The organism is Kitasatospora sp. NPDC040550 (assembly GCF_055594965.1).
This window is the reverse complement of record NZ_JBVIWC010000002.1, coordinates 1-56,866: the sequence shown is the minus strand read 5'-3', so window position 1 is coordinate 56,866 and position 56,866 is coordinate 1. Positions and strand designations below refer to the sequence as shown.

Here is a 56,866-nt window from a genome sequence, read left to right as displayed (position 1 = left end):
TCCCCCGCAGGGTGCTGCGGCTGCGCAAGGGCGTGCCCTCGCACCGCCCCGACACCCTGGCCGCCGAGGAGCCGATGGAGATCCGGGTCGGCGGCCGTCCGCTCACGGTGACCATGCGCACCCCCGGCAGCGACTTCGACCTCGCGGCCGGCTTCCTGGTCAGCGAGGGCGTGCTGCACGCCGCCGACCACCTGGCCGGGATCCGCTACTGCGCCGGGGCCACCGCCGACGGCGGCAACACCTACAACGTGGTGGACGTGGCGCTCGCGGCCGGCGTGCCCGCCCCGGACGCCTCGCTGGAGCGCAACTTCTACACCACCTCCTCCTGCGGCCTGTGCGGCAAGGCCAGCCTGGACGCGGTGCGCACCACCGCGCCGTGGAGCGTCGCCGCGGACGGGCTGCGGATCACCCCCGCACTGCTGACCGCGCTGCCCGACCGGCTGCGCGCCGCCCAGAAGGTCTTCGACAGCACCGGCGGCCTGCACGCGGCCGGGCTGTTCGACGCGCAGGGCCGGCTGCTCTGCCTGCGCGAGGACGTGGGGCGGCACAACGCGGTGGACAAGGTGGTCGGCCACGCCCTGCGCGAGGGCCTGCTGCCGGCCCGGGGCACGGTGCTGATGGTCAGCGGCCGGGCCTCCTTCGAGCTGGTGCAGAAGGCGGTGATGGCCGGCATCCCGGCGCTCGCCGCCGTCTCCGCGCCGTCCTCGCTCGCGGTGGACCTGGCCGAGGAGAGCGGGCTGACCCTGGTCGGCTTCCTGCGCGGCGACTCGATGAACGTGTACACCCGCACCGACCGGATCGACCTGACCGATCCGACCGACCTCAGCGACCTGACCGGACTCCCCGACGCATCCGAGCCCGGCGCCGTCGACACCGAGACCGTCGCCGGGACCGAGGCCGGGACCGAGGCCGGGACCGCCGCCGAGGCCGACTAGATGCTGTTCCGCCAGCTCGAGTACCTGGTCGCCCTCGCCCGCGAGCAGCACTTCGCCCGCGCCGCCCAGGCCTGCCGGGTCTCCCAGCCGGCGCTGTCCGAGGCGCTGCGCAAGCTGGAGGACGAACTGGGGGTGCTGCTGGTGCGGCGCGGCCGGGCGTACCAGGGCCTGACCCCCGAGGGCGAGCGGATCGTGCGGTGGGCGCAGCGCATCCTGGCCGACCGGGACGCCCTGCGGGACGAGGTGGACGCACTGCGCACCGGGCTGAGCGGACGGCTGCGGATCGGCTCGGTGCCGACCGCCTCGGGCGCCGTCCCGCTGCTCACCGGGCCGTTCTGCACCGCCCACCCGCTGGCCGCCGTGGAGCTGTCCACTGACCTGCGCGCCGATGAACTCCTGCGCCAGGTGCGGAACTTCGAGATCGACGCGGGCCTCGGCTACCTCCCGGAGCAGGGCACCGAGGGCGTGCGCACCGTCCCGCTCTACGAGGAGCGGTACGTCCTGCTGACCGGCCCCGCCGACGGTCTCACCGGGCAGCCGCACGCCACCTGGACGGAGGCCTCCCGGCTGCCGCTGTGCCTGCTGCACCCGGGCATGCAGGGCCGCCGGGTGCTGGACGGGGTGTTCGCGGGACTCGGACTGGCGCCGGTGCCCCGGGTGGAGACCGACTCGGTGGGCTCGCTGTTCGCGCACGTGCGCAGCGGCCACTGGGCCAGCGTGGTGCCGTACGCCTGGCTGCACGTGTTCGGGGTGCCGCCCGGGATGCGGGCCGTCCCGCTGGTGGAGCCGGTGCACAGCACGCCGATCGTGCTGGTGACGGCGGCCCGGGAGCCGGGGTCGGTGATGGCCCGCGCCCTGCTGGAGGTGGCCCGGCGGACGGACCTGGCCGGGGTGCTGGGCGCCCTGCCGGAGCCGTAGCGGTTCGACGCGCGGGGGCCGACGGCCCGGCGTAGCGTCGAGCGGGACCCCCGAGGCCCTCACCCGTGCGACGGAAGGCGAGCACCGTGACCACCTCCGACGACGCCGTCGACGCCACCCGCCCCGAGCCGGAGGAGGTCGGCCCCTCCCCCGCCGCGCCGCCCCGCTTCGCGCCGTACCACCACCCCGCCGCGGGCTGGGGTGCGGCGAAGAGCGTCACCCGCTTCCTGGCCCGCGAGGGGGCGTACCTGGACGGCCCGCGGGCGGTCATGCGGATGAACCACGAGAGCGGTGGCTTCGACTGCCCGGGCTGCGCCTGGCCGGACGACACCAAGGGCCTGCACCTGGACATCTGCGAGAACGGCATCAAGCACGTCACCTGGGAGATGACCCGCAAGCGGGTCGGCCGGGAGTTCTTCGCCGCGCACTCGGTGACCGAGCTGTCCGAGTGGAGCGACTTCGCCCTGGAGGACCAGGGCCGGCTGACCGAGCCGATGGTGTACGACCCGGACACCGACCACTACCTGCCGATCAGCTGGAAGGAGGCGTTCGCCCTGGTCGGCCGCACCCTGCGGGGGCTGGACGACCCGAACCGGGCGGCGTTCTACACCTCCGGCCGGCTCGGCAACGAGGCGACGTTCCTCTACCAGCTGATGGCCCGCGAGCTGGGCACCAACAACCTCCCCGACTGCTCCAACATGTGCCACGAGGCCAGCGGACGGGCCCTCCAGGCGGCGCTGGGCACCGGGAAGGGGACGGTCGACCTCAAGGACTGGGAGGTCACCGACGCGCTGTTCATCCTGGGCGTCAACGCGGCCTCCAACGCGCCCCGGATGCTCACCTCGCTCGCCGAGGCCTTCAAGCGCGGCGCGCAGATCGTGCACGTCAACCCGCTGGTCGAGGCGGCGGCGACCCGGACGATCATCCCGCACGACTTCACCGACATGGCGCTGAACCGGGCGACCCGCACCAGCACGCTCAACCTCCAGCCGCGGATCGGCGGCGACATGGCGCTGCTGCGCGGCATGGCGAAGGCGCTCCTGGAGCAGTCGGCGGCCGACGACGGGGCGCTGGACCGGCTGTTCATCGAGCGGCACACCAGCGGCTTCGCGGCCTACCGGCGCGTCTGCGAGCAGACGCCCTGGGCGGAGCTGGAGCGCCAGAGCGGGCTGGGCCGGACGGAGATCCTCAAGGCGGCGCGGGTCTACCGCGAGGCCGACCGCTCGATCTTCAGCTGGTGCCTGGGCGTCACCCAGCACGAGCACGGGGTGGACACCGTGCGGGAGATCGTCAACCTGCTGCTGCTGCGCGGCAACCTGGGCCGGGAGGGGGCCGGGCCCTCGCCGGTTCGCGGGCACAGCAACGTCCAGGGCAACCGCACCTGCGGGATCGACCACCGGCCGGCCGACGCCTTCCTGGACCGGCTCGGCGCGGTCTGCCGGATCGACCCGCCGCGCGCCCACGGCCTGGACACGGTCGGGACGATCGAGGCGATGCGGCGCGGCGAGGTGACCGTCTTCGTCGGCATGGGCGGCAACTTCGCGCTCGCCGCCCCGGATTCCCCCTACACCTACCAGGCGCTGCGCGCCTGCGAGTTGACCGTCCAGGTGAGCACCAAGCTGAACCGCAGCCACCTGGTGCACGGCCGCCGGGCACTGATCCTGCCGTGCCTGGGCCGGACCGAGAAGGACCACCAGCGCGCCGGGGTGCAGTCCACCTCGGTCGAGGACTCGATGAGCATGGTGCACCTGTCGGTCGGCATGAAGCGCCCGGCCTCACCGCACCTGCTCTCCGAGCCCGCGATCGTCGCCGGGATGGCCCGCGCGGCCCTGCCGGACAGCCCCACCCCGTGGGAGTGGTACATCGAGGACTACGACCGGATCCGCGACACCATGGCCGAAGTACTGGACGGCTTCGAGGACTTCAACCGCCGGGTACGGCTGCCGCTGGGCTTCCGGATCAAGCAGCCCGCGCGCGAGCTGGTCTTCCTCACCCCCTCCGGCAAGGCCGAGTTCTCCGCCGCCGCGCTGCCCGACGTCGTCCCCGCGCCGGGCACCCTGGCGCTCGGCACGATGCGCTCGCACGACCAGTGGAACACCACCATCTACTCGGACGACGACCGCTACCGGGGCGTGAAGAACCTGCGCACCCTGGTCTTCCTCAACCCGGACGACATGCGCGAGCGCGGCATCGCCGAGTTCGACCCGGTGGACATCACCAGCACCGCCCGGGACGGCTCCACCCGCTCGGTGCACGGCTACCTGGCCGTCCCGTACGACATCCCGCGCGGCTGCGCGGCCGGGTACATGCCGGAGCTGAACGTGCTGTGCGCGATCGGCGACCACAGCACCCAGAGCGACCAGCCGATCATGAAGCACCTCAAGGTGACCGTCACCAAGGCCTAGGAGCAGCTACTCCGAGGGCTGGGGCGTCCAGCGGTGCAGGCCCTTGCGGTCGTAGTAGCGGGTCATCCCGAAGCCGAAGGCCAGGGCCAGCGCCACCCCGATGGCGATCATGACCCAGCCGCGGGCCAGCCCGGCGTCCGAGCGGGCGTCGAAGAAGAGGATCGCCCGGATGCCGTCGCTCAGCTGCCGCATCGGCTCGAAGACGGCCAGGAAGCGGTAGAAGCCGGGCACCGCCTGGAGCGGGACGGTCGCCCCGGAGGACGGCAGGGCGAGCGCGATGAACACGAACATGGACACCAGCTGCCCGATCCCGCCGAACGCGGCGTTGATCGCCTGCACGCCGAGGCCGACGGCGAGGCTGGCACAGTAGGCGAACACCCACAGCAGCGCCTGGTGCGGGGCGTCCATGCCGAGGATCCCGGCCGTGCAGAGCAGCACCAGGGAGGTGGTGACCAGCATGATCCCGGCGGTCATCAGCATCTTGAGCAGCAGGGTCTGGGTGCGGCTGATCGGGACGGTCGGGCGGCGGGTGTGCCAGGGGCCGATCTCGCTGTCGCTGTAGCCGAGCGCGGTGTCGACGCCGTTGTGGATGATGTTGCCGCCGATGAAGCCGGTCAGCACGGCGAGCAGAGTGAAGTAGAAGGCGCTCAGGCCGAGGCCGCTGTGACTGCCGATCGGGTGGCCGACCTGGGTGGTGACGGCGAACGGGTCGGCGAGCAGCAGTCGGGCGGTGGCACCGGTGTCCGGGCCCTGGGCGCCCGGGCCGCTCTGGGCCGGTACGGCGGCCAGCAGCCGCTGACCGGCCGCGACCGAGGCCTGGTGGGCGGCGTTCTGGGCGATCTGGGCGGCGATCGAGGAGCCGAGGCTGCCCAGGCCGGGGTTGGTGAGGACGGTGAGGGTGGGCCGGTGGGTGGCCCCGCCGGTGGCGAGCGCGGTGACGGCGGCGGTGAAGTCGGCGGGGACGAGCAGCACGCCGTAGACCTTGCCGGCGGCGAGCAGGTCGCGGGCGCCCGCGTCGTCGGTCTGGCGCCAGCGGACGGTGTCGTCCGGGGTCCCGGCCACCACGGCGCGGGTCAGCTGGGTGCCGAGGTTGACCGGCTGGCCGGGCGGCGGCGGGGCCTGGTCGGCGTTCACCAGGGCGATCGGCACCCGGTGCAGGTGCCCGGTCGGGTTGACGATGCCGCCCAGGTAGAGCAGCGAGAGCAGCGCGGCCACCAGGGCGCACAGGACGCCGGGGAAGAGCCAGAGCTTCGGGCGCCGGGCGAGCGCCAGCGCCCTCGCCCGCCGGGGAGCCCCCGGAGGTCCTGCGGTCTGGGAGCCTGCGGTCGCCATGCCACCCCTCAGCTGCGTGTGCGGGTACGGATCCGGCGGGAAGTCGTTCCGTCGTCACGTGGCGCTCAAACCCGCGCCACCCGGACGGACGTCACGCCTGGCGAAAGGTAAAGGTTCTACCAAGTACGCAAGTATCGCGCTCCCGCCGGTCTATGCTTCTGGAGGTTTGAAGAAGGCACCTCGTTCGGTGAGGCTTCTTCACGGACACAGGCCACTGATCCGACGACGTCGAGAGACGCCCAGGGTTAGGACAGATCTTCCCGACCTAAGGGTTGATCCGAAGTGGCTTCCGGCCCGAGCGGGTCGGACACGCCGTGGAGTGCCAAAGCTCTGACGAGTTGGGGTGAACCGGTGGCCGCTCCGCGCGCCGGTGAACTCCTTGCCGCGTCGATGACACGCACCACGGGGTGCGTCGACCGGGAGGAGGCGAGAGACATGGATTGCAGTAGTCCGGGCCACAGTAGCCCCTGCCCCCGCCTGTCCTCGTACACCTCCGGCATGCGGTAACAACCTTCCCTGCGCGTCCGTCTGACGGTACGTCAGCACCGCACCTGACGACACGTCCGCACCGCTCACCCCGCACGCGGCTGTGCCGTGCCCGCCCGGGCACGCCCCGCCGCGGGCCGGTGCGCCGTGCCCGCACGCAGGGGAGTCACTGCCGCGCGCCCCCATCACCCCGCCTGCCCCGGGGTCCACGGGAGGAACGTCATGACCACCAACGCCACACTCAACTCCACGATCCCGCAGCCGCGTTCGGCCGTCCTGGACGACGCCCACGTCGGCGACATCAAGGGTGCGCTCGGCACCATCAGGCTCGACGACGACGCACCGCGCCAGGGCCTGTCGGCGAGACTCAAGACCCTGCTGGCGATCGTCGGCCCCGGCCTGATCGTGATGGTCGGCGACAACGACGCCGGTGCCTTCTCCACCTACGGCCAGGCCGGCCAGAACTACGGCACCCAGCTGCTGTGGACGCTGGCCCTGCTGATCCCCGTCCTCTACGTCAACCAGGAGATGGTGCTGCGCCTGGGCGCGGTCACCGGCGTCGGCCACGCCCGGCTGATCCTGGAGCGGTTCGGCAAGTTCTGGGGCGCGTTCAGCGTCATCGACCTGTTCCTGCTCAACGCGCTGACCCTGGTCACCGAGTTCATCGGCGTCACGCTGGCGGCCGGCTACCTGGGCCTGCCCAAGGTCGCCTCGGTGGTGCTGGCGGCGGCGATCATCATCGCCTCGGCCTTCACCGGCTCCTTCCAGCGCTTCGAGCGGGTCGCGGTGACCCTGTGCATAGGCTCGCTGCTGCTGGTGCCGATCTACTTCATGGTCCACCCGAAGACCTCGCAGCTGGCCCACGACTTCGTGGTGCCGCAGATGCCGGGCGGCGCGGGTGAGTTGGCCGCGGTCATGCTGGTGATCATCTCGATCGTCGGCACCACCGTCGCCCCCTGGCAGCTGTTCTTCCAGCAGTCGTACGTCATCGACAAGCGGATCACCCCCCGCTTCATGAAGTACGAGAAGGCCGACCTCTGGATCGGCATCGCGATCGTGATCATCGGCGCCGCCGCCATGATGGGCTTCACCGCCGCCGCCTTCGCCGGCACCGACGGCTTCGGCCAGTTCTCCGACGCCGGGGCCGTCGCCCAGGGCATCGCGGACAAGGCCGGCCACCTGGCGGGCGTGCTGTTCGCCATCGCCCTGCTGGACGCCTCGATCATCGGCGCCTTCGCCGTCTCGCTCTCCACCGCCTACGCCATCGGCGACGTCCTCGGCATCAAGCACTCCCTGCACCGCGGGGTCAAGGGCGCCAAGGGCTTCTACGCCGTCTACGCCGGCCTGGTGATCGCCGCGGCCGCCATCACCCTGCTGTCCACCGGGTACATGCAGGGCCTGATGACCCAGTTCGTCCAGGTGCTGGCCGGGGTGCTGCTGCCCTCCGCCACCGTCTTCCTGCTGCTGCTCTGCAACGACAAGGCCGTGCTCGGCCCCTGGGTGAACGGTCCCAGGACCAACGCCTTCACCGCCGCCGTGGTCGGCGTGCTGGTCACGCTGTCGCTGATCCTCACCGCGGCCGTCGTCTGGCCGGACATCAGCTCGGACGCGATCCTGCGGATCATGGCCGGCTGCGGAGTGGCGGGCGTCCTGGTCGCCGGGTACTCCTTCCTCTCCGGCCGTCGCGGCACCAAGGAGGACCCCATCGACCGCACCGGCCGGGAGGACTGGCGGATGCCCCCGCTGGAGACCCTGGAGAAGCCGGTGATGTCCACCGCCCGCAAGGTCGGCATGGGTGCCCTGCGCGCCTACCTGCTGGTCGCGATGGTGATGGTGATCGTCAAGATCGTCCAGACCGCCCTGAACCACTGACGCCGAACCACTGACGCCGAACCACTGACCCGGCCGCCGGGGCGGCACCCTCGCCGGCCCCACTGGCTCCGCCGCCTGAGTTTTACCTCAATTCCCGCGCCCATCAGCGCAGTTGTTCACATTCATCGTCCTGTCACGGAGGTGACCAGCCATGTCCATCGTTGCCGCGTTCCGGCCCGCCCTTCCCTCCTCCGACCCCGGCCGACTGCGCGCCGCCCTCGCCGCGGTGGGCCGACGGCTGGCCGCCGGCCCGCTCGACAACACCGTCCTGCGCGCCGTCGGCACCCGGGCCCCGAGCCTGCCGAACGACCGGCCCGCCCGGCTGCGGGCCGGCTGGCACTCCGTCACCGGCCCGGACGGGACGACCCGCCTGGAAGCCTCCTGGCACCCCGGCCGCTGACCGGCCCCTTCCCTTCCCTCCCCGCCTCGTACCTCTCCGGCTTCGACCCGACGAAGGAGCATCCGCCATGGCCGTGCGCTACCGCAGGCTCGACGCCATCTTCTCGGACCACAGCGCCTCCGCCCTGCGGCCCGTCCCCACCGCACCGCCCGCCCTCAGCCCGGACCCCGGCCTGGTGGTCGACCCCGAGCAGCGCACCGTCACCGTCGACGGCCAGCAACTCGCCCTGCCGTACCTGGAGTTCGAACTGCTCGCCCACCTGGTCGGCAACCCGCTGCGGGTGCACTCCCGCCGCCAGCTGATGGAATCCGTCTGGGGCCGGCCGGCCACCGGCGACACCCGCACCATCGCCACCCACATCGCCCGGATCCGCCGCAAGCTCGGCCCCGGCCACCGGGAGGCGATCGCCACCGTCCGGCAGATCGGCTACAAGTACGACCCCCGGCTGGTCCGCGCCGCCTGAGGCCGGTGCCGCCGCAGCGCCCCGCTCGCCGGGGTGCCGTTCACCGCCGACACCACCGAAGGAGGACACCGCATGACCAGAACCGCCCTGTTCCCCTGGACGAGCCGAGGTACAGCGCTCTGCGTCGTCATGCTCCTCCTGGCCCTCCAGGTCGCCGCCCTCGGCGTCGCCCCCGCCCCGCTGCGGCTCTTCCTCTCCGGCGTGCTCATCGGCGCCTCGGTCGTCGGACTGCTGCTCGCCCTGCTGCTGGCCCACGGCCGGCAGCGGGCGGGCCGGCCGACCGCCGCCCGGGCCGCCACCGTCGCGGCCGCCGCCGTCGCGGTCGCCGCCGGGGACGACGACACCCAGTGGTTCAGCGCCCGCTCGCTGGAGGGCTTCCCGATGGAGCAGGTCCGCCCGCTCCTGCTCGGCCCCGACGCCCCCGGCCTCAACCGGCTCTACACCGCCTGGGTGTTCGCCGCCCACGGGCACGACCCGCAGTGGATCGCCCACCACCTGGGCCTGCCCACCCCGACCGCCCGACTGCTGGTCACCGCGGCCCGGCAGCACGCCACGTCCATCCCGTCCGACCCCTCCGAGAGGAAGCCGCAGTGATCACGGCCCTCGACCACGTCCAGCTCTCCGCGCCACCCGGCAGCGAGGCCCTGCTCCGCGCCTTCTACGGCGACGTCCTGCAGATGGCCGAGATCCCCAAGCCCCAGCCGCTCACCGGCCGCGGCGGCTGCTGGTTCGCCGCCGACGGCGGCCGGGTCCGGCTCTACCTCGGCATCGAGGAGCGCTTCCGCCCCAGCACCAAGGCCCACCCCGGCATGGCCGTCTGCGAGATCGGGGACTTCGCCGACCGGCTCGCCGAACTCGGCGCCCAGGTCGTCTGGGACGACACCCTCCCGCCCCGACGACGCTTCTACACCACCGACCCGGTCGGCAACCTCCTGGAGTTCGTCGAGGCAGCCGAGCAGCCGGCGGCCTGACCGACACCCGCCACCGATTCATCGGGGCTCTTCCGCCCCAACGTGCGGGGGGGGGGGGAGAGAGAGACCGAACCCGCGCGTACGAGGGTCGGGTGGACCGATCCGCGTCGAGGCGGCACGGCGCCTTGGTCGGCGATCACCGGTCACCAGGACTGTTGCTAACGTGTGAGCCATGGTGGCCGGCGGTTGCCGCCGGTGGAGACGGTGCAGGACCTCAACGGAGCACTCCGGGCGGGCGGTCGCCGATGAAGCAGGAAGTCGTCCCACCGCAGCGCACAAGCGCAGCGGCTCAGCCGCGAGGCTGAGGGGAAGTCCTCTCCTTCGGGAGGGGAGGAAGTCGATTGCGGACGGACGTCAGAAGGGAGCGGACTGCCCGGGTTCGCGCCGGAGGTCCCCGTCATGTCCTACCCGAAGTCCGCCCCGGACCCGACCCGGGGCCCACGGCCGCCCCGGACCGCGGGCCGCCCGCCCCGGACGGGCCGGGTGGCCCTGGCGGGCCGGGCCGCCCGGGCGGGCTGGGCGGACGTGGTCGTGGCCGCCGCCGTCCTGGTCCTGCTCTACCTCGCCCTGCGGGTCGGACAGGGCACCACCGTACGGTTCTCCACCGCGCGCGACGCCGCCGTGGACACCGACCCGGCCCGGCTGCCCTACGACGCGGCGCGCTCGCTGCTGCGGATGTTCGCCGCGCTGGTCGTGTCGATCGGCTTCACCTTCGGCTACGCCTACGCCGCCGCCCGCAGCCGCCGGCTGGAACGGGTGCTGATCCCCGCGCTGGACATCCTCCAGTCGGTGCCGGTGCTCGCCTTCCTGACCGTCGCCGTCACCGGCTTCCTCGCCCTGTTCCCCGGCTCCGAACTCGGGCTGGAGTGCGCGGCCGTGTTCGCCATCTTCACGTCCCAGGCGTGGAACATGACCTTCGGCTTCTACCACTCGCTGGTCTCGCTGCCGCGCGAACTCGACGAGCTGTCCCGCTCCTTCCGGTTCAGCCGGTGGATGCGGTTCTGGAAGGTCGAGCTGCCCTCCGGCATGATCGGCCTGGTCTGGAACGGCATGCTCAGCTTCGGCGGCGGCTGGTTCTTCCTGGTCGCCTCCGAGGCGATCAGCGTCGACAACCAGCGCTACGCCCTGCCCGGGGTCGGCTCCTACGCGGGCGCCGCCATCGCCGCCGGCGACCTCGGCCGGGTCGGCTGGGCGATCGCCACCATGGCCGTCCTGGTCCTCGGCGTGAACTTCCTGTTCTGGCGGCCGCTCACCGCCTGGGCCGAACGCTTCAAGAACGAGCAGTCCGAGGCCACCGAGGTGCAGCGCTCCGTCGTGCTCGCCCTGCTGCGCCGCTCCCGACTGCCCGGCCTGCTCGGCCGGGCGCTGCGCCCCCTCGGCCGGGCCCTGGACCGGGCCGGACGGGTCTTCGGCACCGACGACCGGCCGCTCGCCGTCAGCCGCACCCGGCAGCGCACCGGCGACCTCCTCTTCGCCGTCGTCTCCGGCGGCATCGTGCTCTGGGGCCTGGTCGACCTCGGCCGCTACCTCACCGGAACCACCGGCCTCGGCGTCTTCGGCGAACCCCTGCTGCTCGGCCTGGCCACCCTGGCCCGCGTCGTGGTGCTGGTCGCGGTCGCCACCGTCGTCTGGGTGCCGATCGGCGTGCGGATCGGCTTCTCGCCCCGGCTGACCAGGATCGCCCAGCCCCTGGTCCAGGTGCTCGCCAGCTTCCCCGCCAACTTCCTGTTCCCGCTGGTGGTCTGGCTGCTGCTGCGCACCGGCCTGTCGATCGACCTCGGCGGCGTGCTGCTGATGGCCCTCGGCGCCCAGTGGTACATCCTGTTCAACGCCATCGCCGGCGCCATGGCCATCCCCAGCGACCTGCGCGAGGCCATGGACAACCTCGGCGTGCGCGGACTGCAACGCTGGCGGCGGCTCATCGCCCCCGGCATCTTCCCGGCGTACGTCACCGGCGGCATCACCGCCTCCGGCGGCGCCTGGAACGCCTCCATCGTCTCCGAGGTGGTCACCTTCGGCGGCACCACCCTCACCGCCACCGGCCTCGGCGCGTACATCGCCCGAGCCACCGAACGCGGCGACCACCCGCACCTGCTCGCCGGGGTCGCGGTGATGAGCCTGTACGTCGTCGCCCTCAACCGCCTGGTCTGGCGCCGGTTGTACCGGCTGGCCGAACGCCGTTACTCGCTCCAGTGAGGTTCCCCCCGATGCGCTTCCCGTTCTCCTCCCGCCCCGCCCCCACCCCCGCCGCCGCCCGGCCCGCCGTGGCGGACGGCGCGACCCTGCTGGAGGCCGTCGGCCTCACCAAGTCCTACGCCGGCGCCGACGGCGAGCTCCCGGTGCTCTCCGGGATCGACCTCACCGTCCGGGCCGGCGAGATCGTCGCCCTGCTCGGCCGCTCCGGCTCCGGCAAGTCCACCCTGCTGCGCTGCCTGGCCGGCCTGCTGCCGCCCAGCTCCGGCAGCGTCCGCTACCGCGGCACCCCCCTCACCGGCGCCAACCCGGGCACCGCGCTCGTCTTCCAGACCTTCGCCCTGCTGCCCTGGCTGACCGTCCGGCAGAACGTCGAACTCGGCCTGGAGGCGCGCGGGGTGCCCCCGCGCGAGCGCGCCCGGGCCGCTGACCAGGCGATCGAACTGATCGGCCTGACCGGCTTCGAGAACGCCTACCCCAAGGAGCTCTCCGGCGGCATGCGCCAACGCGTCGGCTTCGCCCGGGCCCTGGTCGTCGAACCCGACGTGCTGATGATGGACGAACCGTTCTCCGCGCTCGACGTGCTCACCGCCGAGAACCTGCGCGGCGAACTCATGGAACTGTGGGACTCCGGCCAGTTCCCCACCCGCGCCGTCGTCCTGGTCACCCACAACATCGAGGAGGCGGTACTGACGGCCGACCGCGTCGTCGTCCTCGGCTCCCGCCCGTACGGCACCATCCGGGAGACCGTCGACGTCGGCCTGGAACGGCCGCGCGACCGCGACTCCCCCGCCTTCGACGAACTCGTCGACCGGGTCTACCGGATCATGACCGGGCGGCCCAAGGACCCCCGGACCGCCGGCCGGCCCGAGCCCGGCCGTACCGAACCGGGCCCCACCGAACCGGACCCCACCGAACCTGACCGCCCCGACCGCCGGACCGTCGCCAACACCCCGCTGCCCAGCGCCAGCGTGGACGGCCTCTCCGGCCTCGCCGAGATGATCGCCCACCGCGCCGGCCGCTGCGACCTCGCCGACCTCGCCGACCAACTCGGCCTCGACATCGACGACATGCTCCCCCAGGTCGACGCCCTCGACCTGCTCGGCTTCGCCGAGATCCACGGCGACGACCTCCTGCTCACCGAGGACGGCACCGCCTTCGCCCACGCCGACGTCCAGGACTCCCGCGCGCTCTTCGCCGGCGCCGCCCTCGACGTCCCCCTGGTCAAGCTGATCGCCAACAGCCTCGGCGGCGAACCCGGCGCCACCGTCCGGGCCGGCTTCCTCCGCGACCTCCTCGCCCACCACTACACCAGCGAACAGGTCGACCGGCAGCTGGAGACCGCCACCGACTGGGGCCGCTACGCGGGCCTGTTCGGCTACGACGCGGCCCGGCGGGAATACCGGTCGGAGGAGGCGTAGGGCGGGGACAATGCCGTGGAACTCCCTTACGCCGAACGGACGGAGCACACCGTGACCAGTGCGCCACTTCCTCGGCACCGGCAGGAGCGGTGGGCGCGGCTGGATGTGGCGGCCCGGCGGCCGGGAGGCCACCGGGCCGTTCGGAGGAGGGTTCTGACTTATCGCCAGGAAGGAACGATCGAGAGCCGGGCGGTGTTCGGGGCGACGTCGCAGAAGTAGGTGATCGCCTCACCCCGGGCCACGTAGTCCTGGCCGGCCGCGGCGCACGCGGCGCCGCTCGGGTACATGCCGATGTAGACGAAGCCGGCGGCCTGCGCGGACGGCGCGGCCAGCAGCGCGCCGACGGCCAGTAGTCCGGTCAGACTCAGGGTCGAAATCGCTTTGCGCATGGGCGTGTTGCTGCCTTCCTGTTCCGGTGGCAAGGGCTCCGGTCGTGATGATTCGGTGCCCGGTGGGCAGCAGCCTCGTGCACCGGCGGGCGGAGGGCAATGGTCGAGACCAATTCGGCCGGAAGCCGCCGGGACCGCCCGGGTGGCGGACGTCCGGGGCGCGCCGGCACCGACCTCCGTCCGTCGACGAAGGACCGCGCCTCCCCGCCCCGAGGACCCCTCGGGGCGGGGCGGCCACCCGGCGGGGCGGGCGCGCGGGCACCCGCGCGTTCCGGCCAGTGGTCCAGACCAATTGGGCATGCTCAGCACAACCCGGACCGGCCCCGGCTCAGCCCGTCGGGCCGGTCGCCGGGCGGCGGCGCACCCCCCGGACGGCGCGGGCGGCCCGGGCGAAGGGCTGCTCCGCCGGGTCGGCGGCCGCGGCCGCACCGTCACCGCCGCCGTCACCACCGCTGCGGTCCGGCAGGTCGTTGGCGATCACGGCGGCCTCGGTCAGCAGCCCGCGCACCTCGGTGGCCCGGTAGAAGATCCGCGTTCCCTCCCGGCGGGCCACCACCAGCCCCGCCGCCCGCAGCTTCGCCAGGTGCTGCGACGTGGCCGCCACGTGGGCGCCCAACAGCTCGGCCAGCTCGCTGACCGGCAGCTCCCGGCGGCTCAACGCCCACAGCAACCGGTACCGCGACGGGTCGGCCACCGCTTTCAGCACCGCCACCGCCCGCTCGGCCGCATCCGCGTCCCAGGCCTCGTCCCTCGCACCACCCATACGGCGATCGTACCGACGCCCGCCCCACCCCCGCCCCCGGCGAGCACCCCGCACCGGCAGCACGGCCCCCGCACCGGAAGTCGGCCCCGCCGACTTTCCGTGGTCTACTCCGCGCGGGTTCCGTCCAGGTAGGCGAGTACGGCCAGGACGCGGCGGTTGTCGTCGTCGGAGGCGCCGAGGTCGAGCTTGGCGAAGATGTTGGAGGTGTGCTTGCTGACCGCGCCCTCGCTGAAGTGCAGCCGCTGGGCGATCGCGGCGTTGGAACGGCCCTCGGCCATCATCGCGAGCACGTCGCGTTCGCGCGGGGTCAGCATCGCGAGCGGCTCGTCGTAGGCGTTGCGGGCCAGCAGGCGGGTGATCACCTGGGGGTCCATGACGGTGCCGCCGGCCGCGACGGTGTGGACGGCGTCGACGAACTGGTCGGCCTTGGAGACCCGGTCCTTGAGCAGGTAGCCGACGCCGCCCGCGCAGTCGGCGATCAGCTCCCGGGCGTAGAGCTGCTCGACGTGCTGGGAGAGGACCAGCACCGGCAGTCCGGGCTGTTCGCGGCGGGCCGCCAGCGCCGCCTGGAGGCCCTCGTCGGAGTAGGTGGGGGGCAGCCGGACGTCGACCACGGCGATGTCGGGGCGGTGCTCGGCGAGCGCGGCGGACAGTTCCGGCCCGCTCTCCACGGCGGCGACGATGTCGTGGCCGTGGGCGCTCAGCAGGAGTTCGAGTCCGTCCCTCAGCAGGACGAGGTCCTCGGCGAGGACAACACGCACGGTAGCTCCATGATCAGCCTGGTCGGGCCCCCCGGGGGGCTGGTCAGCGTGAGCGTACCGTCGAACACCGCCAGCCTGCGCTGGATGCCCCGCAGACCGCTGCCGCCCTCCGGGTCGGCGCCGCCCCGGCCGTCGTCGGCGACCTCGGCGCGGAGCAGTCCGGCGGCGTGGGTGAGCTCCACCGTGGCGTGCCGGGCGTCGCCGTGCTTGACCGCGTTGGTGAGCGCCTCGCTGACCGCGAAGTACACCGCCGACTCCACCGGTGCCTCGGCCCGCCCGGGCAGTTCGGCCCGGACCTCGACCTTCAACGGCACGTCCAGCGCGAGCGCCCGGATCCCTTCGGCGAGCCCGCGTTCGGCGAGCACCGGCGGGTGGATGCCGCGCACCAGGTCGCGCAGCTCCTGCAGGGCCTGGGTGACGTTCTCCTGGGCGTCCGTCACCACCTGCTTCGCCCTCTCCGGGTCCCGGTCGATCAGCGGCACCACCGCGCCGAGCCGCAGGCTGACGGCGACCAGCCGGGCCTGGGCGCCGTCGTGCAGGTCCCGTTCGATCCGGCGCAGCTCGGCGGCCTGCGCCTCGGTGGCGTCCAGCCGGATCTCGGTGAGCTGCTCGACCCGATGGGCCAGCCGGGAGCGCTCGGTGGGGCCGAGCAGGGCACGGGTCCACAGACCGTGCAGGCGCAGCGCGGGCCCGGCGAGGGCGAGACCGGCGGGCACCAGGACCAGGCCGAGCAGCGGTCCGAGCAGCCCGGGCAGCGGCAACAGCCCGTAGCCGGGGCCGGGTTCGGGCAGTACGGGCTGCGCCAGCCCGTACAGGCCGTAGCCGGTCAGCAGGACGGGCGTGGCCGCGACGGCGCCGCCGATCAGCGGGTCGACCAGCAGCCAGCCGGCGTCCCGCCAGGTCGCCGGGTCGTTCCAGAGCCAGCGCAGCTTGAGCGCGAAGCCCGCGAACCAGCGGTTCTTGTGGTAGTCGTGACCGGTCCAGAACCAGCCGTGCAGGGTGCGTTCCAGCGCCGGGCGCGGCACGTACGGCACCGGTACGGGCACCTGCGACCAGTGGCCGGAGGCCCAGCGGGCGGCGGTGGCGGCGGAGCGGACCACCCGGGTCGTCACCGGGAACAGCGGGACCATCCCGACACCGACCCAGAGCAGGAACGAGACCAGGAAGAGCACGGCCAGCACCGCGCCGACCGGGATCAGCAGGGTGAGGACGGTGAGGCGGCCGAGCGCCCGGAGGGCGGTGCGCAGCGCCTCGGCGCCTCGGGACTGCGGGGTGCTCACGGGGTGGGCCTCCGGTCGGCTCGACGGTTCTGTGCGGTGTCCTGCGGTGCTGCGTCCTGCTGTGCTGCGTCCTGCGGTGCGGTGCTGTGTCCTGCTGTGCTGTGCTGTGCCGTGCTGGACGATCATGATGGCAGCCCGGCAACCGGCCCGACTCAGCTGCCCGTTGCCCGCTCGGCCGCCTGCTTGGCCCGGATCAGCCGGTACACCCCCACGAAGCACCCCGTGCCCAGCAGGATGAACCCCGCCGCGACCGGCACCTGCCAGGCGGGCGGCAGGTACAGGGCCAGGAACCAGCTCCGGTTGGCGGGCGCGAGCAGCGACATGGCCAGCGCCACCCCGCCCTGCGGGGCCGTGCTCAGTACCCCGGCCGTGACCAGCAGCCCGGCGGCCGCGGTCCGGCGGCGGGAGAGGCGGTCCAGCAGGTCCTGCTCCTCCGGCGAGCGGTCCACGGACCCGGCCGCCCGACGGGCGCCCTTGCGCATCACGTCCAGCAGTTCCGGGCCGCGGGTCTCCAGCCGGCGCCGGGCCGCCCGGCCCATCCACCAGGCGTACAGCAGCCCGGTGGCCAGGCCGACCGCCGTCCCCGCCCAGCGCAGCGGCGCGCTGTGCAGCAGCGTCCCGGCCAGCACCACGCCGGTGGCCGGCAGCGCGGCGAACAGCTGGAGCAGCAGGACGGCGAGGCTCTGCATCCGGACCTGGTCGCCGCTCTCGTCGCTGAACCCGTCCAGCGGGTTGCCGCCCGGCCGGTCCGGGAACGGCGCCGGGCCGAGCAGTGACATCAGCGGCACCAGCCCGGCGCCCGCGCCGAGCACGGCCGGCAGGGCGGCCAGCAGCCAGGGCCAGGCCCAGCCGTTCGGGACGGCCACCGTCCCGGCGACGGTGAGCAGCAGTGCGGCCGGGCCGACCAGCAGCAGCCAGGCCGACTGCCGGGCCCGGACGTCGATCCGCTCGGCGCCGGGGGCGACCAGGGTCAGCCAGAGGGCTCCGGCGTCCAGCCCGTACAGGCTGGAGCCGAGCGCGCCGGCGTACAGCGCCAGGACCACGCCCATCCACGGCAGTACGGTCGGGAAGCCGCCGAGCACCGGCAGCAGGCCGGTGAACAGGCCGGCCCACAGGGCGATCCGCAGGAAGCGGGCCCGGCGCGGGTCGCGCGCCCACAGGCGCAGCTCCTTGCCGAGGACGGCGCCCCCGGGGGTGTCCGGGAGGAGCCGCGGGCGGCCGCGCCGACGGACCGCGGGCCGTCCGCCACCCGCCGTGCCGCGCACCAACTGCCGGGCCAGCAGGGCCGTCCAGGCGGCGAACAGCAGCCCGCACAGGGCGAGCAGTCCGCCCAGGCAGGCGCCGACCAGGGCCCAGTCGGAGCGCCGGGCGGCGTCCACGGCGACCACCGACCAGCCGGAGGGCAGGACGCGCACCACCGTGCCGATGGTCGGCGCCCAGTGGCCGCCCAGCAGCTCGAGGAAGAAGGCGATCCCGAACCAGCCGGTGTTCAGGAACCCGCACACCAGGCCGACCAGCAGCGCCGACAGCTCCCAGCCCAGCCGCGACCGGGCCACCCTGCCCAGGCCCTGCACGCCGAGCTTGGCGAGCACCACCACGAACAGCAGGTGGAGCAGCATGGCGGGCACGGCGACCAGCGCGGGCAGCAGCCCCAGCCCGGCGCCGAACACCACCAGCACGGCGAAGGCGACCAGGGCGACCGCCGGGGTGACTCCGACGAACGAGGCGGCCAGCAGGCCCAGCGCCAGCCGGCGCGGGGGCTGGGGCACCAGCGCGAAGTACGACAGCCGCAGGGTCGGGTCCCCGCCGGTGAGGGTCGGCCCGACCGCCCAGCCGACCGTCCAGACCAGCAGCACCAGGGCGATCGTGCCCACCCCGGCCTCCGGCACCGGGAAGTCCACCAGGCCCAGCAGCGCCGTGCCCACGGCCGCCAGGCCGCCGCACACCCCGCCCGCGATCAGGCTCGCGGCCCGCGGGCCGGACATCGACCGCCGCAGCACGGCCAGCTTCATCCCGGTCAGGACGGCAACCGGGTTCGGCACCCCCTCGGAGTTCCGCACACCCCCGGGATTCACGACGCCAGCCACGACAGCCCCTCCTCCCCACCGGTACGGGCGCCGACCAGCTCGACGAAGACGTCCTCCAGCCCCCGCCCGGCCCGCACCTCCGCCACCGGCCCGGCCGCCAGCACCCGGCCCCCGGCGATCACCCCGACGTGGTCGCACAGCTGCTCCACCAGCGCCATCACGTGGCTGGAGAACACCACCGACCCGCCCGAGGCGACGAAGCGCCGCAGGATCGCCCGGATCGTCGCCGCCGACACCGGGTCGACCGCCTCGAAGGGCTCGTCCAGCACCAGCAGCCGCGGCGCGTGCAGCAGCGCCGTCGCCAGGCCGATCTTCTTGCGCATCCCGGTCGAGTAGTCGATCACCGGGGTGTCCCCGGCCCCGTCCAGCTCCAGCACGGCCAGCAGCTCCGCCGCCCGCGCGTCCACCGTCGCCCCCGGCAGCCCGCGCAACCGCCCCAGGTAGTGCAGCAGTTCGGGCCCGCTCAGCCGCTCCGGCAGCATCATCCCGTCCGGCAGCACCCCCACCAGCGCCTTGGCCCGCACCGGGTCGCTCCACACGTCGACCCCGAGGATCGCCGAACTCCCGGCATCCGGCCGCAGCAACCCGACCGCCATCGACAGCGCGGTGGTCTTCCCCGCCCCGTTCGGCCCGACCAGCCCGTAGAACGACCCGCTCGGCACCACCAGGTCCACCCCGTCCACGGCCACGTGCGCCCCGAACCGCTTCCGCAGCCCCGACAGCCGCAGCGCCGGCGCCCCCTCCTCCACCGCACCCCGCACGACGCCCTCCCCGCTCCTCACGGCCACCCGTCCCGGGCGGCTCGTGATCGAATCTAGGGACACCGGGCCGACGGCAGAATCCACCTGCCCCCCAGGTGGGGGTGGGCCTGGCCCCACCTACACGTCGGCCCCCAAGACAACGAGGCTCTGTCCTCCCTCTCGGGAGGACAGAGCCTCACTGCTCAGCACCAGTGTTCAGGACAGGTGCAGGACCAGCGCGTGGACGGCAATCGCAACACCGCCCAGGAAGCCCAGGCCGGAGATAACAATGAGCACCCAGCCCACGAGCTTGTAAATATCCACCGGAGTTTCGGTGGACGGCTGTGCGAACAAATTCCTGAAACCCCTGTAGTCCACGACGATGGCTATGCCGAGGCAGAGAGGGACCAGAAACAGCAGGACACCCAGAAACCGCACCTGAACTCCCAAACCTGACGCAGGAAATGATCTGATCAAACAGGAACCAGTCCAGCCCGAGGATGCTACCAGACCAGCGCCGCCAGCCCCGCCGATCAGTGCACTACTTCGGGGAGTCATAACCGAAATCCCAGTGGAATATGTCCGCATGCACCCCTCCCAGCGGCGGCCCTTGAATTGCCATGCCAGCCCCAGCCGCATAGCCGAACTGATGGAACGACTTCCCTTCGGCGTTCGACTCGTACGAATATGAACCACCGATCACGCCGTCGGCATACGTCACGCTCCCCTTGGCGGTGGCCCCGTCCTTTGGACCCGCAGTATTCCACCCCGCCGAAACCCCGAGAAGCCCTCCGCCCCTGAAGGGGAACGGACTCTTCACACCAGCGATCGTCCCGGGCGTCACACCGCCGGTCCAGTTGACGGAAACGTTACCCGCCTGAACACTGGCATTCACGCATCCAACGAAACAGATGCTGCCGCCGACGTACACGTGGTCCCACGCCTTCTTAATGGCATTGAACGGATTCGGCGCGCCGCCGTTGCCGGTCTTCTGGTCATGGTTCTTGTAGTTGTCGCCGTCAGCGATGGACTTCTCCAACTTCTTCATTCGCGGGTCATCATCGCTGTCGTATCCAAGCGTCTGGCAGAGCGAATGGCAGTACTGTTCCCGCGCCTCCCGCGCCTTCCGCCCTTCGCGCTCCCTCAACTTTCGATCGGCTTCACGATCTTGCATGGCGGCGGCCACGAGGATGGTGTCCGGCTGTTCGCACTGGTAGTTCTGGAACTGCGGGCCGCAGCCGTCCGGCCTCATCCCGGTCGGGTCCCATTGGTTCACCGGGTCGCCGGTGCTGTAGGAGTAGGCGTTCCACTGCTGAGGATCGGCCGGATCGAGGATCGGATCCGGGCTGAGGAAGCGGCCGGTGCTGGGCTGGTACTGGCGGGCGCCCAGGTTGGTGAAGCCGGTCGCGTCGTCCTTGGGGCCGCCGACGTAACCCTTGTCGCCGGCCCAGGTGTTGGGCGACCCGGAGCCGCGGAGGACACCGAAGGGGTCGGTCCACCGGCGGTCCACGGTGGTGGACGCCGAGTCGATGGACAGGGTGCCGGTGCCGTGGTGGTCGGCGAGCTGGTACGTCAGCTTGCTCGCGCCCTGGCGGACCAGGGTGATGCCGCCGGGCAGGGCGTAGTAGCGGGTGCCGGTGCTGGTCTTGGATCCGGTGTCGTAGGTGAGTTCGTCTCCGCCGCCGAGGTTGACGGTGACCTTGCCGGGGTTGCGGCGGATCAGCTGGTTGCCGTCGGCGTCGTAGACGTAGCCGGGAGAACACCACCGACCCGCCCGAGGCGACGAAGCGCCGCAGGATCGCCCGGATCGTCGCCGCCGACACCGGGTCGACCGCCTCGAAGGGCTCGTCCAGCACCAGCAGCCGCGGCGCGTGCAGCAGCGCCGTCGCCAGGCCGATCTTCTTGCGCATCCCGGTCGAGTAGTCGATCACCGGGGTGTCCCCGGCCCCGTCCAGCTCCAGCACGGCCAGCAGCTCCGCCGCCCGCGCGTCCACCGTCGCACCCGGCAGCCCGCGCAACCGCCCCAGGTAGTGCAGCAGTTCGGGCCCGCTCAGCCGCTCCGGCAGCATCATCCCGTCCGGCAGCACCCCCACCTGCACCCCGGACCGGGGTGGGCCTGGCCCCACCCCGGTCCGGTGGACGAAAGAGCGGTGCCCCGCCTCCCCGGCCGGGGGGCGGGGCACCGCCGGGTCACGCTCGGCCGCTCAGCACTGCACCGGCGAGCCCACCTTCTCCAGGTTGAGGTCGATACGCTCCTCGGCCTGGTGACCGTCCCGCTGGACGACCGCCCGGTACTGGCCCTGGAGTTCCCTCGGAACGGCAACGGTGTAGACATGGCGAGCCACACCCTCGACCGTGATCGAGTACCCCTGTCGGACCTGGAAGTCCCGGCCCTGACAGGAGAGGTGGTCAACCGTCTCACCGCTGGACATCAGCATCACCGACCACTGGCCGTGATAGAGCCCGGCGTCCAGGACAGTGCCGACGCCGGGAGCGCGCCGTGCGGCCATCTCGCCGAACGGGACGCACGGACCGGCCGACACCTGTTCCGAAGCGGTACAGAGGTCGCCGGACTTCTCGGCCTGCCAGATCAGCTCGGGCCCGTAGCCGCTGTCGTATCGGAGGACCGTGAACTCACCAGCCGGAGCATTGCCGTTCTCCTTCGCCAGACGCAGGATCGTCTGCCTCGACTCGGCCGAAACCGTCGGCCCGGCATTGCTCTCTCCGGACGACGCCGAAGGCTCACTCACGGCGCTTTCCGAGACGGTGGCCGCACCCTGCTCTCCGGACACCCCGGTACAGGCGCAGGCGCCGAACATCAGGCCCACGAGAACAGTACGAAGCTTCCCCGGGAAGCCCGCCACGCTGGCCATTCCTCCTCCTTTCAACCGACTGTCGATGCCCGGAACCGGCACCGCTACGGCTCGTTGATGTCCCTCACCACTTGGGACTGGCTGTAGACGACCGGGGTCCACCCGTTGAGGTAGACGGTCGCCCATTCCTTCGTCGATACGGTGCCGTCGTCGTGGTAGTACGTGGTCCGGTACTCCCGCGTGGTGTACGCGGGCGGCCAGGTGGTACATGCCATCCCGGGGAGGCGCGCAGAAGCTTGGCCCCGACCGTCAAGTCGGTCACGGGCTGCGTGTCCTCGTGCAGCACCTCCGTCGAGTGGCCTGCGACGCCTGGTCCGTCGGAGACCTTGTTCTCCGCGGATTGAAGGTCCAGGGGCTTCGCCAGAGCCTTCTTGACGAAGGCAATGTAACCCGCCTTGCGGATCGGGTCTGCAAAAAGAACGGTGTAACTCCCGATCAAGGAAGTAGCACCTGATGACAGACGTGATCGTCTCCGCCGAGGCCGTGGAGGCCGTGCGGCCGGTGGAGTTGCAGCCGGACGCCCTTGACGACCAGTTGATCGGGCAGCTGGTCGACCGGGCTCGTGCTAGCGGGCTGCAGCTCACCGGCGCCGAGGGCCTGCTCCAGCAGCTGACGAAGAAGATCCTGGAGTCCGCACTCGAAGGCGAGATGACGGAGCACCTCGGCTACGAGAGACCATCTCGACCGTCACCGACCAGGTGATCGAGGGCATGGCCGAGTGGCAGAACCGTCCGCTGGACCCGGTCTATCCGGTGGTCTTCATCGACTGCGTCCACGTGAAGCTCCGCGACGGCCAGGTCGCCAACCGGCCGATCGACGTGGCGCTCGCGGTCACGGTCGAAGGCATCCGGGAGATCCTCGGGCTGTGGGCCGGCGACGGCGGGGAGGGAGCCAAGTACTGGCTGCACGTCCTGACCGAGATCAAGAACCGCGGCGTCGCGGACGTGTGCATGGTCGTCTGCGACGGTCTCAAGGGCCTGCCCGACGCCATCGGCACGGTCTGGCCGCAGGCCGTCACCCAGACCTGCGTCGTGCACCTGATCCGGGCCTCGTTCCGCTACGCGGCCCGCCAGGACTGGGACAAGATCTCCAAGGCCCTCAAGCCCGTCTACACGGCGCCGACCGAGGACGCCGCCTTGGAGCGGTTCGTCGAGTTCAGCGAGGCCTGGGGCAGGAAGTATCCGGCGATCGTGCGGCTCTGGGAGAACGCCTGGGCCGAGTTCGTGCCGTTCCTGAGCTTCGACGTCGAGGTCCGCCGGGTCATCCGCACCACGAACGCGATCGAGTCCGTCAACCCCCGGATCCGCAAGGCCGTCCGCTCGCGCGGGCACTTCCCGAACGAGCAGGCGGCCCTGAAGTGCGTCTACATGGCGATCATGTCCCTCGACCCGACCGGTGACGGCCGAAAGCGCTGGATGACGCGCTGGAAGGCAGCGTTGAACGCCTTCGAGATCGCCTTCACGGCCGTCTCTCCGCCGGCCGTCGTTAACTCGACCCAACCGAGTTAGACCGTTCGCTGGACAGACCCCAGCCGGAGTCCATCCGGCGGCGACCGGCGTCGTTTGCGGCGACCGGCGTCGGATCTCCCCGGGGATTTGCCCCGGCACCACCCGGTGTGATCAACCTGCTTCTCCGAGTAAGGTCCAGCCACGGCCGGGGTACCGGTCGGTGACGAACCCTCCGGAGCCGAGGAGTGTGACCGTGCCCGAGCAGGACCGGCAGGCAGGCCAGTTCGAGCACCTGCGGCCGCGGATGAGGGCCCTCGCGTACCCGCTGCTGGGCTCGCACGCGGAGGCGGAGGTCGCGGTGCGGGAGGTGTGGGTCAGGCTCGGCCGGATCGATCCGGCGGAGGTGGCGGACCTGGCCGAGTGGTTGACGACGGTGACGGGGCGGGTCTGCCTGGGTCTGCTGGGTGCGCGGGACGCCGGGCCGCGGCGGGTGCCGGAGGTGGTGGCCGGGCCCGCGCTCCCGGTGCCGGCGGACGGGTCGGTCGGGCCCGCGTTGCTGGCCGCGCTGGACGCGCTGGCCCCCGCCGAGCGGGTCGCCTTCGTGCTGCACGAGGTGTTCCGGCTGCCCGTCGACCTGGTCGCGACCGCCCTCGACCGGACCACCGCGGACACCCGCGGGCTCGCCGAGCAGGCCCGCCGCCGGGTGCACGGGGCCCGCGCGGCGGGCGCCGAGGGCGGCCCGGCCGGCCGGCGACGGTGGTGGTGGACGCCTTCGATCCGGCGCCCCGCGACCGGGACCGGGACCGTGCGGCACTGACGGCCCGCCCGGCTCAGCTGCCCGCGGTGTCCAGGCGGTGGCGCTGGTCCTGGTCGAGGGCCAGGTCCAGGGCGGCCAGGCTCTCCTCCAGTTGGGCGACCGAGCCGACGCCGATCACCGGGACGGTGGGGACGGGGTGCCCGATCAGCCAGGCCAGGACGACCTGGTTGACGGTGGCGCCGGTCTCCTCCGCGACCTCGGCCAGGGCCGCGAGCCGGGCCTCGGTGCCGGGCCGGCGGTACTCCTCGGGCAGCGGGCGGTCGGGGCGGGTGTAGGAGCCGCCGAGGAGCGGCGAGTAGGCGAGCAGGGTGAGGTCCGGCCGGGCCGCGAGGTGGGCCAGCAGGGCCCGGTCGGCGTGCCGCTGGATGCCGAGGTCCGCGCCGGGCCGGGGTTGCAGGAGGCTGTGCCGCTGCTGGACGCACCGGTAGCCGGGCCAGCCGCGCGCGTCGGCGAGGTCGTTGGCCGCGGCGAGGTCGGCGGCGCGGTGGTTGCTGCAGCCGAGGGCGGTGACCTTGCCGTCGGCGACCAGGCCGGCGAAGGCGCCCATGGTCTCCTCGACGGGGGTGGCCGGGTCCGTGACGTGGGCGTAGTAGAGGTCGATCCGGTCGGTGCCGAGCCGGCGCAGGCTGCCCTCGGCGGCGCTGCGCAGGGCCGGGGCGGAGAGGCCTTCGAGGTGTTCGGGGTAGGGCAGTCCGGGGACGGGACGGGCGCCCGCCTTGGTGGCGAGGACGAGCCGGTCGCGGTTGCGGCGGCGGGCGGTCCAGCGGCCGAGGAGCTCCTCGCTCTCGTGGCCGGTGCCGCCGGGCGCCCAGAATGCGTAGTTGTTCGCGGTGTCGATGAACGTCCCGCCGGCCTCGGTGAACCGGTCGAGGATCGCGGTGGCGGTCCGCTCGTCGACGGTGGTGCCGAAGGTCATCGCGCCGAGGCACAGCGCGCTCACCTTCGGTCCGTCGACTCCCAGGCTGCGGTGCAGCATCGGTGTTCCCCTCCCCCGGGTCCGAAGGGTTCGACCCTACGGCGTCCGCCGTCCGGCCGCGAGCACGATCCCGGCGCAGGTGCTGCCCAGCAGGGCGCCGGCCAGGACGTCGCCCGGGTAGTGGACGCCGGTGTGCACCCGGGAGTAGCCGACGGCGGCGGCGAGCAGGCCGAGCGGGGCGGCGGCAGCGGGCAGCAGGGTGCCGACGGCGGTGGCCAGGGCGAAGGCGGAGGCGGTGTGGCCGGAGGGGAAGGAGGCGCTGGCCGGCATCGGGACGTGCCGGCCCAGCACCACCCGGGCGGCCTCCCGGTCCGGGCGGGGCCGGCGGACCAGCTGCTTGCCGAGGACGTTGGCTGTGAAGGAGGCGAGGGCGACGGCGGCCGCGCCGGTCAGCCCGGCGCGGCGGCAGCGGCCGGGGACGAGGGCCAGGGCGGCGGCGACGGAGAGGTTGATCTTCGAGTGGTCGGCGGCCGCGGAGAGGGTGCGCAGGGCGGAGTCGAGGGCGGGGGTGTCGGTGGCGGCGACGGCGGCGTAGAGCGCCGCGTCGAGCGCGGTGAGGTCGCGCAGGACCGGGCCGGTCATCGGTGGCCTCCGGTGGGCGGGGCGGCCTCCGTCGGGTGCGTACCCGCACCGGACAGGGCCAGCCGGGTGACGTCGCGCCAGTCCAGCGGGTGGGCGTGGGCCCGCTGGGCCGGGTCCGCGCCGGGGCGCTCGCGCGGGACGCGGACCCGTAGGGCGCGGTGCTGCAGGGTGCAGACGACCGGGGTCGGCAGGGTCAGCGCCTCGCCGTCGACGGCGACGGGGATCTCGGGAACGTCGGCGTGCACGGTGACCTGCCGCGCCGAGAGCAGGGTCAGTGCGGCGGCCCGCTCGCCGAGCAGGACGAGTTCGGCGGCCTGGGCCGCGCCGTCGACCCGGACGCCGACGACGCCCAGCAGGCCCTCGTCCAGCCGGGGGCGGCGGCCGAGGTCGACGGGGTCGGGGGCGGCGTACGGGTTGTTGCTGACGAGCAGGGCCTGCGGGGCGTCGATGCGGTGCCCGTCGGCGCGGGCGGTGAGGTTGGGCCCGGCCTCGCCGGTCAGCAGGTCGGGCAGGGCGTCGAGGGCGGTGGCGGTCTTGGCGTCGCGGTACTCGGGGCTCTGCACGATCTGGGCGTAGGCGCCGAAGGAGACGGTGTTGACGAAGGTCCGGTCGCCGACCCGGCCCAGGTCGACGGTGAGTTCGACGCCGTCGCGGAGGGCGTCGAGGCAGGTGGCGGGGTCGGTGCGGTCGAGGCCGAGGTCCATCGCGAAGTGGTTGCGGGTCCCGGCGGAGATGACCAGGAACGGCAGGCCGTGTTCGGCGGCGACGGCCGCGACCAGGGCCTGGGTGCCGTCGCCGCCGGCCACGCCGAGCAGGTCGGCGCCGTCGGCGATCGCCCGGCGGGCGAGTTCGGCGACGTCCTGCTCGGCGGAGGTGTCGAGCAGGACCACCCGGGCGCCCAGTTCCTCGGCGCGCCGGACCAGGTCGAAGCGTTCGACCTTCCCGCCGCCGGACTTCGGGTTCATGATCAGGACGGGCTGCCGTGGCGGCGGGGTCTCCCGGACGGGCATCGGGCGCGGCGGCCGGGCGGCGCGCAGCGCGGCGCGGGCGAAGGCGAGGGCGGCGAGCCAGAGCGCCACGGCGGTCACCGTGAGCGCCAGCACCCCGGCGTCGTAGGCGAGCAGGACGCCGACGGCGGGCGCGCCGACGGCCAGCAGCGCGCCGATCAGCCGCCACAGGGCCCGCCGGGTGATCGCCCACCAGACGCCGACGGCCGTCACCACCAGACCGACGAACTCGGCGAGCAGCACCAGGAGCCCGTGCGGGCCGGTGAAGGCGAGCACGACCACGGCGGCCAGTGCGCACAGCAGGGCGAGCCGCGCGAGCCACCGCGGCCGGCGCCGATCCACGACGTCCTCCACCGATCCGCCGGCCCCCGACCCTCCGGCCCCCGACCCGCCGACCGTCGACCCGCTCCCCTTCGACCCGCTCCCCATCGACCCGCCCGCCATCGACCCGCCCTCCTCCGTTCGGCCCCGTCCGGTCCGGTCACCGTAACCTGAGGGCCCGTTCGGGGCGCGTCGAACGGGCCGCACGGCGCGGCCGGTTCAGGAGCCCGGCGGGCCGCTCCCGAATGTCCAAAAACAATTCCGGGGCCGCCCACCGGGGGCCCCGCCCCGGAGAATCCGTCCGGAGCCCCCGGCGGAGCTGGCACGTGCACGAAGCATCTGCGTCAGCAATGGTCAGCCCAGGATCACGTACGATAGCGCGGGGGTTATGGCGAGAATTCGCCGGGCGTACAGAAACCTCCCGCACGGACTGTCCGGTTAATGCTGTGACTGTAGTGTCCACGGGGGAATCTGGTGTATACCAATACGCTGAGCGCGTTTCGGTTGACGGGGAGGAAGGCATGCTGCTACGGCTGCTGGGGTCGGTCGAACTGGTCCATGAGGGGCGCTCGCTGGACCTGGGCGGTCCGCGGCAGCGGGTGGTCCTGGCGATGCTCGGACTGAACGTCAACCGGACCGTCTCCACCGGACAGCTGATCGACGCGGTGTGGGGGGACGCGCCGCCGACCACGGCCCGCGGACAGATCCAGGTCGCCGTCTCCACCCTGCGCAAACGTTTCACCCAGGCCGGTCGGCCGGAGGCGATCACCACCCGCTCCCCCGGCTACGCCCTGGAGCTGGAGCCCGCCGACGTGGACAGCCTGGAGTTCGAGCGACTGGTCGCGCTCGCCCGGGAGGAGGGCGGCGCGGGCCGCACCGAGCGGGCGGCCGCCACCCTGCGCGAGGCGCTGGCGCTGTGGCACGGACCCGCGCTGGACGGGGTGCCCGGCGAGCTCGCCCAGCGCGCCGCGACCCACCTGGACGACCGGCGGCTGACCGTGCTGGAGGAGCGGGTCCGGCTGGACCTGCTGCTCGGCCGGCACGGCGAGCTGGGCGCCGAACTGGCCTCGCTGACCGCCCGCCACCCACTCCGGGAGCGGCTGTACGGGCAGCTGATGCTGGCGCTGTACCGCTCGGGCCGGCAGGCGGACGCGCTGGAGGCGTTCCAGCGGGCCCGCCGGGCGCTGGTGGAGGAGATCGGCATCGAGCCGGGCCAGGAGCTGCGGGAGCTGGAGCGGGCGATCCTGTGCCAGTCCCCCGGGCTGGACCTGCCGGGGCACCGCGACGGGCATGCCCGGCACACCGCCGCCGACCCGGCCGCACCGCCGCTCGCCCCCGCACCGGCGCCCGTCCCCCAAGTGCCCCCGGTGTCCCTGCCGATGCCGCCCGCCGACCGGGGCAGCGCGGACCGGGCCACCGCTCCCCCGCCCGCCCCCACGGCTCCCGCCGCGCACACCACCCACACCGTCCAGGGCACCCACACCACCCACACCGTCCAGGCCACCCTCACCACCCACCCGGCGCACCCCGCCGCCGAGACCGCCTTCCGCCTCACCCCTCGCCAACTCCCGGCCAGCATCAGCGACTTCATCGGCCGCCGGAACCAGCTCGACGAGATCAAGAAGCTGATCGTGCCCTACGCCGGCACCCAGGCCCCCGGCTACGCGGTGCCGATCGTCAACATCTGCGGCCCGGGCGGGGTCGGCAAGTCCGCGCTGGCGGTGCGCGCCGCGCACGAGGCCGGCGCCCACTTCCCGGACGGCCACCTCTACGCCGACCTGCACACCCCGACCGCGGAGCCGGGCTCCCCCGGCGAGGGCGAGGGCCGGACCGGGACGCTGCTCGCCCGCTTCCTGCGGGCGGTCGGGGTACCGGCCAAGGCGATCCCGGAGGACCCGCAGGAGCGGGCCGAGATGTACCGCAGCCGGCTGGCCGACAGCCGGGTCCTGGTGGTCCTGGACGGGGTGACCAGCGCGGAGCAGGTGACGCCGCTGCTGCCGGGCAGCGCCAGCTGCGCGGTGCTCGCGACCAGCCGGGTCCGGCTGGCCCGCGTGCCGGGGATCCACCGGGTGGACGTCGAGGTGTTCGACATGTCCAACGCGCTGGACCTACTGGCGGGCATCATCGGCAGACCGCGGGTCCAGGCCGAACTGGACACCGCCGTCGAGCTGGTGCACCTGTGCGACGGGCTGCCGCTGGCGCTGCGGATCGCCGGCGCCCGGCTGGCCTCGCACCCGCACTGGCCGGTGGAGCGGCTGGTCCGGCGGCTGCGCAACGAGCGCCGCCGACTGGACGAGCTCAGCCACCACGGCCTCGAACTGCGCTCCACCATCAGCCTCACCTACCGCGCCCTGCCGCCCTCGGCGCAGCGGCTGTTCCGGCTGTTCTCCCTGGTCCAGCTGCCGGACGCGCCCGCCTGGATCGCGGCGGCGCTGCTGGACTGCGACCCGTGCACCGCCGAGGACACCCTCGACCTGCTGGTCGAGGCCCAGGTGATGGACATCGTCCAGTACCCGAACCAGCCGGGGCCGCGCTACCGCTTCCACGACCTGGTCCGCGCCTACGCCCACGAGCAGTTGGTGGCCACCGAGGGCGTGGGCGAGCGGGAGGCCGCGCTGGCCCGGATGCTGGGCGGCTGGCTGGCCCTGGCCGAGGACGCCCACCGCCGGGAGTACGGCGGCGACTACACCGTCATCCACGGCACGGCCGAGCGCTGGCGGCCGCCGCTGGAGGGCCGCTCCGGCGCGGCCGGGACCGGGGTGGACGGCTGGGACACCGAACGGCTGGCCCTGGTGACGGCCGTGCGGCAGGCCGCCGCGGCCGGACTGGACGAACTCTGCTGGGACCTCGCGCTCACCTCGGTCACCCTGTTCGAGGCCAAGGGGCACTTCGACGACTGGGAGGAGACCTCCCGGCTCGCCCAGGAGGCGGCCGTCCGGGCGGGCAACACGGTCGGCCAGGCCGCGATGCTCTACTCGCTCGGGACCCTGCACATGTTCCAGACCCGGCACGAGCAGGCCCAGGAGCACTTCGCGCTCGCCCGGGAGCTGTTCGAGGCGGCCGGACACGACCACGGCCGGGCCCTGGTGCTGCGCAACGACGCCTTCCTGGACGGGGTGCGCGGCGACGACCTGGCGATGCGGGAGAAGTACGACGAGGCGCTGACCGTGATGCGGCTGGTCGGCGACCGGATCGGCGAGGCCCACATCCTGCGCAGCCTGGCCGGCTGGTGGATGACGGCGGGCCGGCCCGAGCGGGCCCGTGCCCTGCTGGAGCAGGCCCTGGTGATCTGCCGGGCGGAGAACTGCGTCCGGGTGGAGGCCCAGGTGCTGCAACGGTTCGCCGAGCTGCACCTGTCGGCCGAGCGGACGGACCTGGCCGAGGACGCCCTGCGGGAGGTGCTGCGGATCGTCCGGGCCGGCGGCGACCGGATCGGCGAGGCCTACGCGCTGCACGGCCTCGGCACGGTGCACCGCCGGGAGGGCCGGCTGGACGGCGCGGTGGACACCCTGACCCGGGCGCTGGAGCTGTCCCGGCAGGTCGGCGAGCGGGCCGTGGAGGGCCGCTCGCGCTACGCGCTGGCCGAGATCGCGCTGCGCCGGGCCGACCGCGCCCAGGCCGCCGGGCACCTCACGGCGTGCCGGAAGCTGTTCACCGAACTCGGTTCGAAGCCCTGGCTGGAGCGCACCGAGAACCTGCTGGCCGAGTCGCGGCGCAGCCCCGAACCGGCCGCCGAGGCCGGACCGGCGCTGCGCCTGGGGAGCCGCCCGGACCGCTGCTGACCACCGGAGGGCAGTCCGGCCCACGGCCCGGCCCGGGCCGAGCCCGCCGACTACCCTGCCGCGAGGGGCTGTTCGTCCGCCGCCCGCCCGATCAGCTCGGCCAGCTCCGCCACGGCCAGGCTGCCGGGCTCGCGGCGCTCCCGCACCCAGCGGTGCACCAGCTCCTGGAACAGCTCGTTCACCGGCGTCGGCACCCCGCAGCCGCGCCCCAGCAGCACGATCTCCCCGTTCAGGTAGTCCACCTCGGCGGACCGGCCGCCCCGCTTGAGGCTCTGCCAGGTCGAGCCGTGCCCGGCCCCGGGGTCCGACGGCCGACGCTCGACCGCGCCGAGGCGCAGTTCGGTCAGCTCCTCGGAGGTCGCGAACGCGATGCCCGAACGCTCCAGCACGGCGACGGCCTCGGCCCGCGCCCGGACGGCCAGGGCCGCGGACTCCGCCCCGGGCCGCTGTCCGCACAGCGCGTCGACGGCGTTGGCCAGGTTGTCGACCAGCTTGCCGTACTTCCAGCGCAGCACGTCCTCGACCACCACGGCCCGGAAGTCGGCCGCGGTGAGGTCGGCGGCGATCTCCCGGACGGTGTCGTCGGCGCCGTCCGGGTAGCGGCCGAGGGCGAGGGCGCCGGTGCGCGGCCCGCACCAGGTGCGCACCTCGCCCGGGGTGAGGAAGGCGGCGGGCAGCACGACCATGGCGCCGTACACCCGGCGGAAGTGCCGCAGCGCCAGGCGCTCGTTCTCCACCCCGTTCTGCAGGCAGACCAGCGGCAGCCGGGCGCCGGCCCGGGCCCCGGCCGGGCCGACCGGGCGGTCGGCCCAGTCGGCCAGCGCGGCCGCGGTGTCCTGGGTCTTGACGGCCAGCAGCAGGACGTCGCCCTCGCGCAGTTCGACCTCCCGCGGGCCGGCGGCCACCGGGATCCGGGCGGTGTCCGCCCCCGCCGGGCCGTGCACGGTCAGCCCGTGCTCGCGCAGCGCCGCGCCGTGCTCGCCGCGCGCGACCAGGACCACCTGCTGCCCGGCCCGGTGCAGCCGCGCGCCGACCACGCCGCCGACCGCCCCGGCGCCGATCACGATGTACCGCTTGCCCACTAGTCCTCCCAGCTGATCCCGTTCGCGTACCACGCGGCCAACTCCTCGGCGTTGGCAGCGATTTCGGCCGCGTCCCGGCCAATGATCACATAACCGCCGAGGTAGTCCCCGGACTTCTCGCCACCGTGGTAGCGGTGTCCGATCGTGCCCTTGATCCGCTCCTCGACCACGAAGGACGGCGGCTGCTGCGGCAGCCCGGTCAGCCGGCCCCGCCCGGGGTAGAACAGCACCCAGCCGCCGGAGCCGCCCGGCGGCACGGCCCGCAGCTCCTCGCCCCGGGGGATCCGCTCGCCGAGCTGGGCGGCGAACCAGCGCTGGTCCAGGTCGAAGCCGGTGGCGGCGCGGATCGCCCCGGTGGTGCGGGCCCCGCCGGTCCGGCTGGCCACCTCGCAGAGCACCAGGCGGTCGTCGGGGGTGAGGAACACCTCCAGGTGGAAGTTGGTGCAGTCCGGGGTCGGCAGCACCGTCAGCACCGTCTCGGCGTACTCGATCAGGCGGTCCACCAGCGGCTCGCCCCGGTTCATCTGGGCCGAGCCGAGGTAGCCGCCGGAGTGGAAGGTGAGGCAGTCGTTGAGGTAGTGCGAGACGAACACGGCGGCCGGCCGGCCCTCGGTGACCAGGCCGTCGACGACGTACATCCGGCCGTCGACGAAGCGCTCCACCTCGGCGTGCTCGGGCAGGCCCTCGGCGAGCAGGTCGGTGAGGTCGGCCTCCTCGCGCAGCACCACGGTGCCCTTGGAGCCGGAGCCCAGGGCCGGCTTCACCACCACCGGGTAGCCGTGCTCGCGGATGAAGCCGAACAGGTCGAGGGCGACCCGCACCGGTGCGAACTCCGGTACGTCCAGGCCCTTCTCGCGCAGCATCGTCTTCATCAGGACCTTGTCGCGGAAGGCCAGGGCGCTGTCCCAGTGCTGGCCGGGCAGGCCGAGCAGCTCGCGCAGTCGGGCGGCGCGCAGCACGTCCCGCTCGCCGCGGGCGATCACCGCGACGAAGCCCTCGTCGGCCAACTCCATGGCCACCCGCTCGAGTTCGCTGCCGCCGTGGTAGCCGGAGATCGACCGGGCGGCCGGCAGGTGGGCGTACTGCGGGTACTTCTCCTCGGAGACCAGCAGGGTCAGCCGGACGCCGAGTTCGGCCGCCCAGACGTCGTACGGGGTGTCGGCGTGGTCGCTGTCCACCAGCACCAGGGCGTGCGGGGCGGTCGCCCCGGTGGCCGGCTGCTGCGGCGGTCGTGCTTCCGTCTCCATTGCTCCTCCAGTCGGATGGTGGGCGGGGGTGGGCTCCCGGCCGCTGTCGGCTCCCGGCCGGGGGTCGGCCTCCGGGGGCCGGGTCAGCTCCCGGCCAGGGCGGGCTGGGCCACCGGCCGCATCACGCCGTGCAGGTGGACCAGGCTGTCGCCGGGCGCGCCGTGGCGGACCTCCGTCACGGCGGCCGTGACCACGTGGTGGTCGCCCAGGGTGCGGACGTCGTGCCGGGTGCAGACCAGCCAGCTCAGGCAGCCGTCGAGCAGCGGGACCTGGTGCGGACCGGCGTGCCAGCGGGTGTCCGGACCGAAGCGGTCGGCGCCCGGGGTGGCGAACAGCCGGGCCAGCTCCTGCTGGTGGGCGCCGAGGATCTGGACGCCGAACCACTCGCTGTCCCGGACCCGCGGCCAGGTGCTGGACGTCTGCGCCAGGGCGAAGGAGACCAGGGCCGGGCTGGCGCTGACCGAGGTGAAGGAGGTGATCGTCACCCCGACCGGCCCGGGCGCGGTGAGCACCGCGATCCCGGCCGCGTGCGGGCGCAGCGCGCCGCGCAGGTCCTTGGCGTCGACGCTCACTCGGCGGCTCCCGGGCCGGGGGCCGGGGCGGCGCCGACCAGCCGGTCCGGGCGGGCCGCGATGGTGGCCAGGGTGCGGGCCGGCGGGCCGGCCTCGGCGGGCGCGGTCCGGATCGTGATCCGGGCGGCGAGGGCGCTCGCCCGCTCGGCCGCGTCCCGGCCGTCCCGGCCGCGGGCCAGCACCAGGCCGCAGCGGTCGTAGGACCAGGCGATCGGCACCACGGTGTCGCCCGGGGCGACGCTCACCGAGGCATCGACGACCGCCGGGTCGGCGCGCACCCCGTCCAGGCCCTCGACCGAGGCGACCACGCCGGGTTCGGCGGTCAGGAAGCGGATCGAGGCGCCGCAGGACGGCTCCCCGGGCCGGACCGGGTCGGTGCGCCCGGCGTACCAGAGGAAGGCCAGGGCGTCCGTGTCGATCCCGTAGACCTCCTTCACCAGGTCGGTGATCCGGTCCCCGCCGCGCCGGCTGTGCGACTCGACCAGCCGGGGCCCCTGCGCGGTGAGGATCACCTCGGTGTGCGCGGGGCCGTCGGCCAGGCCGACGGTGTCGAGCATCGCGAAGACCAGTTCCTCGACCCGGCGGGCGGTGGCGTCCTCCAGCGGGGCGGGCTGGGTGTGGCCGACCTCGACGAAGGAGGCGAGCTTCTCCTTGGCCGTGAAGGCGAGCACCACGTGCCGGCCGGCGTAGCTGAAGGTCTCCACGCTGATCTCGGTGCCCGACAGGAACTGCTCCATCAGGAAGGAGTGCAGTCCGAACCCGGCCGCCCAGGCGCCCGCCTCGTCCACGGCGGCGAGGTCCTCGACGAAGCGCACCCCGAGGCTGCCGGAGCCGTAGCGCGGCTTGATCACGGTCGGGCCGTGCTCGGCCACGAAGGCGCGGATGTCCTCGGCGGTGTGCCCGATCCGGGCCGCGACGGCGTCCACGCCGCGCTCGGCGAGCAGGGTGCGGAAGGCCAGCTTGTCCTGGAGCACCTGGACGAGGTCCAGCCCGTTGCCGGGCAGGCCGAGCCGGGTGGTCGCGGCGGCGGCCGGCTCCAGGCCGTCCTCGATGATCGAGACCACCCGGGCCAGCGGGCGGGACCGGTGCACGGTGGCGAGCAGTTCGGCGACGGCGGCGGGCTCCCGGTAGTCCGTCAGGTAGGCCTCGGCGACGTGCGCCAGCCCGGCCGGGTCCAGCTCCTGCGGCCCGTACACCCAGACGATCTCGAAGCCCGCGGCGCGCACCTTGCGCAGGGTGGCGGGGGTGCCGCCGATCACGGCGATCCGCGGGGCGGGGGTCAGCTCGGGGCCGTTCACGACCGCAGCTCCCGTCCGGCCTCGGACTCCAGCCAGCGGACCAGCTCGACGTTGTCGGCCTGCTCCGGCAGCTTCTCCCGGGCGTCCTCCCAGAGCGCCCGGCAGGCCCGGCCCAGGTCGGAGCGGCCGCCGGCGTCCGCCAGCAGCCGGTCGGCGATCCGCAGGTCCTTGAGCATCAGCCGGAGCGCGAAGCCGGAGTCGAAGGTGCCGGTCAGCACGTGCGCCGGGAACTTGGTCTCGGAGGCGTGGTTGCGGCCGGTGGAGGCGTTCACCACCTCCAGCATGACGGCCGGTTCGAGGCCGAACGCCCGCCCGGCGAGCAGGACTTCGGCGGTGGCGGCGAGGCTGACCGAGGACAGCAGGTTGTTCAGCGCCTTCAACGCGTGCCCGGCGCCGGAGGGGCCGACCCGGTACACCCGACCGAGCGCGGTGAGCGCCGGCTCGGCCAGGTCGAGGGCCTCCGGGTCGCCGGCCGCCATCAGGGTCAGCTCGCCACCGCGGGCCGCCGCCGGGCTGCCGGAGACCGGGGCGTCCACCACGTGCACGCCGTACCGGGCGGCCAGTTCGCGCAGTTCGCGGGTGTCGGCCGGGTCGCTGGAGCCGGTGTCGACCAGCACCGAGCCGGCCGCCATGGCCGGCAGCAGCTGCTCGGCGACGGCCCGGACGGCGGCGCCGTCCGGCAGCATGGTGACCACGACCGGCGCGGCCAGGCCGGCGGGCGCGGCGGCGGCGGTGATGCCTGGCTGCTCGGCCGCCCGCTCGGCGGCGGCGGCGTCCAGGTCGAAGGCCGCCACCTCGAAACCGGTCTCGGCCAGGCGCCGGCACATGCCGCCGCCCATCGTGCCGAGTCCGGCGAATCCGATCCGCATGGTCGGTCTCCCTACGTTCGCATCCATCACGTTGTCGTCAATTCGGTTTCCCGGGCGGTGAGTTCGGCGTGCCCGGCGAGCGCGACCCGCTCCGCCGCGGCGCCGGTCAGCGCGAACACCGCGGCCGCGCCGATCCAGCCGACCGCGCCCGAGCCGAGCAGCAGCCCGGTGACCACCACCGGTCCGAGCACCCGCTGGCCGGCCAGGCCGAGGCCGAACACGGCCAGGTAGCGGCCGCGCGCCTCGGGCGGGGCGAGCTCGATGGACAGGCTCCAGGTGGCCGAGGTGCTGACCACCTCGCCCACCGACAGCGCCACGATCGCCAGCACCAGCATCAGGACGGACGCCGCGCCGTGCACCGCGCCCGCCGCGGCGAAGCACAGGCTGCAGGCGGCCAGCGCCACCCCGCCCCACAGCAGCATCCGGCTGCTCCGCCGCACCTCGTCGGCGAGCCGGCTCACCGGCAGCTGGGCGACCACCACCAGGACGGTGTTGAGCGCGTACAGCACCGACACCGTGGCGTGCGGGGCGGTGGTGTGGTCCAGCACCCAGACCGGCATCGCCACCAGCAGCAGCACGTCGAAGAAGGACAACAGGAAGTTCAGGCCGGTCAGTGCCAGGTAGTGGCGGTCCGGCAGGGCCCGGGGGCCGCCGCCGACGGGGGTGGCGGCGGCGGCCGGTCGGGTCGGGGCGGGCACCCGCAGCACCAGCACGGCGCCGCCCAGGAACGCCGCGGTGATCAGCACCATGGTGATCCGGTACGCCTCGACGGTGTCGAGGGTGAGCGTCACCCCGCCGGCCATGGCGCCGAGCCCCAGGCCGATGTTGCGCACCACGTTGACCAGGCCGAGCAGCCGGCTGCGGTCGCGCTGTTGCGGCAGCGCGGCCGCGACCAGGGCCTGGAGCACCGGCGGGCCGGCCCGGTCGAAGGCCACCGAGAACAGGGTGACCAGCAGGTACTGCCAGAGGTCCGTCACGAACGCGAAGGCGAGAAAGCAGAGTCCGCGCCCCGCGTAGACGGTGGCGAGCACCCGCCGGGCGCCGTGCCGGTCGGCGAGCACCCCGGCCAGCAGCGAGCCGGCCAGGGCGGCGGCGCCGGCCACCGCCAGGCCGGTCGCCACCTGGTTGGCGCTCAGCCCGACGTGCCGGGTGAACCAGGCGATCGAGCTGGCCGTGAACAGGCCGATGCCCAGGGACTGGACGAGTGCGGCCAGGGCCAGTCGGCGCCCTTCGGCGGAGAGCTCCCGCAGACCGACCGGCCGCCGCATCACTCGGCCCCGAAGTCGAAGTCGACCAGTTCGGTCAGCTCCATCTCGCGCACGATCCGGCGGATCCCGGAGAAGTCGCGCACCAGCAGGTTGTTGCCCGCGGCCCGCCGGCAGTCCGCGACGATCTCCTCGGCCCGCTCGAACCCGGCGTGCCTGAGGATGCCGGGCCAGACCGCGAAGTCCTGGGCGACGAAGGCGTTCAGGGCCTCGGGCAGGGCGTTCACGAAGGCCCGCTGCTGCTCCTTGTTCAGGTGGGTGTAGAGGCCCTTGGCCACCTCGACCATCACGGAGGAGTGGGCGGACTCGTCGCGGGCGTGCAGCCGGGGCACCAGTGCGTGCAGCGGCTGGACGGTCTCGTCGCGGGAGAGCAGCTCCAGGTAGGCGTTGACGCTGATCTCCGAGACGGTCGTCCAGACCAGCTTGAGCAGGTCGCGCTCCCACTTCTCGGAGACCTTGGCCTCGGCCTCCAGCAGCCGCCGGTAGGTGACGGTGTGCGGGTAGGCCGGCTCGGCGGTCACCTCGCGCAGCTCCCGGGTGCGCTGCATGGCGACCATGTGCATGTAGGTGTGCCACACCTCGTCGACGTGGGTCTGCTGCACCGCCCGCTTGGTGTGCACGCCGTCGGCGCCGGGGAAGACGCCGTGCATGATCATCGCGAAGGTCGGGTTGGCGACGTACTCCTCGGCGGCGATCACCCGCTCGTTGTAGACCAGCCAGGCCAGCGTCTGTACGGTCCGCCGCTGCTCCGGGGTGGCGGCCAGCCAGAGCGGGTGATCGGCGAAGGGCAGCAGCCGCTCGGGGTAGTCGGGCAGCGCGGCGTCGTACTCCGCGGGGTCGGGGTCGGTGATCCGGTCCAGGTCGGTGCGGACGGTGGCGCGGCGCGGCCAGGACGCGGCGAGCCGGCGCAGCACCGTCTCGTCGATGCCGTGGGCGTGGTCGTCGTGCCCGTCCGCGGCGTCCGGGGCGCCGGGGGTGTCGAGGTCGTGCAGCAGGTCGGTCAACGGTCCTCCTCCTTGCGGGACACCGCGTCGATGACGTCGGCGAGCAGGGTGATGCCGTGCGTCAGCCGGTCCTCGGCGAGCACGATCGGCGGCATGATCTTGAGCACCTGGCCGCGCGCACCGGTGGTCTCCACCAGCAGCCCGGCGGCGAACGCGGCCCGCGAGACCTTGTCCGCGAAGGCCGGGTCGGTGAAGCCGAGGCCGCGGATCAGGCCCCGGCCGCGCGGGGTGCAGCCGAGCGCGGCGAAGCGCCGGGCGAGGTCGGCCAGCAGGCCGTCCAGCACCTTCACCCGGGTGGCCAGGCCCTCGGTGAACGCCGGGTCGGCCCAGTGGTCCAGGACGGCGGCGGCGGTGACGAAGGCCAGGTTGTTGCCGCGGAAGGTGCCGCTGTGCTCGCCGGGGCCGAGCTGGTCCAGCTCCGGCTTGACCAGCACCAGCGCCATCGGCAGCCCGTAGCCGCTGATCGACTTGGACAGGCACACCAGGTCCGGGGTGATGCCGGACTCCTCGAAGCTGAAAAACGTGCCGGTCCGGCCGCAGCCGGCCTGGATGTCGTCGACGATCAGCAGGATGTCCCGCTCCCGGGCGACCTGCGCCAGCCGGCGCAGCCACTCGGGGGTCGCGGTGGCCAGGCCGCCCTCGCCCTGCACGGTCTCCACCACGAAGGCCGCGGGCTTGTCCATGCCGCTGCCCGGGTCGTCGAGCATCCGGGTCAGGTAGTCGATGGTGTCGACGCCCTCGCCGGCGAAGCCCTCGTACGGCATCCGCACCACGTTGGCCAGCGGGACGCCGGCCGCGTCGCGCTTGAAGGCGGTGGCGGAGGCGGCGAGCGCGCCGAGCGAGAGGCCGTGGAAGCCGCCGGTGAAGGCGACGATGTCGGTGCGGCCGGTGACCCGGCGGGCCGTCTTGAACGCGGACTCGATCGCGTTGGTGCCGGTCGGGCCGGTGAACTGGACCCGGTAGGAGAGGCCGCGCGGGGCCAGCACGACCTCCTGGAAGCGCTCCAGGAAGCGGCGCTTGGCGCCGGTGTGCAGGTCCAGCCCGTGCACCGGGCCGTCCGCGAGCAGGTAGTCCACCAGCGCCTGGCGGGCGTCGGCCGGGTTGTGACCGTAGTTCAGCGCGCCGGCGCCGGACAGGAAGTCCAGGTACTCGCGGCCGTCCTCGTCCCACATCCGGTGCCCGCTGGCCCGGGTGAAGACCGCCGGGAAGCGCCGGCAGTAGGTGCGGATCTCGGACTCCAGCTGGTCGAAGACCGCGGTGCCGGAGGAGGGGCCGGCGGGGAGGGTGGTCGTCATCGGGCGCTCCAGGGCTCGGTCGCGGAGATCCGCTCGGTCTCCTCGGGGGTCAGGACAGTGCGCGGCGACAGCGGGAAGCTGCCGTCCAGGGTGAGCCCGATCAGCTCGCGCAGGCGGTCCGCGATCAGGTCCGGGGTGTAGCGGGTCGGGGCCTCGGCGGCCTCGATCACCGCGGTCGGCGGGAAGAACCGGCCGCCGCGGGCCGGGCGGACCACCGCGTCCCAGACGTTGAGGCTCTGTCCGCCCCACTCGGCCCGGCCGCTGAACACCGAGTACAGCGGGATGCCGGCGGCGTCGGGGCGGCTCAGCGCCCGGTTGACGGGCTCGCTGACCATCTCGACGATCAGGCCGGCCGCGCCCGCGTCCCGCACCCGGCGGGCCTGGGCGAACATCCGCTCCGCGCCCTCGACGCTGTCGCCGTGCCGGCTCAGCTCGCCGCGCTGCGGGGTGTAGCCGAGGTGGCCGAGGGTGGTGCCGCCGGTCAGCGCGAGCGCCTCCAGGCAGTCCAGGTCGCCGTCGCCGGCCAGCTCGACCTTCACCGCGTCGGCGCCCGCCGCCCGGAACCGCTCGCCGGCGGCGAGGGCGGCCGCGGGGCTCGCGGTCGCGCCGTCCGGCAGGTCGGCCAGCAGGAAGGGCCGGCGGTCGGCCGGGAAGTGCGCGTCGATCGCCTCGCGCACCTCGGCGACCAGCCCGGTCAGGGTGGCCAGTGCCCACTCGCGCTCGGCGTCGTCGGCCAGCGCGGTGCTCGGGCGGCCCAGGTGGGTCATGAAGTAGGAGTCGCCGACCATGACGCACTCCAGCGGGCAGTCGGCCAGCTCGGGCGCCTCCAGCGCCCGGGCCAGGCCCTCCACCTCGTAGCCCCGGTAGGCGTTGACCTTGAGGCCGACGCGCGACGGCGCGTCGTAGCGGCGCAGGAACGGAGCCAGGCCGGAATGCTCCAGGACCACCGTGTCAGTGCTCATCGATGCCCTCCCCGTAGATCTTGTTGATGCGGTCGATCGCCTCCGCCACCAGCGGCGGCGGCGCGGCGGTGAAGCAGAGCCGGGCCCAGTCGGCGCAGTGGGCGCCGAACACCCGGCCGGGGGCCAGTCCCACGCCCAGTTCGGCGCAGCGGCGGACGAAGCGTTCGCCGTCGCCGTACGCGGCCAGGTCGAGGAAGGTGTACAGCCCGCCGGAGACGGCGGTGTGCGGGACCTCCAGCTTGGAGTCCGCGAGCCACCAGGCCGCGGCGGCCCGGTCGCGGCGGCGGGTGAGCTCCTCGGCCGGGGTGCGCAGCGCCTCGTACGCGGCGAACTGGGCCGCGGTGGAGACCGAGTAGAGCGAGTGCAGCGACCACTTGGTGAGCGGCTCGGCCAGGCCGGGCGGCGAGACCAGGAAGCCCACCCGGGCGCCCGGCATCGCGTAGGTCTTGCTGCAGCTGTACACCGAGAAGGTGCGCTCGGCGGCCCGCCCGACGGTGGCCGGGTCGACGAAGCCGGTCCGGGTGAAGTCGTAGTTCTCGTAGGCGTTGTCGGCGATCAGCCACAGGTCGTGCCGCTCGGCCAGCTCGGTGAGCGCCGCCAGCTGGGCGTCGCTGAGCCGGTAGCCGGTCGGGTTGTTGGGGTTGTTGAAGTAGATCGCCCGGGTGCGGGCGGTCACCGCCCGCTCGATCACCGACAGGAAGTCGAAGTCGGCGTCGGCGCTGAGCTCCAGGAAGACCGGCACCTCGCGCGGCACCCCGCCGGCCGCCCACACCAGGCCGGTGGCGAACAGCCACTGCGGGGACAGCACCAGCACCTCGTCGCCCTGACCCAGGATCGCGTGCAGCACCACCGAGATGGCGTGGGTGCCACCGTTGCTGACCAGCACCTGCGCGGGCTCGACCGGGCTGCCGCGGCGGGCGGCCAGGTGCTCGGCGAAGGCCTCGCGCAGCTGTCGGACGCCGCCGGGCGGGGCGTGCTGGTGGGCGGCGGTGGCGAACTCCTCGGCGTTCCACGGCCGGGGGCGGGCGCAGGGCTCGAAGACCGTCTTGCCCTGGTGCAGGCCGATCGGGGCCAGGTCGCCGCTGCGGCTGAGCAGTTCCTCCACCTGGACCAGGGGCGAGGGGGGAATCTCTCTGAGGTCTCGTGCCAGTGACGGCATGCTCGGGTGCTCCTCGGGTTCTCGGATGACGTGCGAGCTGTTCAGGCGTTCTCGGTACGGGCGGCGGCGCCGTGGGCGGGGCGGTCCAGGCCGAGGTTCTCGCGCAGCGTGGTGCCCTCGTACTCGGTGCGGAACAGGCCGCGGCGCTGCAGTTCGGGGACGACGAGGTCGGCGAAGTCCGTCAGGCCGTCCGGCAGCACCGGCGGCATCACGTTGTAGCCGTCGGCCGCGCCGCCGGTGAACCACTCCTCCATCGCGTCCGCGATCTCCTCCGGGGTGCCGATCAGCACCCGGTGGCCGCGGCCGCCGGAGACGGACTGGTAGAGCTGCTTGATGGTCAGCCCCTCGCGCCGCGCCTTGTCGTAGACCAGCCGCTGCCGGCTGGTGCTGCCCTGGGTCTCGGGCAGTTCGGGCAGCGGGCCGTCCACCGGGCTGCCGGAGACGTCGACGTCGCCGAGCAGCTGGGTGAGCAGGCCGAACCCGACCACCGGGTCGACGAGTTCCTGCAGCACGGCGTACTTGTCCTCGGCCTCGGCGCGGGTGCGGCCGACCACCGGGAACAGCCCCGGCATGATCTTCACCTGCTCCGGGTCGCGCCCGTGCGCCCGGACCTGCTCGCCCATCGCCCGGTAGAAGGCCTGCCCCTCCTCCAGGGTCTGGCTGGCGGTGAAGATCACCTCGGCCCAGCGCGCCGCGAAGTCCTGGCCGTCGGCGGAGGCGCCGGCCTGGATCAGCACCGGGTAACCCTGCGGCGGGCGGGCCACGTTGAGCGGGCCGGCGACCGAGAAGTGCTCGCCCTTGTGGCCGAGCACGTGCAGCTTCTCGGGCCGGAAGAACTGCCCGCCGTCCTTGTCGTAGAGGAAGGCGTCGTCCTCCCAGCTGTCCCACAGCCCGGTGACCACCTCCATGAACTCGCGGGCCCGGTGGTAGCGGGCGCCGTGGTCCGGCTGGGAGTCCCGGTTGAAGTTGCGGGCCTCGGCGTCGGTCACCGAGGTGACGATGTTCCAGGCCGCCCGGCCCGCGCTCAGGTGGTCGATCGAGGCGAACTTGCGGGCCAGGTGGAACGGCTCGTTGTAGGTGGTCGAGGCGGTCGCGGCCAGACCGATCCGCTCGGTGTGCACCGAGAGCGCGGACAGCAGGGTGATCGGGTCGAACTGCAGGAACCGGCCCCAGCGGCTGAGTTCGTCGGCGTCCTGGTACGGCGTGCGGATGCCGACGCCGTCCGCGACGAAGAACATGTCGAACTTGGCCCGCTCGGCCGTGCGCACCAGGTCCCGGTAGTGGCCGAAGTCCAGGCCGCCGTCGGCCCGCGCCGCCGGGTGCCGCCAGGAGGCGACGTGGTACCCGGGGACGAGCATGAACGCCCCCAGCTTCATCATCCGGCGTGTCCCGCCCATGACCTTTTCCTCCCTGTCCGTTGACGATCGGTCCCGACCCCTGGGGTCGCTCACTGGCCGGGGGCGAACTCCGGCCCGGTCACGCCCCAGTGGGTGTCGTCCGTGACCGGCACCGGCGCACCCCAGTGGGTGTCGTCGGTGACCGGCACCGGCGCACCCCAGTGGGTGTCGGCCGAGGAGTGCGCCATGCCCCAGTGGGTGTCGTCGACCGACCCGCTGCCCGCGCCGGTGACCGCCAGGACCACCCCGACCGCCATCGCGCCGGCCGCCAGGCCGAGCACGGTGCGGATCATGATCCGGGTCTTCGTCATTGCGCTCTCCCCCATGTGCTGTTCGCTGTGCTGTCGTGCGTCCTCGTCCGGCCCGGGGTGTGGTCCCGGTCCGGTTCCGCCGGGCGGCCCCGGCTGGGACCAGTCCAGACCGGTGCGCTTTCCAACCACCTTTCACGTGGCCTCCGCCGCGGCCCGAGCGTCGAAAGGCGATCAGAAGGACTCCAGAAGGGGGTTGCGCTCACGGGCCCGCGGCCGGGAGCTCGGGCGGCGGCTCCGGGTGAGCCCCACGGGGAGGCCTTCGGGCGGCCCCCGGACCGGCTTCCGGACGGGCTTCCGCACCGGCTTCCGCACCGGCTTCCGCACCGGCTTCCGCGCGCGGGAACGCCGAAGGGCCGCCCCCGCCGGATGGCGGAGGCGGCCCTCGGGTGCGGGCGGCCGGGCGTCAGGCCTTGACGCGCAGGACGAGCTTGCCGGTGGAGCCGCGGGCCTCCAGGATCTCGTGCGCCTTGACGGCCTCCTCCAGGGCGAGTTCGGTGGTCTCGATCCGGACGGCGCCGGTGGCGAGCTGGCGGGCGGCCTCCACCAGGTGGCCGTGGACCAGGTCGGGCTGCTGGTCGGCGAGCCCGCCGATGTTGTAGCCGGCCACCGTCTTGGCGGTGTACCACATCTGGTTGGCCTCGTAGGTGTGGTCCTGCTGCGAGGCGTTGCCGAAGACCACGTGGCGGCCGAGCGGGGCCAGCAGGTCCAGGGCCTTGGCGCGCAGCGGGCCGCCGATGGAGTCCAGCAGGATGTCCACGCCGCGGCCGCCGGTCACCTCGGCGAGGCGCTCCTCCAGCTCGTCGTAGGTGAACACCTCGTCGTAGCCGAACTTCTCCTTGGCGAACGCGGCCTTGTCGGCGGTGCTCACCGCGCCGTAGACGGCGCCGGCGCCCAGGTTGCGGGCGATCTGCGCGGCGCCGCTGCCCACGCCGCCGGCGCCGGCCAGCACCAGGACGCTCTCGCCCTCGCGGACCCGGGCCACGTCGTGCAGGATCGCCCAGGAGACCGGCAGGTTGCAGGGGAAGGCAGCCGCGACCGGGCCGGGGATGGTGTCCAGCTCGCCGTCGAGGGCGACGGTCAGCCGCTCGCGGGCCACCGCGACCTCGGCGTAGCCGCCGCCGGCCAGGGTGATCGCGGAGACCCGCTGGCCGGGGCGCAGGTTGGTGACGCCCTCGCCGACGGCGCGGACCGTCCCGGTGACCTCCAGGCCGGGGACGTGCGGGGTACCGGGCTGGAACTGGCCGCGGCGGAACATCACCTCGGCGAAGTTGACGCCCGCGTACTCCACGTCGATCGACACCTCGCCCGCACCGGGCTCGGGGATCTCCACGTCGACGAGGGTCAGGACCTCGGGGCCGCCGTAGCTGTCGAAACGAATGGCGCGCATGGGAATGCCTCCTGGCTGCTGTGCTGTCGAACTGCTGCTGCTACTGGTCTGCCGGCACCGCGGCGAACCGCGTGGACCGCGGCGCACCGCGTGAACTGCCGGGTACTGCGTGAACTGCCCGGTACTACTGGGTACTTCGGGTGGACCTGGCCGGTCCGCTTCGAGCCGCTTCGCGCCCTTGCGGGGCGCGTCGAGCCGCCGAACAGCGGACCGGGTCGGTCGGGGGGCGCCCGCCCGGGCCGGGGGGACCCGGGCGGGCGCGGGGGGGGTGGGACGGTCGGTCGGTCAGTGCTGCGCCGCGCCGTGGCCGAGGCCGGGCAGCCGGCTCCAGCCCCCGCGGTCGGCGTGCTCGGTCAGCACCGGGTCGTCGCCCACCACCGTGGGGTGGCCGACGAGTCGGAGCAGGTCGAGGTCGGAGGAGTGGTCACCGTAGGCGTGGCACTCCCGCGGGTCGAAGCCGCCCCGGTCGAGCAGCTCGCGGGCGGCGACGGCCTTGGCCGCGCCGATCATCGGCCGCTCCAGTTCGCCGGTGAGGATCCCGTCGGCCACCAGCGGGCGGCTGCACAGGACGGTGTCGGCGTCGACGTACCGGGCGATCGGGTCCAGGCAGCCGGGGAAGGACCCGGAGACCAGGACGGTGTGGTGGCCCTGCTCGGTGTGCCGGCGGAAGGCGGCCAGGGCGGGGGCGTGGAAGAGCTCCCCCTCCCCGGTCCGCTGCCGGAACCACTGCTCGCCCTGCTCGGCGAGGTCGGCCTCCCGCACGCCGGTGAACAGCCGGTAGTACGCCCGGTTGACCTCCTCGCGCGGCACGCCGCCGTCCGCCAGCCGGCGGAGGGCGCCGTGGTCCCGCGCGTAGTCGGACTCCGGGCGGCCCTCGACCCGGTACCGGAAGGCCAGGAAGTCGAACATGCTCTTGACGTTGATCAAGGTCTCGTCGACGTCGAAGAAGGCCGCGGGGCCGGTCGGGCGGGTCACTGGGTGCTCCTGGTGTTCGTCGTGGCGTCCGGGCCGCGTTCGCGGCCGGTCGGGCCGAGTCGGGTCGGTCAGCGCGAGCCGGCGACGGCCAGCTCGCCCTCCCGCTCCTGCTCGGTACGGGCGAGGCGGACCTGCTCGACGGTGCGGGCCGCGCGCTTGCCCTCCTTCTGCGAGATCACGTCGCTCTCGAAGGCGGTGAACTCGACCCGGGACAGCGAGGCGCGGGCGCCGCCCTGGTGGACGGCGATCTCGACGCCGAAGGACAGCCGCTCGGGGTTGTCGATGCTCGCGCTGAGGATCTCGTAGTCGACGGTGGCGTCCAGCGGGAACAGGAAGTTCTCGAAGTCCGTGTCGAAGCTCTTGATCACGTAGTAGTACTGCCGCTCCGGCCAGGCCGAGGCGTAGAACCGCTCGGTGACGGCCAGGAACATCTGCCGCGCCGCCTCGATGATGATCATGCCCTGGATGTGCTGGCCGGTGGTGTGGTCCAGGAGCAGTTCGTTGTCGTTGTCCAGTCTCAGGTCCGCCTGGTAGCGCAGCGCGTCGATCTGGCGCAGGCCGGCGATCAGGACGTTCTGCTCGCGGTGCTTGTGCGCCTCGTCCCGGCAGGCCAGGCTCGGCTGCAGCTCGGGCACCGAGATGCGCTCGGCCGCACCGTAGCGGGTGATCTCACGGGCCACCCAGTCCCACTCGTAGGAGCTCATGCCCTGACCGTTGATCAGCGTCAGGCGGAGCTCGGGGTCACTGTAGCGCCCCGCCCGCAGCTCCTTGACGAACCCACCCGCGGTGGCCACTCCGTCGTTCGTGGCCAGAGCGCCGAAGCGGTCGCCGACCAGGTACAGAACCTCGGTCCGATGCGTCATGTCAATGCCCCCATCACATGAAGTGCGCGTGGCGCGCGTCTCTGAACAGGCATAAGGCTCGAATTGCAGCCCTCTCCCGCCTTCCTGACGGGAAGCCAGCTGCCAGGACAGTATCAGTATTCGTAGACAGCTTACGACCCTGTCTCATATCAAGACTTCCCCAAGACTCCCGATGCATGGTCGACCGACCGCCTTGACGTCCGCCACGGCGAACCTATAGCGTCCTCTGCCATGAGTAAGAACCCTGATACCAACCAGGGTTCTTGCTGCTAATCGAACTCATCGACACCTTCGACATCGGAGTCCTCGACCCATGAAGAGCTACCCACGCACCACGCTCGCCGCGGTGTGCATCGCCGGCGGGCTGCTCCCCGCCTCGCTCACCGGCGCCTCGGTGGCCCTGCCGAAGATCGCCACCGACCTGGGCGCGGGCCTCGGACCGCTCCAGTGGGTGGTCAACGGCTACAACCTGACCTTCGCCAGCTTCATGCTCGCCTGCGGCGCCATCGCCGACCTGGTCGGCCGCCGCAGAATGCTGGGCATCGGCATCACGCTCTTCGGCCTCTGCTCCCTGGTCAGCGGCCTGAGCAGCAACATCTACCTGCTGGACGGCGCCCGCCTGCTGGCCGGCGCGGCCGCCGCTGCGGTGCTCACCGCCGGCAGCGCGGTGCTCGCCACCACCTTCTCCGGCCCGGCCCAGGCCAAGGCCTTCGGCGTCCTCGGATCGTCCTTCGGCGTCGGACTCGCCCTCGGCCCCTCCACCTCCGGCCTGCTGGTCTCCTCCTTCGGCTGGCGCTCGGTCTTCCTGCTGCACGCGGCGATCGACCTGGCGCTGCTGCTGGCCCTGCCGCGGATCACCGAGTCCCGTGACCCGGGCGCCCGCGGCGTCGACTGGGGCGGCACCATCACCTTCACCACCAGCCTCGCGCTGGTCACCCTCGCCATGGTCGAGGGCCCCCAGCAGGGCTGGACCAGCCCCGTCGTGCTCGGCCTGCTGGCCGGCTTCGTACTGCTGCTCGCGCTCTTCGTGGTCGTCGAACTGCGCCAGGAGCGCCCGATGTTCGACATCACCCTGTTCACCCAGGGCCGCTTCGTCGCGATCTGCTTCGTCCCCGTCGCGCTCGCCTTCGGCTTCGTCTGCCTGCTGGTCTTCCTGCCCTCCTACTTCATGGGCGCCAACCGGTTCAGCAGCTCCGAGGCCGGCGCCGTGATGCTGCTGCTCACCGCCCCCGTGCTGGTCTTCCCGATCATCGCCGGTCGCCTCGCCCAGAAGATCTCGGTCCGCACCCTGCTGGCCGTCAGCCTGCTGCTGGTCGCCGGCGGCGCCGCCTGGCTCACCACCATCCACCCGGGCATCGGCGTGGCCGGCCTGATCGGCCCGTTCCTGATCATCGGCACCGGCGTCGGCATCTCCTTCGGCCTGCTGGACGGCGCCGCGATCGGCTCCGTCCCGCCGGAGCGGGCCGGTATGGCCGCGGGCATGTTCAACACCATGCGCCTGGCCAGCGAGGCGATCGCCATCGCCGGCATGGGCTCCGTCCTGGTCAGCCTGGTCAGCTCCAACGTCTCCACGAACCTCGACTCCTACGGCAGCGGCTTCACCGGCAACCCGGACGGCCTCGCCGCCAAGGTCGCCCAGGGCAACCTGGCCGACCCGGAGTCCGGCGTCGCCGAGGCCGGCCGCCAGGCCTTCCACACCTTCCTCGCCGACGGCTACACCGACGCGCTGCGCACCGTGCTGTGGATCCTGGCCGGCGTGGCCGCGCTCAGCGCCCCGCTGATCGCCGTGATGCTCCGTGACCGCAAGGCTGCCGCGGCCGCGGTGACCGCCCCGGAGGCCGAGCAGGCCCCCGAGCCGGTCGGCGCCGGGCGCTGACGCCCGCCGCGACGGACCTGACGGCCAGACCCGAGCGACCGGTCCGGGAGGGGCGCGGTGAACCCGCCGCCCCGCCCGGACCGCTCCGCCTCCGCACCTCCCGCACCCCCCGCGCCCGCCACACCCCCCGCGCCCCCGAACCACCGCGAAGGAAGAGATCATGCACAGCCGCCACCTCGGCCCCACCGGCCTCGACGTCGGAGCCATCGGCCTCGGCTGCATGGGGATGACCGACTTCTACACCACCGGCGGCTACGACGAGGCCGCGTCCGTCGAGGTCGTCCAGCACGCCCTCGACCAGGGCATGAACCTGATCGACACCGCGGACGTCTACGGCCCCTTCACCAACGAGGAGCTGCTCGGCCGGGCGCTGGCCGGGCGCCGCGAGCAGGCCGTGCTGGCCACCAAGGTCGGGCTGGTCCAGGAGCCGGACCGGCCGATGTACCGCAACGGCCGCCCCGAGCACATCCACGCCTCGATCCGCGCCTCGCTCAAGCGCCTCGGCACCGACCACGTCGACCTGTACTACCTGCACCGGGTGGACCCGGACGTCCCGCTGGTCGAGTCCTGGGGGGCGATGGCCGAGCTGGTCGAGGCCGGCCTGGTCCGCGGCATCGGCCTCTCCGAGGTCGGCGTCGAGGAGCTGGCGGCCGCGCAGGCCGTCCACCCGGTCGCCGCCGTGCAGACCGAACTGTCGCTGTGGAGCCGGGAGGTGCTCGCCGACGTGCTGCCCTGGTGCTCGGCCCACGGCGCCGCCTTCGTCCCGTACTCCCCGCTCGGCCGCGGCTTCCTCACCGGCGGCTACACCAGCCCGGACGCCTTCGCGGCGGACGACTACCGCACCGCCAACCCGCGCTTCGCCCGGGAGGCCTTCGCCGCCAACCTCGCCATCGTCGAGACCCTGCGGCGGGTCGCCGAGCGGCACGGCGCCACCCCGGGGCAGGTCGCCCTCGCCTGGACGCTCGCCCAGGGCGAGCAGGTCGTCCCGATCCCCGGCACCAAGCGGCTCGGCCACCTCGCCGAGAACGCCGGCGCGGCCGACCTGCGGCTGCCCGACGCCGACCTGACCGAGCTGGACTCCGCGCCGGCCCCGGTCGGCTCGCGGTACTGACGCCCGGTCACCCGCCGCTCCCCCCGCCCCACTTCACCACCCCTCCCCCACGCCCGACCCCCCGACCCGCACCAATCACGAGGAGAGACCTTCCATGGCACAGCAGCGCACCCTGGGCGCCGAGGGACCCGCCGTCGGCCCGATCGGCCTCGGCTGCATGGGGATGAACTGGGTGTACACCTCCCAGCTGCAGAGCACCGCGGAGTCGATCGGCGCCATCCGGCACGCCGTCGACCTCGGCATCACCCTGCTCGACACCGCGGACCTCTACGGCCCCTTCACCAACGAGGAGTTGCTCGGCGAGGCGCTCCGCGGCGGGCTGCGCGAGCAGGTGGTGCTCGCCACCAAGGGCGGCCTCAAGGCCGGCCCGGAGTCCCACCTCGGCTCGGTGCAGGTGTCCGCCGACGGCCGGCCGGAGCACCTGCGCGCCGCCGTGGAGGGCTCGCTGCGCCGGCTGGGCACCGACCGGATCGACGTCTACTACCTCCACCGGGTCGACCCGAGGGTCCCGCTGGTGGAGAGCTGGGGCGCCCTGGCCGAGCTCCAGCAGGCGGGCAAGATCGTGCAGTTGGGCCTGTGCGAGGTCTCCGCCACCCAGCTGGACGCGGCGCACGCGATCGCCCCGGTCGGCGCCGTGCAGTCCGAACTGTCGGTGTGGAGCCGGGACCCGCTGGCCGAGGTGCTGCCCTGGTGCAAGGCCAACGGCGCCGCCTTCGTCCCGTTCTCCCCGCTCGGCCGGGGCTTCCTGGCCGGCCGCTTCGACGGCGAGAACGCGCCGGACCAGGACGACTTCCGGGCCCGGCTGCCGCGCTTCCAGGAGGAGGCGCGGGCGCAGAACCAGCGGATCTCGGACGGCATCCAGAAGGTCGCCGCCCAGCACGGCGCCACCCCCGCCCAGGTCGCGCTGGCCTGGACGCTGGCCCAGGGCGAGCACGTCGTGCCGATCCCCGGCAGCACCCGCCGGCTCCACATCGAGCAGAACGCCGCGGCCGCCGAGGTCCTGCTGAGCGCCGACGATCTCTCCACGTTGGACTCTCTCCCGGCCCCCGTCGGAACCCGCTACTGACTTACCCCATAGACGAGTTCGTTTCCCGAGTTGTAACTCAGGGCTCTACGAAGTATTAAGGTTCTGAGTAGCAGTTCAGGTTCCGACCACCGAGGAGGCCCCGTGGCTCCCCCCGACCAGGACGTCCCCTCCCGAAGGCTGGGACACCTCCTCAAGCAGTGCGAGCAGACCATGATGGCCGCGCGCGGCCGGGCGCTGCGCACGGTCGGCCTGACCGTGCCGCAGTACCTCACCCTGCGGGTGCTGGCCGAACACCCGGACGCGTCCGGGGCGCAGCTGGCCCGGCACTGCCTGGTCACGCCGCAGACCATGGCCACCCGGCTGGCCTCCCTGGAGGGGCGCGGGCTGGTCCGCCGACAGGTCTCCTCGGTCCACTCGCACGTCTTCACCGCGCGGCTGACCGAGGAGGGCCGGGCCCTGGCCGTTCGGGGCGAGGCGGCCGAGCACACGGCCGAACAGCGGCTGGTCAGCTCCTTCCTGGCGGAGGAGGTGGTGGTTTTCCGCTCACTGTTGCGGCGCGCCGTGGCAGCGGTGTCCGCACCGGAAGCCGACCCGGTTGGCCCGAATCAGTTCGTACGTAGCGACTGATCAGCCCACTGATGTACCTTAAAGTCCGAATAATCCGCCGTGGGGGGCAGCCAGGGATGCGATCACTGTGACCGAAAACAGTTCCAACCAGCCGAACACAGCTCCGCTCGATTTCCACGACCGCCTGGGCCATGCCATCAAGCGGGCCGAGCAGGCGCTGATCGGCGAGAAGACCCGCGCGCTGCGCACCGTCGACCTGACGGTCCCGCAGTACGTGACCCTGCTCGTGCTCCAGCAGTCCTCCGGGATGTCCGGGGCGCAGCTGGCCCGGGAGTGCATGGTCACGCCGCAGACCATGACCACGATCCTGACCAACCTGGAGAACAAGGGCCTCATCACCCGTGAGACGTCGAGCGTGCACCAGAAGGTGCTCGTGGCCAAGCTCACCCGCTCCGGCCGCACCTTGGCGAAGAAGGCCGACACCTTGGCCCGCGGGGTCGAGAAGCGGCTCACCGACGCCTTCGACGACAGCGAGCAGGCCCAGCTGCGCGAGCTGCTGGAACGCTCGGCGGCAGCCCTGCGCAAGACCGACTGAGCCGCGCCGCGGCAGTACCGCGGTACCGGGCGGAAGGCCGCCCCCTGGACGCCCGATCACCACCCGGGGCGTCGAGGGGGCGGCCTTTCCCATGTCCGCGGCCGACTGCCCCATACTTCGGATACAGCCGATGGTCCACCAACTCATTAATGTTGCGATACTGGACAAGGCATTGACCTGAGTCAGGCCTCTGATACTGTATCGATCATGCAGACAGCGCAGCAGCACGCGTCGTCCATCGGCATCCTCGGCACCGGGTCGCACCTGCCCGCGAACGCCGTCGACAACACCCTGGTCGGCTCCCGGGCCGGCGTCACCGCCGAGTGGATCCAGCGCAAGACCGGCATCAGCGAGCGGCGCTACGCCGCCGAGGGCGAGGCCACCTCCGACCTCGCCGCGCACGCCGCCCGGGCCGCCCTCGCCGACGCCGGGATCCGCCCGGGCCAGCTGGACCACATCGTGGTGGCCACCTCCACGCCCGACCACCCGCAGCCCGCCACGGCCGCCATCGTGCAGGACCTGATCGGCGCCGAGCAGGCCGCCGCCTTCGATCTGAACTCGGTCTGCAGCGGCTTCGCCTTCGCCCTGCACACCGCCCACCGCCTGATCGCCGACGGCGGCCACGCGCTGGTGATCGGCGCCGACGTCTACTCCCGGATCATCGACCCCACCGACCGCCGCACCGCCATCCTGTTCGGCGACGGCGCCGGCGCCGTCGTGCTCGGCCCCGTCCCGGCCGGCTACGGCATCGAGACCTCCCTGCTGGAGACCTTCGGCCGGCACCACCGCACCATCCGGGTCCCGGCCGGCGGCAGCCGTAGACCCGCCTCGCCCGAGAGCCTGGCCGAGGGCGCCCACTGGTTCGCCATGAACGGCCGCGAGGTCCGCGAGTTCGTCACCGACCGGCTGCCGTTCACGGTCAAGGAACTGCTCCGCCGGGCCGACCGCACCGGCACCGAGGTCGACCACTTCGTGCCGCACCAGGCCAACGGGCAGATGCTGGCCGAGATCCTGCCCTCGCTCGGCCTGGACCGCGCCCGCACCCACCTCACCGTCGCCAAGTACGGCAACACCGGCGCCGCCTCCGTCCCGATCACCCTCGACGCCGCCAACCGCGCCGGCGCCCTGCGCGACGGCGAACTGGTGCTGCTCTCCGGCTTCGGCGGCGGCATGTCGATCGGCAGCAGCCTGCTGCGCTGGCACGCCGCCGCGTAGTGGCGGCGCACCGCCCGCCCCCGAACGACCTCCCCTGACGACGACGGGAACCCGCACCGCAACCGGCCCGGCACCCGCCCGACACCCGTACGAGAGAAGAGACGTGACCAGCAGCGCCGACCCCACCGCCCCCCGCCCCACCGGCAGACGGCCCGTCCTGATCGTCGGCGCCGGCCCGGTCGGACTCACCTCCGCGGCCGAACTGCTGCGCCGCGGCGTCGACGTCCACCTGGTCGACCGCGCCCCGGCCCCCTCCCCGCTCACCAAGGCCCTGCTGGTCTGGCCGCGCACCCTGGAGGTGCTGCGCCGGCTCGCCGACCCGGCCGGCACCGCCGCCCGCAGCCTGCCGGTCGACGCCTTCCACTACTACTCCGAGGGCCGCCCGATCGCCACGCTCGACCTGACCGGTCGCGCCCAGCCGGTGATCCTCCCTCAGCCCGAGATCGAGGACCTGCTCGGCGCCGCCGTCACCCGGCTCGGCGGCGAGGTCGAACGCGGCACCTCGCTCGCCGGGCTGGAGCAGCACCCCGACCACGTGGTCGCCGTGCTGCGCGACGCCGACGGCACCGAGCGGCGCGCCGAGTACGCGTACGTCCTCGGCTGCGACGGCGCCGGCAGCACCGTCCGGGAGCTGCTCGGCCTCAGCTTCGAGGGCCTCACCTACCCCAACACCTTCATGCTGGTCGACGCCTACGTGGACGGCCCGCTCAAGCACGACGCCGCCCACTACTTCTGCTCCTCGCGCGGCGTGCTGGTGATCATCGGCCTGCCCGGCGGCCGCTCCCGGGTCTTCACCTCGCTCCCGCCCGGCCTCGCCCCCGAGGACGCCACCCTGGAGCTGATGCAGCAGGTCGTGGACGAACGCGGCCCCGGCGGCCTCACCCTCCGCGACTCCGCCTGGACCAGCACCTTCGCGGTGCACGCCCGGCACGCCGAGCGCTACCGCGAGGGCCGGGTGTTCCTGGTCGGCGACGCCGCGCACATCCACAGCCCGGCCGGCGGCCAGGGCCTCAACACCGGTGTCACCGACGCCCAGAACCTCGCCTGGAAGCTCGCCCTGGTCTGGCGCGGCGAGGCCGGCGCGCCCCTGCTCGACAGCTACCACACCGAGCGCACCCAGGTCGCCCGCGCCGTCGTGCGCCAGGCCGACCTGCAGACCCGCGCCTGGCTGCTGCGCAAGCCCGCCCAGGTCACCGCCCGCGACCGGGCCGCCGCGGCCGCCTCCCGGTTCGGCCTGTTCGACCTCGACTACATCCCCTGGCTGGCCGGCCTGCGCACCGTCTACGGCGAGGGCCGGGAGACCAGGCTGCGCAGCTGGAAGCTCTGGGGCCACCGCTTCGTGCCCGGCGCGCTCACCCCCGACCGGCAGGTCTGGGACCGCCGGCTCGGCCGCCGGCTGTCGCTGCGCGAGGCCGTCTCCGACCTCCAGCACACCCTGCTGGTCGAACTGCCCGGCACCGCCCTGCCGCCGCGGGTCGCCCGCGCCCTGGAGGAGGCCGAGAAGCGCCACCCCGGGCTGCTGGACGTCCGGGTGCTGGACGCCACCGGCACCCTGCACGACGGCGCACCGGCCGAGCCGGGCCCGGGCACCCGGCCGCACGGCGCCGGCCGCGCCGCCGGCCGCCCGGCCGGTCGCGGCTCCGTGGTGCTGGTCCGCCCCGACCAGCACGTCCACACCCGGCTCCCGCTGCACGAGGCGCACCGGATCACCGCCCTGCTGGACGAGGCCCTGCACCACCCCGCCCGCTGACCCCGCCCGCCGATCCCGCCCGCCGGCCCCGCCCGCCGGCCCCGCCCGCTGACCCTCCCCTAAGGACCGCCCCGATGCGCTTCGACCCACCGCCCCGGATCGCCGCCGTGGTCGACTGGCTCCCCCCGACCACGGACACCGCGGCAGCGGCGGTCGCCGGGGGCCGGGTCACCGCCGAGAACGCCGCCAAGGACGGCTACCTCGAACTGCCCGTCAGCGACGGCCCGTCGGGCCCCGAGATGGCCGTCCTCGCCGCCGCCAAGGCGATCGGCGAGGCCGGCTGCCCGCCCGAGTCGATCGGCCTGGTCGTCCACGCCTGGATCTACCACCAGGGGCACGACTTCTGGTCCCCCGCCCACTACGTCGCCCAACACGCGGGCGCCGTACGGGCGGTGCCGCTCGGCGTCCAGCAGATGTGCAACGGCGGGGCCACCGCCGTCGAGCTGGCGGCCGTCCGGCTGGCCGCCGACCCGGCCCTGGAACGGGCCCTGGTCACCACCGGCGACCGCTTCGCCGCCCCCGGCTTCGACCGCTGGCAGGGCGACTACGGGGTGGCCTACGGGGACGGCGCGACCGCGCTCGTGCTGGACCGCGAGCGCGGCCCGTACCGGCTGCTCGCCGCGCACACCGCCGCCGCCCCCGACCTGGAGTCCATGCACCGCGGCCACGACGCCTTCTCCGCCGCGCCCCGCGCCAACGGCGAGACCCTCGACATCCGGCGCACCAAGAAGGCCTTCCTGGGCGACGGCCTCGGCCCGCAATTCGCCGCCACGGCGGGCGAGGGCGTGGTCCGGGCCGTCCGCGGCGCCCTCGCCGACGCCGGCCTCGCCCCGGACGACGCCCGGCTCAGCCACCTGCTGCTCCCCCGGCTCGGCCGCACCGTCCTGGAGACCGCCTACCTCCCGGCCGTCGACGGCCTCGGGCTCACCGGCGTCGAGGTGCTCGACCTGGGCACCCGCACCGGCCACCTGGGCGCGGGCGATGCCGCCGCCGGCCTGGCCCACCTGCACGCCGGCGGCCTGCTCGAACCCGGCCGGATCGCCGTCCTGCTGAGCGCCGGTGCCGGCTTCACCTGGACCGCCCTGCTCGTCGCCGCCGAGTGAGCGACCGGCCGCCACCCGTCACCGACTGACCACCGAGGAAACCCCGATGCCCGACACCCCCGCCCTCACCCCCGGCACCGTCCTGGTGCTGGTCGACCTCCAGCAGTGGATCGTCAGCCGCCCGGTCGCCCCGCTCAGCGGCCCGGAGGTGGTCCGCTCCGCCGCCCGGCTCAAGACCGCCTTCGAGGCCGCCGGCCGGCCGGTCGTCCTGGTCCGCTACGCCCGGATGGACGGCAGCGACGGCGGCCCCGACTCCGCCTTCAACCGCTTCGCCCCCGAGGTCGCCGCCCGCCCCGGCAACGAGGTCGTCACCAAGTACGGCATCGACGCCTTCGCCGGCACCGACCTCGCCGACCGGCTCAACCGGCTCGGCGCCACCGACCTGGTCATCGCGGGCATCGCCACCGAGTACGGCGTCGGCGAGACCGTCCGCACCGCCGTCAACCTCGGCTACCCCACCACCGTCGCCGAGGACGCCGTCGCCGCCCTCTCCCCCCAGGGCCACGCCGCCGCCGTCGACGCCTTCCACCGCATGGGCGTCACCGTCACCCGCACCGACTCCCTGCTCACCCCCACGGCCTGACGGCCAGGGAGCACCACTGAGCCCCCGCCCGGGACCCTTAGGTTCTAGTGGTCGTTGCAACACCCCAGCTCAAGGGGTGTTATGGACTTCGAGATTCGGAAGGACCGGGGTGCCAAGGGGCCTCGTCTGAC

Annotated in this window: 50 protein-coding genes, 2 pseudogenes and 1 riboswitch (1 of these 53 cut by a window edge); of the genes and pseudogenes, 22 read left to right on the top strand and 30 right to left on the bottom strand. The window is 73.5% G+C overall.

Going from position 1 to position 56,866, the window contains the following annotated elements:
- From fdhD to ACZ58X_RS03050, 3 genes are all read left to right on the top strand, one after another.
- Positions 1-935 carry the 3' portion of a formate dehydrogenase accessory sulfurtransferase FdhD gene (gene fdhD / locus ACZ58X_RS03060; RefSeq protein ID WP_470331936.1) on the top strand. Its footprint begins 16 nt before the window's first position, so the window shows 935 of its 951 coding nt (coding positions 17-951); its start codon lies beyond the left edge, outside the window; the stop codon is at positions 933-935.
- Positions 936-1,853 carry a LysR family transcriptional regulator gene (locus ACZ58X_RS03055; protein WP_470331935.1) on the top strand — a complete coding sequence of 306 codons (918 nt, stop codon included), beginning with the start codon at positions 936-938 and terminating at the stop codon, positions 1,851-1,853.
- Positions 1,854-1,939: 86 nt separating this feature from the next.
- A complete protein-coding gene (locus tag ACZ58X_RS03050) occupies positions 1,940-4,258 on the top strand; it encodes an FdhF/YdeP family oxidoreductase (protein WP_470331934.1) in 2,319 nt (772 codons plus the stop codon).
- Between the two features lie 6 nt (positions 4,259-4,264).
- On the opposite strand, the gene ACZ58X_RS03045 is transcribed toward ACZ58X_RS03050, so the two are convergent.
- Positions 4,265-5,590, bottom strand: a complete 1,326-nt coding sequence (locus ACZ58X_RS03045) for a YhgE/Pip domain-containing protein (RefSeq protein WP_470331933.1) — start codon at positions 5,588-5,590, stop codon at positions 4,265-4,267.
- Positions 5,591-5,762: 172 nt separating this feature from the next.
- Positions 5,763-5,940: riboswitch (M-box (ykoK) riboswitch) on the top strand.
- Between the two features lie 358 nt (positions 5,941-6,298).
- Between ACZ58X_RS03045 and ACZ58X_RS03040 the strand changes: the two genes are divergently transcribed.
- From ACZ58X_RS03040 to ACZ58X_RS03010, 7 genes are all read left to right on the top strand, one after another.
- Positions 6,299-7,948 (top strand): NRAMP family divalent metal transporter, encoded by a 1,650-nt coding sequence (locus tag ACZ58X_RS03040; RefSeq protein WP_470331932.1) that lies wholly within the window; start codon positions 6,299-6,301, stop codon positions 7,946-7,948.
- Between the two features lie 151 nt (positions 7,949-8,099).
- Positions 8,100-8,348: a hypothetical protein gene (locus tag ACZ58X_RS03035; protein WP_470331931.1), complete on the top strand. Its 249-nt coding sequence runs from the start codon at positions 8,100-8,102 to the stop codon at positions 8,346-8,348.
- Positions 8,349-8,415: 67 nt separating this feature from the next.
- On the top strand, positions 8,416-8,811 hold the full coding sequence (locus ACZ58X_RS03030; RefSeq protein WP_470331930.1) for a winged helix-turn-helix domain-containing protein: 396 nt from the start codon (positions 8,416-8,418) through the stop codon (positions 8,809-8,811).
- Positions 8,812-8,883: 72 nt separating this feature from the next.
- Complete coding sequence (locus tag ACZ58X_RS03025) at positions 8,884-9,405, top strand: hypothetical protein (RefSeq protein WP_470331929.1); 522 nt, start codon at positions 8,884-8,886, stop codon at positions 9,403-9,405.
- Complete coding sequence (locus tag ACZ58X_RS03020; protein WP_470331928.1) at positions 9,402-9,782, top strand: VOC family protein; 381 nt, start codon at positions 9,402-9,404, stop codon at positions 9,780-9,782. Before ACZ58X_RS03025 ends, ACZ58X_RS03020 begins: the two co-directional genes overlap by 4 nt.
- A gap of 399 nt (positions 9,783-10,181) precedes the next feature.
- Positions 10,182-11,978 carry an ABC transporter permease gene (locus tag ACZ58X_RS03015; protein ID WP_470331927.1) on the top strand — a complete coding sequence of 599 codons (1,797 nt, stop codon included), beginning with the start codon at positions 10,182-10,184 and terminating at the stop codon, positions 11,976-11,978.
- Positions 11,979-11,989: 11 nt separating this feature from the next.
- Complete coding sequence (locus ACZ58X_RS03010; RefSeq protein WP_470331926.1) at positions 11,990-13,396, top strand: ABC transporter ATP-binding protein; 1,407 nt, start codon at positions 11,990-11,992, stop codon at positions 13,394-13,396.
- A 158-nt stretch (positions 13,397-13,554) separates the two neighbouring features.
- Here ACZ58X_RS03010 and ACZ58X_RS03005 read toward each other — a convergent pair whose 3' ends face one another.
- From ACZ58X_RS03005 to ACZ58X_RS02955, 11 genes and pseudogenes are all read right to left on the bottom strand, one after another.
- Positions 13,555-13,785: a hypothetical protein gene (locus ACZ58X_RS03005; protein WP_470331925.1), complete on the bottom strand. Its 231-nt coding sequence runs from the start codon at positions 13,783-13,785 to the stop codon at positions 13,555-13,557.
- A gap of 328 nt (positions 13,786-14,113) precedes the next feature.
- The gene (locus ACZ58X_RS03000) at positions 14,114-14,548 is read right to left on the bottom strand and encodes an ArsR/SmtB family transcription factor (RefSeq protein WP_470331924.1); all 435 of its coding nucleotides are present in this window, start codon (positions 14,546-14,548) and stop codon (positions 14,114-14,116) included.
- Between the two features lie 104 nt (positions 14,549-14,652).
- Positions 14,653-15,309 (bottom strand): LuxR C-terminal-related transcriptional regulator, encoded by a 657-nt coding sequence (locus tag ACZ58X_RS02995; RefSeq protein WP_470331923.1) that lies wholly within the window; start codon positions 15,307-15,309, stop codon positions 14,653-14,655.
- Positions 15,273-16,589: a sensor histidine kinase gene (locus ACZ58X_RS02990; protein ID WP_470331922.1), complete on the bottom strand. Its 1,317-nt coding sequence runs from the start codon at positions 16,587-16,589 to the stop codon at positions 15,273-15,275. Before ACZ58X_RS02990 ends, ACZ58X_RS02995 begins: the two co-directional genes overlap by 37 nt.
- A gap of 152 nt (positions 16,590-16,741) precedes the next feature.
- The gene (locus ACZ58X_RS02985) at positions 16,742-18,676 is read right to left on the bottom strand and encodes a hypothetical protein (RefSeq protein ID WP_470331921.1); all 1,935 of its coding nucleotides are present in this window, start codon (positions 18,674-18,676) and stop codon (positions 16,742-16,744) included.
- Positions 18,661-19,437 carry an ABC transporter ATP-binding protein gene (locus ACZ58X_RS02980; protein WP_470331920.1) on the bottom strand — a complete coding sequence of 259 codons (777 nt, stop codon included), beginning with the start codon at positions 19,435-19,437 and terminating at the stop codon, positions 18,661-18,663. The genes ACZ58X_RS02985 and ACZ58X_RS02980 overlap by 16 nt, the downstream gene beginning before the upstream one ends.
- A gap of 195 nt (positions 19,438-19,632) precedes the next feature.
- A complete protein-coding gene (locus ACZ58X_RS02975; RefSeq protein WP_470331919.1) occupies positions 19,633-19,854 on the bottom strand; it encodes a hypothetical protein in 222 nt (73 codons plus the stop codon).
- Between the two features lie 103 nt (positions 19,855-19,957).
- Positions 19,958-21,136, bottom strand: a complete 1,179-nt coding sequence (locus ACZ58X_RS02970) for an RHS repeat-associated core domain-containing protein (RefSeq protein ID WP_470332319.1) — start codon at positions 21,134-21,136, stop codon at positions 19,958-19,960.
- A gap of 34 nt (positions 21,137-21,170) precedes the next feature.
- Positions 21,171-21,512, bottom strand: a pseudogene (locus ACZ58X_RS02965) (ATP-binding cassette domain-containing protein); the annotation flags it as partial.
- A 108-nt stretch (positions 21,513-21,620) separates the two neighbouring features.
- Positions 21,621-22,289: a hypothetical protein gene (locus tag ACZ58X_RS02960; RefSeq protein ID WP_470331918.1), complete on the bottom strand. Its 669-nt coding sequence runs from the start codon at positions 22,287-22,289 to the stop codon at positions 21,621-21,623.
- 44 nt (positions 22,290-22,333) lie between these two features.
- Positions 22,334-22,504: a hypothetical protein gene (locus ACZ58X_RS02955; protein ID WP_470331917.1), complete on the bottom strand. Its 171-nt coding sequence runs from the start codon at positions 22,502-22,504 to the stop codon at positions 22,334-22,336.
- 247 nt (positions 22,505-22,751) lie between these two features.
- Between ACZ58X_RS02955 and ACZ58X_RS02950 the strand changes: the two are divergent.
- A pseudogene (locus tag ACZ58X_RS02950) lies at positions 22,752-23,797 on the top strand (IS256 family transposase).
- 193 nt (positions 23,798-23,990) lie between these two features.
- The gene (locus tag ACZ58X_RS02945; protein ID WP_470331916.1) at positions 23,991-24,554 is read left to right on the top strand and encodes a sigma-70 family RNA polymerase sigma factor family protein; all 564 of its coding nucleotides are present in this window, start codon (positions 23,991-23,993) and stop codon (positions 24,552-24,554) included.
- Positions 24,555-24,567: 13 nt separating this feature from the next.
- On the opposite strand, the gene ACZ58X_RS02940 is transcribed toward ACZ58X_RS02945, so the two are convergent.
- Genes ACZ58X_RS02940 through ACZ58X_RS02930 form a run of 3 tightly spaced genes read right to left on the bottom strand, consistent with a single transcriptional unit; the run spans position 24,568 to position 27,461 of the window.
- Positions 24,568-25,530: an aldo/keto reductase gene (locus tag ACZ58X_RS02940; protein WP_470331915.1), complete on the bottom strand. Its 963-nt coding sequence runs from the start codon at positions 25,528-25,530 to the stop codon at positions 24,568-24,570.
- Positions 25,531-25,566: 36 nt separating this feature from the next.
- Positions 25,567-26,112, bottom strand: coding sequence for a phosphatase PAP2 family protein (locus tag ACZ58X_RS02935; protein ID WP_470331914.1), 546 nt, complete (start codon positions 26,110-26,112; stop codon positions 25,567-25,569).
- Positions 26,109-27,461: a diacylglycerol/lipid kinase family protein gene (locus ACZ58X_RS02930; RefSeq protein ID WP_470331913.1), complete on the bottom strand. Its 1,353-nt coding sequence runs from the start codon at positions 27,459-27,461 to the stop codon at positions 26,109-26,111. The genes ACZ58X_RS02935 and ACZ58X_RS02930 overlap by 4 nt, the downstream gene beginning before the upstream one ends.
- Before the next feature lie 500 nt (positions 27,462-27,961).
- Here ACZ58X_RS02930 and ACZ58X_RS02925 point away from each other — a divergent pair, with 500 nt between their 5' ends.
- The gene (locus ACZ58X_RS02925) at positions 27,962-31,222 is read left to right on the top strand and encodes an AfsR/SARP family transcriptional regulator (protein WP_470331912.1); all 3,261 of its coding nucleotides are present in this window, start codon (positions 27,962-27,964) and stop codon (positions 31,220-31,222) included.
- Between the two features lie 50 nt (positions 31,223-31,272).
- Here ACZ58X_RS02925 and ACZ58X_RS02920 read toward each other — a convergent pair whose 3' ends face one another.
- From ACZ58X_RS02920 to ACZ58X_RS02850, 15 genes are all read right to left on the bottom strand, one after another.
- Entirely contained in the window at positions 31,273-32,304 is a 1,032-nt protein-coding gene (locus ACZ58X_RS02920; RefSeq protein WP_470331911.1) for a ketopantoate reductase family protein, read from the bottom strand.
- Positions 32,304-33,551 (bottom strand): ATP-grasp domain-containing protein, encoded by a 1,248-nt coding sequence (locus ACZ58X_RS02915; protein WP_470331910.1) that lies wholly within the window; start codon positions 33,549-33,551, stop codon positions 32,304-32,306. The genes ACZ58X_RS02920 and ACZ58X_RS02915 overlap by 1 nt, the downstream gene beginning before the upstream one ends.
- A gap of 83 nt (positions 33,552-33,634) precedes the next feature.
- On the bottom strand, positions 33,635-34,123 hold the full coding sequence (locus tag ACZ58X_RS02910; protein ID WP_470331909.1) for a flavin reductase family protein: 489 nt from the start codon (positions 34,121-34,123) through the stop codon (positions 33,635-33,637).
- Positions 34,120-35,421: an ATP-grasp domain-containing protein gene (locus ACZ58X_RS02905; RefSeq protein WP_470331908.1), complete on the bottom strand. Its 1,302-nt coding sequence runs from the start codon at positions 35,419-35,421 to the stop codon at positions 34,120-34,122. The genes ACZ58X_RS02910 and ACZ58X_RS02905 overlap by 4 nt, the downstream gene beginning before the upstream one ends.
- Positions 35,418-36,290 (bottom strand): NAD(P)-dependent oxidoreductase, encoded by an 873-nt coding sequence (locus tag ACZ58X_RS02900; RefSeq protein WP_470331907.1) that lies wholly within the window; start codon positions 36,288-36,290, stop codon positions 35,418-35,420. The genes ACZ58X_RS02905 and ACZ58X_RS02900 overlap by 4 nt, the downstream gene beginning before the upstream one ends.
- A gap of 26 nt (positions 36,291-36,316) precedes the next feature.
- Positions 36,317-37,558, bottom strand: a complete 1,242-nt coding sequence (locus ACZ58X_RS02895) for an MFS transporter (RefSeq protein WP_470331906.1) — start codon at positions 37,556-37,558, stop codon at positions 36,317-36,319.
- Positions 37,558-38,559 carry a diiron oxygenase gene (locus ACZ58X_RS02890; RefSeq protein ID WP_470331905.1) on the bottom strand — a complete coding sequence of 334 codons (1,002 nt, stop codon included), beginning with the start codon at positions 38,557-38,559 and terminating at the stop codon, positions 37,558-37,560. Before ACZ58X_RS02890 ends, ACZ58X_RS02895 begins: the two co-directional genes overlap by 1 nt.
- A complete protein-coding gene (gene ectB, locus ACZ58X_RS02885) occupies positions 38,556-39,854 on the bottom strand; it encodes a diaminobutyrate--2-oxoglutarate transaminase (protein WP_470331904.1) in 1,299 nt (432 codons plus the stop codon). Before ectB ends, ACZ58X_RS02890 begins: the two co-directional genes overlap by 4 nt.
- On the bottom strand, positions 39,851-40,816 hold the full coding sequence (locus ACZ58X_RS02880) for a 3-methyl-2-oxobutanoate hydroxymethyltransferase (RefSeq protein WP_470331903.1): 966 nt from the start codon (positions 40,814-40,816) through the stop codon (positions 39,851-39,853). Before ACZ58X_RS02880 ends, ectB begins: the two co-directional genes overlap by 4 nt.
- On the bottom strand, positions 40,806-41,975 hold the full coding sequence (locus ACZ58X_RS02875; RefSeq protein WP_470331902.1) for a pyridoxal phosphate-dependent aminotransferase: 1,170 nt from the start codon (positions 41,973-41,975) through the stop codon (positions 40,806-40,808). The genes ACZ58X_RS02880 and ACZ58X_RS02875 overlap by 11 nt, the downstream gene beginning before the upstream one ends.
- 41 nt (positions 41,976-42,016) lie before the next feature.
- Positions 42,017-43,372, bottom strand: coding sequence for an LLM class flavin-dependent oxidoreductase (locus tag ACZ58X_RS02870; protein ID WP_470331901.1), 1,356 nt, complete (start codon positions 43,370-43,372; stop codon positions 42,017-42,019).
- Between the two features lie 50 nt (positions 43,373-43,422).
- Positions 43,423-43,683: a hypothetical protein gene (locus ACZ58X_RS02865; RefSeq protein WP_470331900.1), complete on the bottom strand. Its 261-nt coding sequence runs from the start codon at positions 43,681-43,683 to the stop codon at positions 43,423-43,425.
- Between the two features lie 403 nt (positions 43,684-44,086).
- The gene (locus ACZ58X_RS02860; protein WP_470331899.1) at positions 44,087-45,070 is read right to left on the bottom strand and encodes a quinone oxidoreductase family protein; all 984 of its coding nucleotides are present in this window, start codon (positions 45,068-45,070) and stop codon (positions 44,087-44,089) included.
- Between the two features lie 285 nt (positions 45,071-45,355).
- Positions 45,356-46,045 (bottom strand): HAD family hydrolase, encoded by a 690-nt coding sequence (locus ACZ58X_RS02855; protein ID WP_470331898.1) that lies wholly within the window; start codon positions 46,043-46,045, stop codon positions 45,356-45,358.
- A gap of 68 nt (positions 46,046-46,113) precedes the next feature.
- A complete protein-coding gene (locus ACZ58X_RS02850) occupies positions 46,114-46,908 on the bottom strand; it encodes an AfsA-related hotdog domain-containing protein (protein WP_470331897.1) in 795 nt (264 codons plus the stop codon).
- 313 nt (positions 46,909-47,221) lie between these two features.
- On the opposite strand from ACZ58X_RS02850, the gene ACZ58X_RS02845 reads away from it, so the two are divergent.
- The 9 genes from ACZ58X_RS02845 (at position 47,222) to ACZ58X_RS02805 (ending at position 56,735) form a co-directional block, all read left to right on the top strand.
- Positions 47,222-48,784, top strand: coding sequence for an MFS transporter (locus ACZ58X_RS02845; RefSeq protein WP_470331896.1), 1,563 nt, complete (start codon positions 47,222-47,224; stop codon positions 48,782-48,784).
- Between the two features lie 160 nt (positions 48,785-48,944).
- Positions 48,945-49,895: an aldo/keto reductase gene (locus ACZ58X_RS02840; RefSeq protein WP_470331895.1), complete on the top strand. Its 951-nt coding sequence runs from the start codon at positions 48,945-48,947 to the stop codon at positions 49,893-49,895.
- 94 nt (positions 49,896-49,989) lie between these two features.
- Positions 49,990-50,961: an aldo/keto reductase gene (locus tag ACZ58X_RS02835; protein WP_470331894.1), complete on the top strand. Its 972-nt coding sequence runs from the start codon at positions 49,990-49,992 to the stop codon at positions 50,959-50,961.
- A 102-nt stretch (positions 50,962-51,063) separates the two neighbouring features.
- Positions 51,064-51,549 (top strand): MarR family winged helix-turn-helix transcriptional regulator, encoded by a 486-nt coding sequence (locus ACZ58X_RS02830; RefSeq protein WP_470331893.1) that lies wholly within the window; start codon positions 51,064-51,066, stop codon positions 51,547-51,549.
- Positions 51,550-51,616: 67 nt separating this feature from the next.
- Positions 51,617-52,084 carry a MarR family winged helix-turn-helix transcriptional regulator gene (locus ACZ58X_RS02825; protein WP_470331892.1) on the top strand — a complete coding sequence of 156 codons (468 nt, stop codon included), beginning with the start codon at positions 51,617-51,619 and terminating at the stop codon, positions 52,082-52,084.
- A 207-nt stretch (positions 52,085-52,291) separates the two neighbouring features.
- Entirely contained in the window at positions 52,292-53,299 is a 1,008-nt protein-coding gene (locus ACZ58X_RS02820) for a 3-oxoacyl-ACP synthase III family protein (RefSeq protein WP_470331891.1), read from the top strand.
- Between the two features lie 103 nt (positions 53,300-53,402).
- On the top strand, positions 53,403-55,049 hold the full coding sequence (locus tag ACZ58X_RS02815; protein WP_470331890.1) for an FAD-dependent monooxygenase: 1,647 nt from the start codon (positions 53,403-53,405) through the stop codon (positions 55,047-55,049).
- 74 nt (positions 55,050-55,123) lie between these two features.
- Positions 55,124-56,152, top strand: a complete 1,029-nt coding sequence (locus ACZ58X_RS02810) for a 3-oxoacyl-[acyl-carrier-protein] synthase III C-terminal domain-containing protein (protein WP_470331889.1) — start codon at positions 55,124-55,126, stop codon at positions 56,150-56,152.
- Positions 56,153-56,198: 46 nt separating this feature from the next.
- Positions 56,199-56,735, top strand: a complete 537-nt coding sequence (locus ACZ58X_RS02805; protein WP_470331888.1) for a cysteine hydrolase family protein — start codon at positions 56,199-56,201, stop codon at positions 56,733-56,735.
- The last annotated feature ends 131 nt before the right edge of the window (positions 56,736-56,866 follow it).

What these genes read in the sequence shown, in the direction of transcription:
- ACZ58X_RS03055 (WP_470331935.1), top strand. Translation starts at nt 936, where the DNA reads ATGCTGTTCCGCCAGCTCGAGTACCTGGTCGCCCTCGCCCGCGAGCAG.
- ACZ58X_RS03045 (WP_470331933.1), bottom strand. Translation starts at nt 5,590, where the DNA reads ATGGCGACCGCAGGCTCCCAGACCGCAGGACCTCCGGGGGCTCCCCGG.
- ACZ58X_RS03040 (WP_470331932.1), top strand. Translation starts at nt 6,299, where the DNA reads ATGACCACCAACGCCACACTCAACTCCACGATCCCGCAGCCGCGTTCG.
- ACZ58X_RS03035 (WP_470331931.1), top strand. Translation starts at nt 8,100, where the DNA reads ATGTCCATCGTTGCCGCGTTCCGGCCCGCCCTTCCCTCCTCCGACCCC.
- ACZ58X_RS03030 (WP_470331930.1), top strand. Translation starts at nt 8,416, where the DNA reads ATGGCCGTGCGCTACCGCAGGCTCGACGCCATCTTCTCGGACCACAGC.
- ACZ58X_RS03025 (WP_470331929.1), top strand. Translation starts at nt 8,884, where the DNA reads ATGACCAGAACCGCCCTGTTCCCCTGGACGAGCCGAGGTACAGCGCTC.
- ACZ58X_RS03015 (WP_470331927.1), top strand. Translation starts at nt 10,182, where the DNA reads ATGTCCTACCCGAAGTCCGCCCCGGACCCGACCCGGGGCCCACGGCCG.
- ACZ58X_RS03010 (WP_470331926.1), top strand. Translation starts at nt 11,990, where the DNA reads ATGCGCTTCCCGTTCTCCTCCCGCCCCGCCCCCACCCCCGCCGCCGCC.
- ACZ58X_RS03005 (WP_470331925.1), bottom strand. Translation starts at nt 13,785, where the DNA reads ATGCGCAAAGCGATTTCGACCCTGAGTCTGACCGGACTACTGGCCGTC.
- ACZ58X_RS03000 (WP_470331924.1), bottom strand. Translation starts at nt 14,548, where the DNA reads ATGGGTGGTGCGAGGGACGAGGCCTGGGACGCGGATGCGGCCGAGCGG.
- ACZ58X_RS02960 (WP_470331918.1), bottom strand. Translation starts at nt 22,289, where the DNA reads ATGGCCAGCGTGGCGGGCTTCCCGGGGAAGCTTCGTACTGTTCTCGTG.
- ACZ58X_RS02955 (WP_470331917.1), bottom strand. Translation starts at nt 22,504, where the DNA reads ATGGCATGTACCACCTGGCCGCCCGCGTACACCACGCGGGAGTACCGG.
- ACZ58X_RS02940 (WP_470331915.1), bottom strand. Translation starts at nt 25,530, where the DNA reads ATGCTGCACCGCAGCCTGGGAGTCGACGGACCGAAGGTGAGCGCGCTG.
- ACZ58X_RS02935 (WP_470331914.1), bottom strand. Translation starts at nt 26,112, where the DNA reads ATGACCGGCCCGGTCCTGCGCGACCTCACCGCGCTCGACGCGGCGCTC.
- ACZ58X_RS02925 (WP_470331912.1), top strand. Translation starts at nt 27,962, where the DNA reads ATGCTGCTACGGCTGCTGGGGTCGGTCGAACTGGTCCATGAGGGGCGC.
- ACZ58X_RS02915 (WP_470331910.1), bottom strand. Translation starts at nt 33,551, where the DNA reads ATGGAGACGGAAGCACGACCGCCGCAGCAGCCGGCCACCGGGGCGACC.
- ACZ58X_RS02900 (WP_470331907.1), bottom strand. Translation starts at nt 36,290, where the DNA reads ATGCGGATCGGATTCGCCGGACTCGGCACGATGGGCGGCGGCATGTGC.
- ACZ58X_RS02895 (WP_470331906.1), bottom strand. Translation starts at nt 37,558, where the DNA reads ATGCGGCGGCCGGTCGGTCTGCGGGAGCTCTCCGCCGAAGGGCGCCGA.
- ectB (WP_470331904.1), bottom strand. Translation starts at nt 39,854, where the DNA reads ATGACGACCACCCTCCCCGCCGGCCCCTCCTCCGGCACCGCGGTCTTC.
- ACZ58X_RS02880 (WP_470331903.1), bottom strand. Translation starts at nt 40,816, where the DNA reads ATGAGCACTGACACGGTGGTCCTGGAGCATTCCGGCCTGGCTCCGTTC.
- ACZ58X_RS02875 (WP_470331902.1), bottom strand. Translation starts at nt 41,975, where the DNA reads ATGCCGTCACTGGCACGAGACCTCAGAGAGATTCCCCCCTCGCCCCTG.
- ACZ58X_RS02870 (WP_470331901.1), bottom strand. Translation starts at nt 43,372, where the DNA reads ATGGGCGGGACACGCCGGATGATGAAGCTGGGGGCGTTCATGCTCGTC.
- ACZ58X_RS02865 (WP_470331900.1), bottom strand. Translation starts at nt 43,683, where the DNA reads ATGACGAAGACCCGGATCATGATCCGCACCGTGCTCGGCCTGGCGGCC.
- ACZ58X_RS02860 (WP_470331899.1), bottom strand. Translation starts at nt 45,070, where the DNA reads ATGCGCGCCATTCGTTTCGACAGCTACGGCGGCCCCGAGGTCCTGACC.
- ACZ58X_RS02850 (WP_470331897.1), bottom strand. Translation starts at nt 46,908, where the DNA reads ATGACGCATCGGACCGAGGTTCTGTACCTGGTCGGCGACCGCTTCGGC.
- ACZ58X_RS02845 (WP_470331896.1), top strand. Translation starts at nt 47,222, where the DNA reads ATGAAGAGCTACCCACGCACCACGCTCGCCGCGGTGTGCATCGCCGGC.
- ACZ58X_RS02840 (WP_470331895.1), top strand. Translation starts at nt 48,945, where the DNA reads ATGCACAGCCGCCACCTCGGCCCCACCGGCCTCGACGTCGGAGCCATC.
- ACZ58X_RS02835 (WP_470331894.1), top strand. Translation starts at nt 49,990, where the DNA reads ATGGCACAGCAGCGCACCCTGGGCGCCGAGGGACCCGCCGTCGGCCCG.
- ACZ58X_RS02820 (WP_470331891.1), top strand. Translation starts at nt 52,292, where the DNA reads ATGCAGACAGCGCAGCAGCACGCGTCGTCCATCGGCATCCTCGGCACC.
- ACZ58X_RS02810 (WP_470331889.1), top strand. Translation starts at nt 55,124, where the DNA reads ATGCGCTTCGACCCACCGCCCCGGATCGCCGCCGTGGTCGACTGGCTC.
- ACZ58X_RS02805 (WP_470331888.1), top strand. Translation starts at nt 56,199, where the DNA reads ATGCCCGACACCCCCGCCCTCACCCCCGGCACCGTCCTGGTGCTGGTC.